Raw genomic sequence first — 56,053 nt, forward strand, 5'->3', positions numbered from 1 at the left:
GACGAAGGCGGTGGCGCCGGTGTCGGCCAGTGCGTGCAGGGCATCGAGGTCGAAGCGGTAGTCCTTGCCCTGCGCCACGTCCAGCGGATGCAGCACGCAGTCCGGCGCCGCCTCGGCCCAGGCCGCCAGCGCCCAGCGCAGCAGCGTACCGCTGCCGACCACGTATTTGTCAGAGGACATGGCGGCCCTCCATGACGTCCATGTACCAGCGTTCGATCTGCATGTTGGCGTGCTCGTAGTCGCCCAGCACGGCGCGCGGGGCGCCGGCGCGCAGTCCCGACTGCACCTGTTCCATGATCTCGATGTCCTCGCGCAGCACCTTCTCGGCGCCGTGCAGGTGCCCCAGCAGCACCGCGTCCGAACCCGGATAGCGCTGCTTCTTGCGCGCGGTGACGTAGTAGACCAGCAGGTCGGTGCGCTGCGCCGACACCGGCTGGTGGTGCTCGATGATGAAGGAATAGCCGCCCGAGCCCGAGGCGATGTGCAGGTTCGGGTACAGCAGCCAGTTCAGATACCAGTCGTCGTTGCCGAAGCGGTCGACGTGCGCATGCCAGGGGTAGTGCGCCATCGCCACCAACGGCTCATTGAGGCCGCCGCTGCTGAACGTGCGCAGCCGCGCCAGATGCGCCTCGCGCGAGGCGCTGCCCTCGGCGTGGTAGCGGCGCGCCTCGGCGACGCCGGCGTCGTCCATCTGCACCTGGAACTTCACCTGCTGCGCCAGCGTGCGCGCGTGTACGAAGCGCGGGTGCAGCGCATCGCGCAGGTTCTCGTAGGCCAGCTTCCAGTTGAAGTCGGCCTCGAAGGTCGCCACCAGCACCTCGTCGTCGAACTGCTCGGAAGCGGCGCGCAGCATCTCCAGCGCCTCCAGCGAGAACTGCGTCTCCAGCGGCATCGGCTCGGGCGACAGGTTCACGAACACCAGCTTGCCGATGCAGGCTACCGCGAAGCGGCGCAGCCGCAGGCAGGCGCGCGCCTCCGGTGCCAGGCGGTAGGCATCGTCCTGAAAGGGAATGTTGTCCACGCCGCCGTCGGCGCCGTAGCGCCAGCCGTGGTAGCTGCAGACCAGCGGGCGCACGCCCTGCGGTTGCTGTTGCAGCGGGTTCTGCCGGTGCAGGCACAGGTTGTCGAAGGCGCGCAGTTCGCCGTCGATGTTCTGCACCACCACGTCCACCCCGCACACCGAGCGGCGCACGAAGGCGTTGGGCTTGTCCAGCAGCATGCGCGGGGCCACGAACTGCCACAGCGGCTTCATCAGGAGTTCGCGCTCGCGCGCGAACCACGCCTCGTCGATGTAGGCCTCGGCCGGCATCAGCGACTGCATGGGCGCTCCCCGGCGGTGCGGCAGGGCGTGCCGTGGCGGTTTCCGGCGCTGCGTGCGTGCATGGCGACATCCCCAGTGACGCTGCAGAAGATAGCACCTCGCTGCGGGAAGGCGATGGCGCAGCCGGCCCTGTGCCGGCGTGGGGCACCGGCCCGTTAGAATATGGTCCCCCTCTTCGCGCAGGCGCCGCCGCCATGGTCACTCTGGGAACTCCGCTGTCCGCTTCTGCCACCCGCGTGCTGCTGCTCGGCTCCGGCGAACTGGGCAAGGAAGTGGCGATCGAACTGCAGCGCTTCGGCGTGGAGGTGATCGCGGTGGACCGCTATGCCGATGCCCCGGCGATGCAGGTCGCGCACCGCAGCCACGTGGTCGACATGCTCGATGCGATGGCGCTGCGCGAACTGATCGCGCGCGAGCAGCCGCACCTGATCGTGCCGGAGATCGAGGCGATCCACACCGAAACGCTGGTGGCGCTGGAGCGCGACCTCGGCCAGCGGGTGATTCCGACCGCGCGTGCGGCGCGGCTGACCATGGACCGCGAAGGCATCCGCCGCCTGGCCGCCGAGACCCTGGGCCTGCCGACCTCGCCGTACCGCTTCGTCGACACGCCCGAGCAGTACCGCGAGGCGATCGCCGCGGTCGGCCTGCCGTGCGTGGTCAAGCCGGTGATGTCGTCCTCCGGCAAGGGCCAGAGCACGTTGCGCAGCGCCGCCGACATCGATGCGGCCTGGGAATACGCGCAGACCGGTGGCCGCGCCGGCGCCGGCCGCTGCATCGTCGAAGGCTTCATCGACTTCGAGTACGAAATCACCCTGCTGACCGTGCGCCACGCCGGCGGCACCGCGTTCTGCGATCCGATCGGGCACTGGCAGAAGGACGGGGACTACCGCGAGAGCTGGCAGCCGCAGCCGATGTCGGCGCTGGCCCTGCAGCGCGCGCAGGACATCGCCCGCGCGGTCACCGACGACCTCGGCGGCTGGGGCCTGTTCGGCGTGGAGTTGTTCGTCAAGGGCGACGAGGTCTGGTTCAGCGAAGTGTCGCCGCGGCCGCACGACACCGGCCTGGTCACCCTGGTGTCGCAGGAACTGAGCGAGTTCGCACTGCACGCGCGCGCGATCCTCGGCCTGCCGATTCCGGCGATCCGCCAGAACGGCCCGTCGGCTTCGTGCGCGCTGCTGGCGCACGGCGAAGGCGTGCCGCGCTTCGGCAACGTCGACGCCGCCCTGCAGGCGCCGGACACCGCCCTGCGCCTGTTCGGCAAGCCCAGCGTGCACGGCCACCGCCGTGTCGGCGTGACCCTGGCCCGCGGCGCGAGCATCGACGAAGCGCGGCAAACCGCCCGCGACGCCGCCGCCGCCCTCACCATCGACCTAGACGCATAAAACTGCGAGCGCTCGGAAAGCGGGGCCAAAGGCGGACCCGCTTTCCCATTCCCCACTCCCGTTTCCCCATTCCCAGCCTCTAAGCCGGTGGCGCAAACCGTGCCGCTGCCAGGCGGATGCTCCACACCAGTTCCACCATCGCCAGGTTGTTGAGCAGGGCCTCGCCGCCCAGCACCAGCCAGTAGCCGGCGCCGTCGACCCAGAACGGCACGAACGACCAGTCCGGCAGCAGCAACTGCGGCTCGCTGTAGAACGCCACGTAGCGATGCGCGCCATGCCAGCCGCGCGCGCTTTGGCGTTGGGCGAAGCCGGCAAAGTCGGCGGCGGCCGCGCTCAGCGTCTCGGCCTGTTCCTGGTCCAGGCCGGCATGGCCCAGGCAGAAGCCGCTGTCGGAGGCCAGCACCGCGCGGCGTTCGGCCGACAGCGGGGCGATCACATGCTGGGCGAAATCGTCCAGGCGGATCTCCGGGCCTGGCACCGCGCGTCGCAGCAACTGCACCCATTGCTGTTCGCGCGCGTCCTGCAGCAGGCGCTGCGCGTCGCCGCCCACGCGCTGGCGCCATTCCTGCAGCGACAGCGCGCCGTGCGCGCCGAGCAGCAGTTGCAGCGCGCGCTGCATGCGGTCGGGCGTGGCGCTGGCGAAGCCGTGCAGCACCCCGTGCGGGGTCGGCATCAGCCAGATCGGTTCGAGGCTGGTCGGTTCGGGGGCGGTCATCGCGGCGCACTCGCGCTGGAAAAGGACAGGGCGTCGACGCTGCGGCCACCCAGCGGCTCGCGCTGCTGCAGCCAGCGCGCGGTGCTGTCCCAGCGGTCACCCAGGGCCAGCGCGTGGCGGCGCAGTTCGCGGGTGGCGAGCATGAAGGCGAGCTTGTCCTGGCAACTGATGCAGTAGTCCAGGAACTCGCGCTCGCAGCGCGCCGCGGCGATCGGCGCGCCGTCGCACAGCGCGTCCACCACCTCGCGCACCATCCGCCGCGAATGATCCGGACTGGCCCGGCGCACCCGCGCCGGCACGTCGGCCGACGGCCGCGCCAGCACGCTCCAGCGCGTGGCCAGGGCGTTGATCGGCAGCAGCGCGTGGCCCTGGCTGTGGCGCTGGAACGCCTCGGCCACGTGCGGCGGCAGATGCGTCGCGGCCATCTGCAGCGCCAACTGGCGCAAGGCGATGTCGTGCCGCGGCAGGGCCACGAACAGGTCGGCGAGCACACCCTGGGTCGGCTCGTTGTCGTGCAACTGCAGCGCCGCGTGCAGCCGCGCCAGGTGCGCGGCGGCGTCGCGCGGGTCGCGCAGCAACGCACGGGCATGGGTGCGCATCACCAGGCGTGCGGGATCGCGAGCGGGAGGGGTGGGCATGGGCGCCTCAGTCCAGCAGGGTGTCGATCAGGTCGATCATGAATTCGGCGTCCTCCATCGCCATCGCCTCGAAGCCGCGCTCCAGGCCCAGCGCGTCGAGCACTGCCTGGTCGTCGCGGTGCGCGGCATCGCCGAGCGCCAGCAGGGCATCGCGCAGCACCGGCAGTTGCTGCGTGCCCAGGCGCGGATGCGCCAGCAGCACATGGCCGATGTCGCACAGCGCGCTTTCCACCAGCGGGCGCAGCCGCGCGCGGGTCAGCCGCGACAGACCGTGGTAGGCGGCGGCCAGGAACAGGCCGGCATCGGCTTCGCCCTCCAGCAGCAGCCGCGCCACTGCGGCGTAGCTGCTGGCCGGGCGCCAGGCGATGCGTTCCGGCTCCAGGTCGGCCGGTTCCAGCAGGCGCAGGCCGATCAGGCGCACGTCGTGGTTGGCGGTCAGCGCGATGCGGCAGCCGTAGGGCAGGTCTTCCACGCAGCGCGCCGGCGCCTCGGCTGCGGTCGCGATCACCACCTCGTCGGCGTGGCCGCGCGGCCGCACCAGCGGCAGGTAGCCGCGGTCGCGGATCAAGGCGCTGGCGTCGAACGGGCTGGCGTACACCAGGTCGACGACGCTGTCGTCCAGCAACTGCCGCTGTTCGGCGGCATCGGCCGGCATCAGCAGGCGCAGGCCGATGCCGGCGCGTCGCTGCAGCACCGTGCTGAGCAGATACCAGCCACCGAAGTATTCAGGCGCGAAGTCCGGCGCGACCAGGAACGTACAACTCATGCCGGCGTCTCCGCGCGTTCGTCCTGCAGCCATTGCGCGTACAGCGGCTGCAGCGCCTCGATGCGCCGTCGCGAGGGCTTGCGCCGCACCGAGGTGAAGCCGACCACGCGGCCGTCGCGCACGTTCGGCAAGGCAGTGGCGTAGACCCAGTAGCAGGCGCCGTCGCGGCGCAGGTTCTTGACGTAGCCGTGCCATTTCTCGCCGGCCAGCACGGTGTCCCACAACTCGCGGAACGCGCGTCGCGGCATCTCCGGGTGGCGCAGGATGCAGTGCGGGGCGCCGATCAGCACCTCGCGCGGCCAGCCGCTGAGTTCGACGAAGGCGTCGTTGGCGTGGGTGATGACGCCGTCCAGGTCGGTGCGCGAGACGATCAGGCGTCCGTCCGGGTAGGCGACCTCGCGCTCGCTCCAGTACACGGTACGGCGGCTGCCATCGTGATAGCGCAGCTCGGCGCTGCGGTGCGGCGCGTGCGGCGGATCCATCGGCGGCAGCGGCATGGCGGCGCCCTACAGGATCTGCTGCAGCGCCTGTGCGGCGCGCTTGATGTCCAGGAACACCAGGCCGAGCCTGGCACTGGGCTTGGCCAGCACGGTGAGCACCGCCTCGCGGCCGGCTGCGCTCATGATCACGTAGCCGAGTTCGCCCTGGATCAGCACCCGCTCCAGCGTGCCGCGCGCCAGTTCGCGCGCGCTGCGTTCGCCCAGCGCGAGCAGCGCCGCGGACATCGCGCCGACCCGGTCCTCATCCATGCCCTGCGGCATCGCCGAGGCGATCATCAGCCCGTCCAGGGAGATCAGCGCCGATGCCTCGATATCGGCGGTGGCGCCGTTGAGGCCCTCCAGCGCCTGTTGCAACTGTTGCGTTCGCATGCTCGCCTTCCGCTTGCGCATCCCGACCGGGTGCGGGAGGCATTGGACCGCGTCGGCGCGGGTTTGCCCTTGATCTGGATCAAGGCCGATGGCGGTGCTTGGCGCGGCAGGCGGACCCCGGGCTACGCGGGCCATGGTCTGCCAGAAAAAGCGCGGCGGCCCAGGGAGCCGCCGATGCCGTGCTGCACGGGCCGCGTCGCGACCTGCGCGGTGTTCTCTCGCCTTCGCTTACGGTCCCGCGGCGACGTCGACCCAGACCAGATGATGGTCGCTGCCGTCGGCGATGGCGGCGGCGGGATCGCTGGATGCCGGCCAGAACACGCCGCTGTCCAGGTAGCGGAAGCTGCGCGACGGCAGCACGTAGTCCAGACGCATGGTGCCGGCCTTGGGCCCGAAATCGCCGGTGACCTGCTGCGGCGGGCCGCGGTGCGCGACGCCGTCGGCCGCGTAGGCGCGCGTGGTCTCCTCGCCACCGGCGCTGCGTGGGGTGGAGTACTGCAGCACGCGCGGATGCGTCACCAGCGCACGGATCGCGTCGTGGCGGCCCTCGCCGTCGATCACGTCGTTGTTGAGATCGCCGAGCATCACGAACTGCGCATCGGCGGCCAGTCCGCCGCAGCGGCCGGCGTCATCGCACAGCCAGCGCGCCGTGCCGCGGCCGGCATCGTCCAGGTACTCGCGCCAGAGCCGCAGTTCGTCGTGGTTGCGCGCCGCGTTGCGCTTCTCCGCGCCGTCGAACACCGGCGGGGTCGGATGCGACACCAGCGCATGCAGCACGCCCAGCGGGGTGCGCACCGGCACGTCCCAATGCGATTTCGACGACAGCCGCAGCTGCGCCCACACCGCGTCGCTGTAGAAGAAGCGGCCGGTGGCCGGATCGACCGGTCGCAGCGCCCCGGGCATCGCGCTCCACTTGAACAGGCGGAAGCTGCGCACCGCGGCGGTGTCGATCGGGTATTTGGACAGCAGCAGCATGCCGTACTGGCCGGGATGCAGGCCGTAGCCCCAGGCGTCGTTGCCGCGCGCGCGGCCCTCGCCGCCGACATGGCCGTCGTTGTCCAGGTCCAGGCCGCTGGGCACGCCGGTGTTGACCGGCGCCAGGTAGCGGTACGGATAGCGCAGCGCCGCGCCGCCGTGCGGCTGCGGCACCGCCAGGTAGCGCTGCTCGAACAGGTCGGCGGCGCGGTGCGCGTCGTCGTAGTCGAATTCGTTGAGCAGCACCAGGTCCGGGCGCACCTGCTGCAGCACTGCGGCGATCTTGCGCGCCTGCGCGCTGTCGCCCTGCAGCGCGGCGATCAGGCCGCCGGGTTCGTCGGCATTGAGCGAGGTGTTGTAGGTGGCCAGCCGCAGCGTCGTGGCGGCTGGCGCGGCAGCGTCGGTCATCGGGGAGGAAGTGGGAGCGGTGTGCGCGCAGGCGCCGCACAGCAGGGTCAGGGCGAGCAGGAGGAGGCGTGATGTCATGCGTCCAGTTTCGCATGCGCTGCATGTCGGCACGATGGCGCAAGCGCCCGTGGCGGCACCGGCTGGGCAGCGCTGCGCCGGTGGCCGTCGGCTAGCCGCCGAGCTGGCGCAGGTAGTCGTCGAAGTCGCGCCAGTGGCGGCCGTCGTAAGCCTGCAGCGGCCGGAAGCGGCGCTTGTAGTCCATCTTCTGGTGGCCGCGGATCCAGTAGCCCAGGTACAGGTGGCGCAGACCCTCGCGTCGCGCCCAGGCGATCTGCTGCAGGATCGCGAGCGTGCCCAGGCCGCGTGCGCCGGCGTCCGGGTCGTAGAAGGTATAGACCGCCGACAGCGCCTGCTCGGCGATGTCGGTGACCGCCACCGCCAGCAGCGGCCCACGCCGTCCGTCGGGCAGGCGTTGCCGCAATTCCAGGAAGCGCCCATGCGACCAGCGGCCGATCAGGAACTGGTCGAACTCGTGCGCGCCGTGATCGTCCATGCCGCCGCCGGGATGGCGATGGCGCAGGTAGCGTTGATACAGCGCCAGTTGTTCCTCGCTGCGCTCGGCGGCGACGATGCGCACCTCGATATCGGCATTGCGCGCCAGGCAGCGGCGCTGGCTGCGATCGGGCACGAAGTCCTCGATCGGGATGCGTACCGCCACGCAGGCGCGGCAGTGGTCGCAGTGCGGGCGGTAGACCAGGTCGCCGGAACGGCGGAAGCCCCAGCTCAACGCCAGCGGATACAGCGCGCCCAGGCGCGGATCGTGCGGGTCCAGCACCAGGTCGCGCGCCTGCCGCTCGGGCCAGTAGCCGCACGCGTGCTGGCCGGTCTGGAACAGCCGCAGGTCGTCGCTGGCGTCGGAGTGGATGGCCATGCGCCGAGCATAGCGCTTCGCCATCGCAGGGGCCGCGACTGTCCGCTCCATGAATACGGCCGGCAGCCGGTCAACCGTGGCGGCGACGGGGCGTTGTCTGCAGGGAAGGCGCCACGGTGTCGGCCCGATGCACGGCCGCTCGCGGCGCCGGACGCCTGCCGTCCCGGCAGGTTCCCATCATCCTCAGGGAGTGACCCATGAAGTCTCGCAATCCGCTGCTTGCCCTGGCCGTGCTGGCCGTGCTGTCCGGCGCCGCCTACGCCGTTACTCCGCCGCCGGCCGATCCTGCCGCGCCCGCCGATGCCGGCGGCATCGCCGCGCTCGACAAGAACGGCGACGGCGTCATCGACCGCAGCGAGGCCGCCGCCGATCCGCGCCTGGCCGAGCATTTCGACGCGCTGGACAAGAACCACGACGGCAAGCTCAGCCGCGACGAGTGGCCGCGTCACGGGCGCCATGGCGGCCGTGGCGGCCCGGGTGGCCCGGGCGAACACGGCGTGCCCGGCGCGATGATGGCCAAGCTGGACACCAACAAGGACGGCCGCATCAGTCGCGCCGAAGCGCAGGCCGATCCCAAGCTCGCCGCGCGCTTCGACAAGATGGACGTGAACAAGGACGGCTACATCGACCGTGCCGACTTCGAGTTGCGCGCCAAGCAGCATCGCGATGCCTGGTTCGCCGCTGCCGATACCAACAAGGACGGCATGCTCAGCCGCGCCGAGTTCGATGCGGCGCAGGCCAAGCGCTGGGCGCATCGGCCAGACGGCCCGCGCGGTGGCGACGCACCGCCGCCGCCGATGCCGGCTCCGGACAGCAACTGAGCCATCCGCCGCGGCGATGGCCGCGGCGTCTCTGCACCAAGGCGCCGATCGACAGCGCCCCTGCGCCCCTCGCGCAGGGGCGTTTTTTTATGTGGGAGGAAACCTGCCGCCTCGCGTCGCGCCGTCATGCACGGGAGACGATCAGCGGCTGGCTGTCACCACCCCAGGCGACATCGCGCAGGCATCGCCTTGCGCTTGGCGCGGCTCAGTTGCCGCGCGGTGCCGGCTGCACGCGTACGCGCACTTCGTCGCTGCCGGTGTCCTGCGCAGGCGCCTTGGCCGGCTGCGTCGCGGCGGGTTGCGCCGGTGCGGCGGTGGGCGCGCGGTTGTCGCGATGGCGCAGCACGGTGATCAGCGCCACCGCGCCGATCGCCAGCAGCAGGGCGATGCGGATGCGCCAGGCCCAGCGCTTGCCGCCGTCCGCTTCCACCTGCGAGCGGAACTCGTTCAAGTAGGGCGCACGGCCCTGTTCCGGGTCGCGGCGGGTGCTGTCGAGCAGGCCGGCGTCGCGCAGCAGTTCGCGTGCGCGCGGCTGGTCGTTGGCATGCACCACCCACACCGTGGGCTGCGCCTGCGCCGCCACCGGGTCGAGATAGCTGAACTGGCCGCTGCGGCGGGTCCGGTAGGAGCGGCCGTTGCTCAGCCGCACCTCGATGCCGGCATCGCGCAGCAGGGCGGCCACGCCTTCGGCGGTTTCCACGCGTTGGCTGCTGAAGATCTGGCGCATGTTCGTGTCCTCAGCGTTTTGCCGGCACCTGCGCCGCGGCGTCGGCGTCGGGAACCACGCGGATCAGGCCTTCCTGCGCGGTGCTGGCCACTAGGGTGCCGTCGCGGGTGAAGAACTGCCCGCGCGCCAGGCCGCGCGCGCCCTGCGCGCTGGGGCTGTCCAGCGAGTACAGCAGCCAGTCGTCGGCGCGGAACGGGCGGTGGAACCACAGCGCATGGTCGAGCGAGGCCATCTGCACGTTCGGCGTGTAATAGCTGATGCCGTGCGGAAAGGTGGCGGTGCCGAGCAGATGGAAGTCCGAGGCGTAGGCGAGCAGCGCCTGGTGCAGTTCCGGCGCATCGCCGACCGGCTCGCTCAGGCGCAACCACATCTGCTGGAACGGCGGGCGCTTGGGCGGATTCAGTTCGTCGCGCGGATACACGTGGCGGAACTCGAAGGGACCGCCGCGCGAGAGCCAGCGCTGCACCTTGGTCGGCAGCGTCGCCAGCACTTCCGGACGCGCCGCCGGCGTCGGTTCGATGTCTTCCGGCTGCGGCACTTCCGGCATCTTCAGCTGGTGGGTGGCGCCGTCCTCCTGTTCCTGGAACGAGGCCGCGCAGAAGAAGATCACCTTGCCGTGCTGGATCGCGGTGACCCGGCGGACCGAGAAACTGCCGCCGTCGCGGGTGCGGTCCACGTCGTAGACGATGGGATGCTCGATGTCGCCGGCGCGCAGGAAATAGGCATGCAGCGAATGCACGCGGCGCGCGTTCTCCACCGTGGCCTGCGCCGCCGACAACGCCTGACCCAGCACCTGGCCGCCGAACACGTACTTGGTGCCGATGTCGCGGCTCTGGCCGCGGAACAGGTTGTCCTCCAGCCGCTCCAGCGACAGCAGCTCGATCAGTTCGGACACGACGGGGGCGGGCTTGGCGGACAAGAGGCGGGGCCTGGCGACGGACGTGCCCCGATTATACCGGGCCGCCCGCGCCCGCCCGCGCGCCCGTGGCCGCGTCATCGCTCGGGCGTGGACGCAGGTCCACTCCCTCTTCCTTGCCACGGACGCGCGCGATCCCTGCGCGGCACCCCCGGGAATGAAGGGGCAGCTGCCTAGCCCTTGCCGAGCCGCGCCGCCAGCGCGCGCAGCGCGGCCTGGGTGTCCGGCGCCTGCCAGTCGTCGATCAGCCGCTCCAGGCCAATGTGCTCGTCGGCCAGCGCCGCGCGCAGGTCGGCGCGGGCGATGGCCCGGGTCTGCAGCATCGGCTGCCGAGGCCGCTTCAGCAGCTCCAGCAGCCACGCAAGCGCACGCGCCACCACCAGGTCGGCGTCGACCAGTTCGTCGACCAGGTCGATCTCCAGCGCGCGCTCGGCGCTGACCAGGTCGCCGCCGACCAGCAGGCGCTCGGCGCGGTGCGCGCCGACCACGCGCCGCAGCAGGCGCTGGATGCCTTCCGGCGCGACCAGGCCGACCTGGGTCTCGTTGAGCCCGATGGTGACCGGGCGCGCCGGCTCGGAGCTGCGCGCCATCACCCGATAGTCGCAGCACAGCGCCAGCACGCAGCCGCCGGCCGGGGCGTGGCCGGTCAGCGCCGCCACCACCGGCATCGGGCTGGCGGCCAGCGCGCGCGCCGCACCGAAGAACTGCTGCCAGCTGCCGAGCAGCTTGGCGCGGTCGTCGCCGTGACTCAGCAGGTGCGGCACGTCCATGCCGGCGGAGAACAGGCGTTCGTTGCCCGACAGCACCAGGCCGTGCGCGCCGTCGGCGCCGGCCTGCTCGATCGCCTGGATCAGCTGCCGGCACAGGTCGGTGTCCAGCGCATTGACCGGCGGCCGCGCCAGGCGCAGCTCGCGGATGGGGCCGTGGTTGATCACGTCGATGAGCGTCGTCATGCTGCGGTCTGCTTTCGAAGAAGGAATCGCGGCGATGATAACCAAACCATTCGCTGGCGTATTGTTCGTGCTGTGCGCGGCCGCCACCGCCGCGTCGGCCGCGCAACCGGCCTGCGTCACCCTCGAACAGGGCTGGGTGCGGCTGCCGCCGAATCCGGCGATGCCGATGACCGCCGGCTACGGCGTGCTCCACAACGGCTGCGCCAAGCCGGTCACCGTCACCGGGGCCAGCAGCCCCAGCTTCGGCGATGTGTCGCTGCACGAGACCACGGTCGTGGCCGGCGTCAGCCGGATGCGCGCGGTCGAGCGCGTGCCGTTGGCGCCCGGCGCGCGCGTGGAGCTCAAGCCCGGCGGCATGCACCTGATGCTGATGCAGGGCAAGGGCGCGCTGACCGAAGGCCAGGCCGTGCCGCTGCAGTTGCAACTGGACGGTGGCGGCGAGGCCGATGCGACGCTGACCGTGCGCAAGCAGGCGATGTGAGGAAGCCTCCATCGCGAGAAGGAGCCTTCTCCATGTCGTAGGAGCGGCTCTTGTCCCCTTTTGTGGGGTCAGCCGCGACGCGCGAAGCCATACGTCGGCCGACAGCATCCGTCGTCGGGACTGAAGTCCCTCCCACAAGGGGCGCGCGCCGCTCCCGCGTGGGCAGCGCCACTGCAAAGGCGGACGAGGCGCCGGGACGTGCCCGGCGCAAGCGCAGGCGTCAGCTCGTCGCCTTGCGCACGGCCTCCGGCAGCGGCGCGCTCTTGCCGGTCTGGGTGTCCATCCACACCACGACTACGTGGCCGTCGGAGTACAGCCGGCTCTCGTCCTGCTGGTCGACGATGCGGTGGCCGATGGTCACGCTGCTGGTGCCCAGGCGCTCGACGAACAGTTCGACCAGGATGTCGTTGGGCCACACGATCGGCGCGCGGTAGTTGACGTTGGTCGCCGCCACCACCGGGGCGATGCGGTCGCGCATCGACACGCCTTCCACGCCCAGCATCCAGCGCACGCGCGCCTCTTCCAGGTAGGAGATGTACTTGGCGTTGTTGACGTGGCCCATGCTGTCCATGTCGCGCCAGCGCACGCTGATCGGGATGCGCGCCAGGATCTTGTGTTCGCTGCTCATCAAACGTCCTTCTTCTTCTTGGTGCCGGTACCGGTGGTGCTCTTGCTGGCCTTGCCGCTCTTGGCGGCCACGGCCTTCTTCGCCGGCTTTTCCGGCTTGACCTTGCGTGGCGGGCGCGCATCGGGCTTGTTGGCCATCGCCGCCGGCTGCTCCGGGCGCGCGCTGGTGGAGGGCAGCATCCGTGCCAGGAACTGGCCGGTGTACGACTGCGGGCAGGCCGCCACGTCTTCCGGCGTGCCGGTGACCAGGATGGTGCCGCCGCGGTGGCCGCCTTCCGGGCCGAGGTCGACGATCCAGTCCGCAGTCTTGATCACGTCCAGGTTGTGTTCGATCACCACCACGGTGTTGCCTTCGTCGCGCAGCTTGTGCAGCACGCCCAGCAGCGCCTCGATGTCGTGGAAGTGCAGGCCGGTGGTCGGCTCGTCGAGGATGTACAGGGTGCGGCCGGTATCGCGCCGCGACAGTTCCTTGGACAGCTTCACGCGCTGCGCTTCGCCGCCGGACAGGGTGGTCGCGCTCTGGCCGAGCTTGATGTAGCTCAGGCCCACGTCGACCAGCGTTTCCAGCTTGCGCGCGATCGACGGCACCGGCTCGAACAGCTTCAGCGCATCCTCGACGGTCATTTCCAGCACGTCGTTGATGTTGAAGCCCTTGTACAGGATCTCCAGCGTCTCGCGGTTGTAGCGCTTGCCGTGGCAGACGTCGCAGGGCACGTACACGTCCGGCAGGAAGTGCATCTCCACCTTGATCAGGCCGTCGCCCTGGCAGGCCTCGCAACGGCCGCCGCGCACGTTGAAGCTGAAGCGGCCCGGCGAGTAGCCGCGCGAGCGCGCTTCCGGCACCTGCGCGAACAGTTCGCGCAGCGGGGTGAACAGGCCGGTATAGGTGGCCGGGTTGGAGCGCGGGGTGCGTCCGATCGGCGACTGGTCGATGTCCACGACCTTGTCGAACAGGTCCAGGTGCTCGATCTCGCGGTACGGCGCCACGCTGTGCGAGGCGCCGTTGATCTCGTTCGCCGCCAGGGTGAACAGGGTGTCGTTGATCAGCGTCGACTTGCCCGAGCCGGACACGCCGGTGATGCAGGTCAGCAGGCCGGCCGGGATGTCCAGGTCGACGTTCTTGAGGTTGTTGCCGGTGGCCCCGCGCAGGTGCAGGGTCATCTTCGGATTGGCCTTGTGGCGCTTGGCCGGGATCTCGATGCGGCGCTTGCCGGACAGGTATTGCCCGGTCAGCGAACGCGGCGCCTTGAGCAGATCCTGCACGCTGCCCTGGCCGACCACCTCGCCGCCGTGCACGCCGGCGCCGGGGCCGATGTCCAGCACGTAGTCGGCCAGGCGGATCGCGTCCTCGTCGTGCTCGACCACGATCACCGTGTTGCCGAGGTCGCGCAGGCGGGTGAGGGTGCCGAGCAGGCGTTCGTTGTCGCGCTGGTGCAGGCCGATCGACGGTTCGTCGAGCACGTACATCACGCCGACCAGGCCGGCGCCGATCTGGCTGGCCAGGCGGATGCGCTGCGCCTCGCCGCCGGACAGGGTGTCGGCCTTACGCTCGAGGGTCAGGTAATCCAGGCCGACGTCGACCAGGAAGCCCAGCCGCTCGGCGATCTCCTTGACGATCTTGCTGGCGATCTCGCCGCGCCAGCCGGGCAGGTCGAGCTGGCGGAAGAAGCTCAGCGCGTCGTCGATCGGCAGCACCACCAGGTCCGGCAGCGGACGGTCGGCCACGAACACGTTGCGCGCGGCCTTGTTCAGGCGCGCGCCCTTGCAGTCCGGGCACGGCCGTTCGCTGATGTACTTGGCCAGTTCCTCGCGCACTGCCGGCGATTCGGTCTCGCGGTAGCGGCGTTCCAGGTTGGGGATGATGCCTTCGAAGCGATGCTTGCGCTGGGTGCGGCCGCCGGCGTCGGTGAAGTAGGTGAAGGTGATGGTCTCGTCGCCGCTGCCGTACAGCACCGCCTGGCGCACGCTCGCCGGCAGCGACTGCCAGGGCGCGTCGACATCGAACTTGTAGTGCTTGGCCAGCGAGGCGATCAGCTGGAAGTAGTACGCGTTGCGACGGTCCCAGCCGCGCACCGCGCCGGCCGACAGCGACAGCTCCGGATGCACCACGACCCGATCGGGATCGAAGAACTCGGCCACGCCCAGGCCATCGCAGCTCGGGCAGGCGCCCATCGGCGCGTTGAACGAGAACAGGCGCGGTTCCAGCTCCGGCAGCGAGTAGTCGCAGACCGGGCAGCTGTACTTGGAGGAGAACAGGTGCGGCGCGGCCGCGGTGTCGTCCAGCGACTGCACCGCCACCATGCCGTCGGCCAGCTTCAGCGCGGTCTCGAAGCTCTCGGCCAGGCGCTGCTTGATGTCCTCGCGCGGGCGGAAGCGGTCGATCACCGCCTCGATGGTGTGCTTCTGGCGCAGCGCCAGCGCCGGCACCGCGTCGATCTCGTACAGCTCGCCGTCCACGCGCACGCGCACGAAGCCCTGCGCGCGCAGTTGCTCGAACACCTGCGCATGCTCGCCCTTGCGCTCGCGGATCACCGGCGCCAGCAGCATGTAGCGCTGCTCCGGGTCCAGGGTCAGTACCTGGTCGACCATCTGGCTGACCGTCTGCGCCTCCAGCGGGTAGCCGTGGTCGGGGCAGCGCGGCTGGCCGACGCGCGCGTACAGCAGGCGCAGGTAGTCGTAGATCTCGGTGATGGTGCCGACGGTGGAGCGCGGGTTGTGCGAGGTCGACTTCTGCTCGATCGCGATCGCCGGCGACAGGCCCTCGATGTGATCGATGTCGGGCTTCTCCATCACGCTGAGGAACTGCCGCGCGTACGCCGACAGCGACTCCACGTAGCGGCGCTGGCCTTCGGCGTAGATGGTGTCGAACGCCAACGAGGACTTGCCGGACCCGGACAGGCCGGTGATCACGATCAGCTTGTCGCGCGGCAGGTCGAGGTCGAGGTTCTTGAGGTTGTGCGTCCGCGCGCCGCGGATGCGGATGTAATCCATCGCCATGAAGAGATTCCGGAATGTGCCGGCCGTGGCGGTGCCGCTGGCCAGTGTGGGGGCGGAAAGGGGACGGCAATCGATCAGCGTACCCAGCTTGTCAGGTGGGGGCAATTGCCGCAGATCCCAGCGCCGCCGGGCGCCGGCGGCTGGCTGGTTCAGGCAGCCGCGCCGGCCCGCGGGGCTTGACAGTCCGGGCCTGGGTGGGCTTGACCCTGCCGCGCGCGGCGGCTTACAATCCCGCTCCTGTCTGCCCGAAACGGCACGACGGGAACGACCACAATAACTACAGAGGAAGTCTGGTCATGTACGCAGTACTGGTCACCGGCGGTAAGCAATACCGCGTCGCGCAGGGCGAAACGCTCCGCGTGGAAAAGCTCGAAGTCGAAGCCGGCAACGAGATCACGTTCGACAACATCCTGATGCTGGGCGACAGCGACGGCATCAAGATCGGCGACGCGCTGAAGGGCGCCGCCGTCACCGCCAAGGTCGTGGCCCACGGCCGCGCCGACAAGGTGCGCATCATCAAGTTCCGCCGCCGCAAGCACCACATGAAGCGTCAGGGTCATCGGCAGCACTACACCGAAATCGAGATCACCGGCATCGCCGGTGGCGACAAGAAGTAAGGAGCAGCAGTCATGGCACACAAAAAAGGCGTAGGTTCCTCGCGCAACGGCCGCGACTCCAACCCGAAGTACCTGGGCGTGAAGATGTTCGGCGGCCAGGCCATCGAAGCCGGCAACATCATCGTGCGTCAGCGCGGCACCCAGTTCCACCCGGGCGCCGGCGTCGGCCTGGGCCGCGACCACACCCTGTTCGCGCTGGTCGACGGCAAGGTCGAGTTCTCGGTGAAGGGCGCCAAGAAGCGCCGCACCGTGAGCGTGGTCACCGAGGCGTAAGCCGCCGGTGTCCAGGGCCTGCGCCTTGGCGCAGGCTTGCTGACGAAAGCCCCGCTTCGGCGGGGTTTTTCGTTTGGTGGCCGGGATGGCGGGATTGGGGATTGGGGATTGGGGATTCGCAAAGGCGGATTCCGCCAGGGCCCTCGATTGCTGGCCTCCGTTCCGTTGCCTCCGTTCTTTTGCTGGCGCCGCTAAACTGTGGCGTCCGGTGTTTTCCCAATCCCGAATCCCGAATCCCGAATCCCATGAAGTTGGTAGACGAAGCGGAAATCCAGGTCACGGCCGGCAATGGCGGCAATGGCTGCATCGGCTTTCGCCGCGAGAAGTTCATCCCGCTGGGTGGGCCGGACGGCGGCGACGGCGGCAATGGCGGCAGCGTGTGGCTGGTCGCCGACGAGAACCTCAACACCCTGGTCGACTTCCGCCACCAGCGCGCGTTCCGTGCGCAGCGCGGCGAGAACGGCATGGGCCGGCAGATGTACGGCAAGGCCGGCGAGGACCTGACCATCACCGTGCCGGTCGGCACCGTGGTGATCAACGTCGAGACCGACGAGGTCATCGGCGACCTGGTCGCGCACGGCGACCGCCTGCTGGTCGCGCAGGGCGGCAAGGGCGGCCTGGGCAACATGCACTTCAAGAGCTCGGTGACCCGCGCGCCGCGCAAGGCCACGCCGGGCGAGGAGGGCGAGGAGCGCACGCTCAAGCTGGAGCTGAAACTGCTGGCCGACGTCGGCCTGCTGGGCTTCCCCAATGCCGGCAAGAGCACCTTCATCCGGGCCGTGTCCGCGGCCACGCCGAAGGTCGCCGACTACCCGTTCACCACGCTGTATCCGAACTTGGGCGTGGTCAGCGTCGAGGCCTATCGCAGCTTCGTGATCGCCGACATTCCCGGGCTGATCGAGGGGGCTGCCGACGGCGCCGGCCTCGGTGCGCAGTTCCTGCGCCATCTGCAGCGCACCCGCTTGCTGCTGCACCTGGTGGATCTGGCGCCCATGGAAGGCGGCGTGGACGGCGTGTCGCCGACCGAGCAGGTGCGCGCGATCGAGCGCGAGCTGCAGAAGCACGATCCGGAGCTGCTGGCCAAGCCGCGCTGGTTGGTGCTGAACAAGGCCGACCTGATGTTCGAGGACGAGGCGCGGGCACTGGCCGAACAGGTCGTCGCCGAGCTGGGCTGGACCCAGCCCTGGTACCTCGTCTCGGCGCTGGGCCGCGAAGGCACCTGGCCGATCATGAAGGACGTGATGGCGTTCTTCGACCGTCAGCGCGAGGACGCGCTGGATGCGGCCGCCGATGCCTCCTGAGTCGCGCGCCGTGCGACGGCGCGCAGCGTGGGATGACGCGCACACGAAAAACCCGGCCGAGGCCGGGCTTTTTCGTGGTGCTGCCGGAAGCGTGGGCGCTTCCGGCGTCGACGGCAGCCGATCAGGCGGCGGTCTTGATCGCCTTGATGCGGGCGCTCAGACGGCTCTTGTGACGGGCCGCCTTGTTCTTGTGGATCAGGCCACGCGAGCTGAAACGGTCGAGGATCGGCTGGGCGATGGCGAAAGCGGCTTCGGCGCCGGCTGCGTCGTTGGCGTCCAGGGCCTTGATGACCTTCTTGACGGCGGTGCGCAGCATCGAACGCTGAGCCGTGTTGCGCGCGTTGCGCACGACGGTCTGCTTGGCGCGCTTCTTGGCGGACTTGATATTGGCCACGGTGGTGGTTTCCTGGAAAGCTGTGTGGTGGATAAAAACAAGCGGGAGAGTATGAAGCGTCCGAATATTCGCGTCAAGTCAATTGTCAAGAGGGCTATCGCATGAGCCAGCCGCGCATGCTCCGCGGGCTGCTCTCCTTCAGCAGCATGACCATGGTCTCGCGCGTGCTGGGGCTGGTGCGCGACCAGGCCATCACCATTTCCTTCGGCGCCAACGCCACCACCGACGCGTTCTGGGTGGCGTTCCGCATTCCCAACTTCCTGCGCCGGCTGTTCGCCGAGGGTTCGTTCGCCACCGCCTTCGTGCCGGTGTTCACCGAGGTGAAGGAAACCCGCCCGCACGCCGACCTGCGTGCGCTGATGTCGCGGGTGTCCGGCACCCTCGGCGGGGTGCTGCTGCTGGTCACCGCGCTGGGGCTGATCTTCACCCCGCAGGTGGCGATGCTGTTCAATCCCGGCGCCAGCGACGACCCGGCCAAGTTCGGGCTGATCGTCGACCTGCTGCGGCTGACCTTCCCGTTCCTGCTGTTCGTGTCGCTGACCGCGCTGGCCGGCGGCGCGCTCAACAGCTTCCACCGCTTTGGCCTGCCGGCGCTGACCCCGGTGATCCTCAACCTGTGCATGATCGCCGGCGCGCTGTGGCTGGCGCCGCGGCTGCAGGTGCCGATCCTGGCGATGGGCTGGGCGGTGCTGGTGGCCGGCGTGCTGCAGTTGCTGTTCCAGTTGCCGGCCCTGCGCGGCATCGACCTGCTGACCCTGCCGCGCTGGGGCTGGCAGCACCCGGACGTGCGCCGGGTGCTGACCCTGATGGTGCCGACCCTGTTCGGCTCCTCGGTCGCGCAGATCAACCTGCTGCTGGACACGGTGATCGCCTCGTTCCTGTACGCCGGCTCGCAGAGCTGGCTGTCGCAGGCCGATCGCTTCCTGGAGCTGCCGCTGGGCGTGTTCGGCGTGGCCCTGGGCACGGTGATCCTGCCGGCGCTTTCGCGGCACCACGTCAAGACCGATCGCGCCGGGTTCTCCAGCGCGCTGGACTGGGGGCTGCGCACCACCTTGCTGATCGCGGTGCCGGCGATGCTGGGGCTGATGCTGCTGAGCCAGCCGCTGGTGGCGACCCTGTTCCAGTACGGCAAGTTCACCGCCTTCGACACGCGCATGGCGGCGATGTCCGTGTTCGGGCTGAGCTTCGGCCTGCCGGCGTTCGCTCTGCTCAAGGTGCTGCTGCCGGCGTTCTATTCGCGCCAGGACACGCGCACGCCGGTGCGCGCCGGTGTCGCCGCGCTGGTCGCCAACATGGCGCTGAATCTGTTGTTCCTGGCGATCCTGTATCAGCTGTGGGTGCCGGCGGAGCTGCGCGCGCAGGGCGTGCGCGCGGCGCTGGAGGCGGTGCCGGGCCTGCACCTGGCGCTGGGCCTGGCCAGTGCGGTGGCCAGCTACCTCAACCTGTCGCTGCTGTGGCGCTGGCTGCGCCGCGACCAGGTCTACCAGCCCAAGCCGGGCTGGGGCGGTTACCTGCTGCGGCTGGGCGTGGCCTGCGCGGCGATGGCCGCGGTGCTGGCGCTGGGCCTGCACTGGCTGCCTGCGTTCACCACCATGGACAAGTGGCACCGGATCGGCAGCCTGCTGCTGCTGGTCGGCGGTGGCGGTGTGGTCTACCTGCTGGCGTTGCTGGCGCTGGGGTTCCGGCCGCGGGATCTGCGGGAGCATTGAAGCCGGGAGTGGGGATTTGGGGTTGGGGATTCGCAGGAGCGGCTTCAGCCGCGACCTGGGGGTGCCGGTGAATCCCCGGTCGCGGCTGAAGCCGCTCCTACAAGAGTTGGCTGCGCCCGGGCTGTGGCCCCAACCGCTATACTCGACGGTTACGCATCATCGACCGGCGCTCCTGCGCCGGCGCTTCGGACCGAGGAATGAGCAGGCTGTTTAGAGACGTCGAGGGCGGGACCCTGTTCCCGCAGGGAAGCGTGGTCTGCATCGGCGCCTTCGATGGCCTGCACCTGGGCCATCGCGCGCTGGTGCGGCAGGCGATCGCGCGCGCGCGCGAAGCGGGCGTGCCGGCGGTGGCGCTGAGCTTCGAGCCGCTGCCGCGCGAGTTCTTCGCCCCGGCCGCGCCGCCGCCGCGGCTGACCTTGGCCCGGGCCAAGGTGCAGGGCCTGCACCGGCTCGGCATCGACAGCGTCGGCCTGCTGCGCTTCGACCGGCGCATGGCGTCGATGAGTGCGGAAGACTTCGTGCAGCGCGTGCTGGTCGAGCGCCTATGCGCGCGTGAGGTCTGGATCGGCCCGGCGTTCCGCTTCGGCCACAAGCGTGGCGGCGACATCGCGCTGCTGCGCGCGCTGGGCGCTCAGCACGGCTTCGCCGCCGACGAGATCGCGCCAGTGCACCTGCGCGAGGAGCGCATTTCCAGCACCCGCATCCGCGAGCTGCTGGTGGCCGGGGAGTTCGCTCATGCGGCGGAGCTGCTCGGTCGCCCGTACGCGATCGGCGGCCGCGTGGTGCGCGGCAAGCAGCTCGGGCGCACGCTCGGCTACCCCACCGCCAACCTGCGGTTCGCCCGCACCCCGGCGCTGTCCGGTATCTACGCCACCTGGGTGCACGGGGTGGCGGCGCAGCCGTGGCCGTCGGTGTCCAGCTTCGGCACCCGCCCGACCGTGCAGGGCGTGGAGCCGCTGCTGGAAGCGCACCTGTTCGATTTCCAGGGCGACCTGTACGGTCGCCACATCGAGGTGGAGTTCGTCGCCAAGCTGCGCGACGAGGAAACCTTCGCCGATCTGCCGGCGCTGACCGCGCAGATGCACCGCGACGCCGCGCTGGCGCGGCAACTGCTCGCCGCCCCTGCGGTGGCGGGTCTGCCGCCCGTGTCCGCCGCGCCGCGTGCGGACCTCCCCCTGAAGACCACCGACCGGTAACTGCCCGTGACCCAGGACTACAAAGCCACCCTCCACCTGCCGGCGACCGAGTTCCCGATGCGCGGCGACCTGCCCAAGCGCGAGCCGGACATCCTGGCGCGCTGGGAGAGCGAGGGCCTGTACACGCAGCTGCGCGACAACGCCCAGGGCCGTCCGCTGTTCGTGCTGCACGACGGCCCGCCGTACGCCAATGGCGCGATCCACCTCGGCCATGCGGTCAACAAGATCCTCAAGGACATCATCGTCAAGTCCAAGTACCTGTCCGGCTTTGACGCGCCGTACATCCCGGGCTGGGACTGCCATGGCCTGCCGATCGAGATCGCGATCGAGAAGAAGTTCGGCAAGGTCGGGGTCAAGCTGGATGCGGTGCAGTTCCGGCAGAAGTGCCGCGAGTACGCCAACGAACAGATCGACCTGCAGCGCCGCGACTTCAAGCGCCTGGGCGTGATCGGCGACTGGGACAACCCCTACCGCACGCTGGACTTCCATTTCGAGGCCAACGAGATCCGCGCGCTGGCGCGGATCGTCGAGAACGGGCACCTGACGCGCGGCGTGAAGCCGGTGCACTGGTGCTTCGACTGTGGCTCGGCGCTGGCCGAGGCCGAGATCGAGTACGCCGACAAGCAGTCGCCGACGGTGGACGTGGCCTACACCGCACGCGACGGCGCGGCCCTGGCCGCCGCGTTTGGCGCGACCCTGCCGGAAGGCGCCGAGGTCGCGGTGCCGATCTGGACCACCACGCCGTGGACGCTGCCGGCCTCGCTGGCGGTGTCGCTGGGGCCGGAGCTGGTCTATGCGCTGGTGGAAGGCCCGGCCCGCGACGGACGCCGCCGCTGGCTGGTGCTGGCCGATGCGCTGGCCGAGCGCGCGCTGCAGCGCTACGGGGTGGATGAGGTCGTGGTGCACGGCCGCGTCGCCGGCGCGGCGCTGGAGCACCAGGTGCTGGCGCATCCCTTCTACGACGAGCGCGACGTGCCGGTGATCCTCGGCACCCACGTGTCCGACACCGACGGCACCGGCGCGGTGCACACCGCGCCCGGCCACGGCCAGGAGGATTACGTGGCGGTCAAGCCGTACGGGCTGCTGGAGCGCTACGGCGCGGCGCAGATCAACCCGGTCGACGCGCGCGGCGTGTACCTGCCGTCGACCCCGGCGGTCGATGGCACGGAGCTGGCCGGGCTGCACATCTGGAAGGCCAACGACGTCATCGCCGACCTGCTGGCCGCGCGCGGGCTGCTGCTGGCGCGCGCCAGCATGGTCCACAGCTACCCGCATTGCTGGCGCCACAAGACCCCGATCGCGTTCCGCGCCACGCCGCAGTGGTTCATCTCGATGGAGCAGGCCAACCTGCGTGCCGAGGCGCTGCAGGCCATCGAGGGCGTGCATTGGTACCCGGCCTGGGGCCAGGCGCGCATCGCCGGCATGGTCGCCGGGCGCCCGGACTGGACGATCTCGCGCCAGCGCACCTGGGGCGTGCCGATCGCGCTGTTCGTGCACCGCGAGACCGGCGAGCCGCACCCGCGCAGCACCGAACTGATGCGCCAGGTCGCCGACCGCGTCGAGGAGGGCGGGGTGGACGTGTGGTACGCGCTCGACGCCGCCGAGCTGCTCGGCGACGAAGCGGGCGACTACGAGAAGATCACCGACATCCTCGATGTCTGGTTCGATTCCGGCGTCACCCACGAGGCGGTGCTGACCGAGCGTGGCCTGCCCAAGCCGGCCGACCTGTACCTGGAAGGCTCCGACCAGCACCGCGGCTGGTTCCAGTCCTCGCTGCTGACCGGCGTGGCGCTGGATCACGCCGCGCCGTACCGGCAGTGCCTGACCCACGGCTTCACCGTGGACGAGCACGGCCGCAAGATGTCCAAGTCGCTGGGCAACGGCATCGAGCCGCAGGACATCATGAAGACCCTGGGCGCGGACATCCTGCGCCTGTGGATCGCCTCGGCCGACTACAGCAACGAGATGTCGCTGTCGCAGGAGATCCTCAAGCGCAACGCCGATGCCTACCGGCGCCTGCGCAACACCGCGCGCTTCCTGCTCGGCAACCTGCACGGCTTCAACCCGGCCGTGCACCTGCGGCCGCTGCCGGAGCTGGTGGCGCTGGACCGCTGGATCGTGCACCGCGCCTACGAGGTGCAGGAGCAGATCAAGGCCGCCTACGCGCGCTACGACTTCGCCGCCATCGTGCAGGCGCTGCTGAACTTCTGCAGCGTGGACCTGGGGTCGCTGTACCTGGACGTGACCAAGGACCGCCTGTACACGATGGCCGAGGACTCGCTCGGCCGGCGTTCGGCGCAGACCGCGATGTTCCATGTGGCCGAGGCCTTCGTGCGCTGGATCGCGCCGATCCTGAGCTTCACCGCCGACGAGTTGTGGGGCTACCTGCCGGGCGCGCACCTGGGCAACGTGCTGTTCGCCACCTGGTACGAAGGCCTGGCGCCGTTGCCGGAGGACGCGGCGCTGAGCGCGGCCGACTTCGAGCAACTGCTGGCGCTGCGCGAGCAGGTGGCCAAGGTGCTGGAGCCGATGCGCGGCAACGGCGTGATCGGCGCAGCGCTGGAGGCGGAGATCACCGTCGCCGCCGACGCCGCCACCGCGGCGAAGCTGCAGCCGCTGCAGGAGGAACTGCGCTTCCTGTTCATCAGCGGCGACGTGGTGGTGCGCGAGGCCACGACCGACGAGATCTTCGTCAGCGCCCAGGCCACCGAGAAGCCCAAGTGCGTGCGTTGCTGGCACTACCGCGCCGACGTCGGCGCCGACCCGGCGCACCCGGAACTGTGCGGCCGCTGCGTCAGCAACATCGAAGGACCGGGCGAGGAGCGCCGCTGGTTCTGAGTCCCGTCCCCGGCCGCGCGTCTTGCGCGCTGCCGGGGCCAGTGGCGGCGCCGTGGCTGCGGCGCCGGCCATCCTCCTTTCCTTATTCGCCCAAGGCGGACTTCCCGCATGACCGCACGACCCAACCCCTCCGCCCTGATCTGGCTGCTGCTGTCGGCCGCGGTGATCGGCCTGGACCAGTGGAGCAAGGCCTGGGTGCTGTCCAGCCTGCCCGAGTTCACCGCGGTGCCGGTGATCCCCGGTTTCTGGAACTGGTACCGGACCTACAACACCGGTGCGGCGTTCAGTTTCCTGAGCCAGGCCGGCGGCTGGCAGCTCTGGTTCTTCACCGCGCTGGCGGTGGGCATCAGCGCCCTGTTGGCCTGGTGGCTGGCGCGCACCCCGCGCGGCGAGTGGCGCAGCGCGCTGCCGTACGCGCTGGTGATCGGCGGGGCGATCGGCAACGTGATCGACCGGTTGATGCACGGCCACGTGGTCGATTTCATCCAGTGGTACGTGGGCGAGCACTACTGGCCCTCGTTCAACATCGCCGACTCGGCGATCGTCGCCGGCGCCATCGGCATCGCCCTGTTCGGCGTGTTCGACGGCAAGGCGAAGCGAAAAGCGGGATAATCGGTGCCACTCTCCCTGTCGAAGCGCCGGGCCCCCTGCGGCCGGCGGATCTAGCTAATGGATGTCCTGCTCGCCAACCCCCGCGGCTTCTGCGCCGGCGTCGATCGCGCGATCGAGATCGTCAAGCGCGCCATCGAAACCCTGGGCGCGCCGATCTACGTGCGCCACGAGGTGGTGCACAACCGCTTCGTGGTCGACGACCTCAAGCAGCGCGGCGCGATCTTCGTCGAGGAACTGGACGAGGTGCCCGACGGCAACACGGTGATCTTCAGCGCCCACGGCGTGGCCCAGGCGGTGCGCCAGGAAGCCGAGCGGCGCGGGCTGAAGGTGTTCGACGCGACCTGCCCGCTGGTGACCAAGGTGCATTTCGAGGTGGCCCGGCACTGCCGCGCCGGCCGCGACGTGGTGCTGATCGGGCACGCCGGCCATCCGGAGGTGGAAGGCACGATGGGGCAGTGGGACCGCGAGTGCGGCACCGGCCGCATCTACCTGGTCGAGGACATCGAGCAGGTCGCCACGCTGGACGTGCAGCAGCCGGACAACCTGGCCTACACCACCCAGACCACGCTGTCGGTGGACGACACCCGCGGCATCATCGAGGCGCTGCGCGCGCGCTATCCGGCGATGCAGGGGCCGAAGAACGACGACATCTGCTACGCCACCCAGAACCGCCAGGACGCGGTGCGCGACCTGGCCAGGGAGTGCGACCTGGTGCTGGTGGTCGGTTCGCCGAACAGCTCCAATTCCAACCGGCTCAGCGAGCTGGCGCGGCGCGACGGCGTGGAGTCCTACCTGATCGACGGCGCCGACGAGATCGACCCGGCCTGGATCGCCGGCAAGCGCCGCGTCGGCCTGACCGCGGGTGCCTCGGCGCCGCAGGTGCTGGTGGATGGGGTGATCGCGCGGCTGCGCGAACTCGGCGCCGACGGCGTGTCGGAACTGGCGGGCGAGCCGGAGTCGATGGTGTTCGCCCTGCCCAAGGAACTGCGGCTGCGTCTGGTCGACTGACGGGCGTGGCTGAAGGGTTTCTCCCATAATTCCGGAAATGCATGCGTAGGAGCGGCTTCAGCCGCGACGGGCATCACCGGTAACGCCTGTCGCGGCTGAAGCCGCTCCTACGGGACAGCCGAGACAGCGCGATGCGCGCCCCAACAGGGTGTTGGAGGTGCCGCGAGGCGGCCTCCACGTGAGCCCGAGCCGTTCTGGTGGCGGTGCCGGCATCGCATGTGGCCTGCGGCGCCTGCCGCGCCGCAGACACCACGGCTCACTGGCGCTGCATGCCGTGTGGCCGCCCCTGCGTATCGAAGTCGATGCCCACGGTGACGCGATCGCCTTGCACGCCGTCCGGCATCCAGCGCAGGCGCCCGCGCCGGCCGATCAGCACGTACACGTGATCCACTTTTTTCGGTTCGGCCTGCAGCGCCTCGCCCTGTTCCTGCAGGGCCGTGGCCACCCGGTAGGCGCCCTCGAAATCGATGTCCTGCAGCGCGGCGGTGTCGGTGGCCGGCTTGAGGAACGGCCCGAACATGCCTGGATTCACCGGCGCGTCCTTGTGCCAACCCTCGTCGTCGAAGCTGTATTCGTCCACGTGGTCCGGCTGTGCCGGGTCCAGCAGCTCGAGCCCGATGCGGTTGTCGTAGAAGTGAACGGCATGGAACACGCGCAGATCGTGACCCTGCAGCTCGGGCAGGTCCGCCAGCGCCTGCCGTGCCGCGCGCAGCCGCTGCGGGTCGAACAGCAGGTTGCCGCGCGGTGCCGGCGTCGGCTCCGGCTCGGTGTCGGCAGCGGGGGCGGTTGGGGTCGGTGCCGCCAGCGATTGCGGCTTGGAGGGGGACTGCAGGGCGGCCGGACCCGTCGCTTGCAGGCGCGATCCCGCCTGCAGGGTGGCGCGGATGGTGTCCCAGGCGCCGCCGGCGAAGGCGAGGCCGCCGAGCAGCAGGACCACGCCGGCGAAGACCAGTGGGGTGGGCGGCGTCTTCATGACAGCTCCAGGTCGGCGTGGGTGGGATGTTGCGGGTCGTACAGCACAGACACCGTCTCGCGCGGCAACTGTCCGACGTCGAGCAGCGACACGAACCGCCGCATCGTCGCTTGGTGCGAGTTGCCCGACGCGTCCTCGAACGCCACGCGGAATTCCACCTGCGGCTGCTCGTTGAGGGTGGTGCCGGTCTGGCGCACGTCCAGCACCCGCGCACGGGCGCGCAGGCCGCGGTACTTCAGGGTCTCGTCGGTGGCGTTGCGGCGGAGTACGCGCAGGATCACGCGCAGCGCCAGCACGTAGCCGTTGAGCACCAGCGCGCACATCAGCAGCGGGTGGTTGAAGGACAGGAAGGTCCAGCCCAGGCCACGGTTCTGCAGGCGCCAGGCCACCACGTAGGCCGCGCCGACCAGGACCACCAGCAGCACGGCGCCTGCCGCGCGGCGCCACAGGCTGGCGCGGTCCAGCGCCGGCTCTGCGTCCTCCAGCACCAGGTTCGGGGTGGTCCCAGGCGTGGTGCTCAGCCGCAGCGGCACGGTGCATCCGCTCTCGAAGCGGCGTTGCGCCGGCTTGCTGTCCACGATCACCACGGTGTCGCGGATGGGCGTGCCGGACAGGTTGTCGAAGGCCAGGGTCAGCGACAGCTGCGGCCAACCCTTGACCTCGACCCCGGTCGGTGCGGCGCGTTCGATCAACGCCTCGCGGCGCACGCCGTGGGCGAGCAGGTGGCGCACGCGGTGCAGGGCGCGCCCGGGCATCAGCAGCAAGGTGTCCAGGTAGGCGTAGAGCAGGTGCAGCCACAGGCCCAGCGACAGCGCCAGCAGGGTCAGCGCCCACCCGGGCGAACTGGGCTGGGCCAGCACGCGTGGCCAGTCGCTGGCGAAGTAGAGGATGCAGGGGAAGGGGATGGCGAAGAACAGCAGAAACGCGAGCCAGAACCAGGCGAACAACTTCACGATGTGCGGGGGATGGGGACGACGGGGGCGGGAGGGTAACCCATCGATTGCGGCGCTCGCGCGAAGGCCCGGGCAGCGATTGACCCCGGCCCGGGCCGACGCCTAGAATTGCCAGTTCCGCCGGAATAGCTCAGTCGGTAGAGCGGCGCATTCGTAATGCGTAGGTCGCAGGTTCGACTCCTGTTTCCGGCACCAGTTGCACCCAGAAGGCAGCCGCGAGGCTGCCTTGCTGGTTTCTGCGCTCCCGTTTTTCTGCGACGCAGGTCCGTGCGCGCAGCGGCCTGCGACGCCGTGTCGCAGCCGGGTGCGGCAATGTGTCGCACATAAAAACGCGGCCTGGCGCCCGCCCGGGCTTGTCAATGACTTCCGGAGTCGCCGCACGGCAGCATAAAATGCGTCGTTGATCGCGCATGCCGGCCCGGATGCCGCGGCGGACGCGGGACAGCCCTCTCCACGGCGCCCCGCCTCCCGCTCCCGCGCGGTTCGCATCCCCTACGCAATTGGATCGTTCGATGATTCCGTTGAAACAACTCCGGCGCTCGCTGCGCTCCGGTCTGTTGCTGCTGGCCGCGCTGCTGCTGGCCGGTTGCAACTCGGCCATCCTCAACCCCAAGGGTCAGATCGGCCACGACGAGAAGACGCTGCTGATCACCTCGGTGGTGTTGATGCTGCTGGTGGTGATCCCGGTCATCGTGATGACCCTGGCCTTCGCCTGGCGCTACCGCGCGTCCAACACCAAGGCCCGCTACGAGCCGAACTGGTCGCACTCCACCGCGATCGAGGTGGTGGTGTGGTCGATCCCGTGCATGATCATCCTGGTCCTGGCGGTGCTGACCTGGCGCTCCTCGCACGCGCTGGATCCGTACAAGCCGCTGGACTCCAAGGTCAAGCCGATCACCATCGAGGCGGTGGCGCTGGACTGGAAGTGGATGTTCATCTATCCGGAGCAGGGCATCGCCACGGTCAACGAGATCGCGTTCCCGGTCGACACGCCGCTGAACTTCAAGATCACTTCCGACACGGTGATGAACTCGTTCTTCATCCCGCACCTGGGTACGCAGATCTACGCGATGGCTGGCATGGAGACCAAGCTGCACCTGATCGCCAACGAGCCGGGCGAGATGTTCGGCCTGTCGGCGAACTACAGCGGCCACGGCTTCTCGAAGATGGGCTTCGCCGCGCATGCCACCGACCGCGCCGGCTTCGACGCGTGGGTGGCCAAGGTCAAGGCCTCGCAGAAGACCCTGGACCAGGCCGAGTTCCAGGTGCTGGCGGCCAACCGCAACGACAAGGCCGCCTATCCGGTGACGTACTACGCCTCGGTGCAGGACGGTCTGTTCAAGTCGTTGATCGACAAATACATGATGGGCAAGGGCCACAAGATGGAAGGCCACGACGCTCATCCGGCATCGGCTGCTGAGCCGGTCGCCATGTGCACTTCTGGAGACAAGTGATGCTAGGCAAACTCACGCTCGAGGCGGTTCCGTACCACGAGCCGATCATCATGGCGGCCCTCGGCGGCGCCGGCCTGCTCGGCCTGCTGGTGGTGGCCGCGGTCACCAAGTACAAGCTGTGGGGCTACCTCTGGAAGGAGTGGTTCACCTCGGTCGACCACAAGCGCATCGGCGTCATGTACATCGTGGTGGCGCTGGTCATGCTGCTGCGCGGCTTCGCCGACGCGGCGATGATGCGCACCCAGCAGGCGATCGCGCACGGCGGCAACGAAGGCATCTTCCCGCCGCACCACTACGATCAGATCTTCACCGCGCACGGCGTGATCATGATCTTCTTCATGGCCATGCCGTTCATGACCGGCCTGTTGAACCTGATCGTGCCGCTGCAGATCGGTGCGCGCGACGTGGCGTTCCCGTTCCTGAACTCGCTGAGCTTCTGGCTGTTCGTGGCCGGCGCGGCGCTGGTCAACATCTCCCTCGGCGTGGGCGAGTTCGCGCAGACCGGCTGGCTGGCCTATCCGCCGCTGTCCGGGCTGGAATACAGTCCAGGCGTCGGTGTCGACTACTACATCTGGGCATTGCAGATATCCGGCCTGGGCACATTGCTCACCGGCATCAACTTCTTCGTGACGATCATGCGCATGCGCGCGCCGGGCATGACCCTGATGCGCATGCCGATCTTCACCTGGACCGCGCTGATCACCAACATCCTGATCATCGCCGCGTTCCCGATCCTGACCGTGGCGCTGGCGCTGCTGGGGGCCGACCGCTACTTGGGCACGCACTTCTTCACCAACGACGGTGGCGGCAACGCCATGATGTACGTCAACCTGATCTGGATCTGGGGCCACCCGGAGGTCTACATCCTGATCCTGCCGGCGTTCGGCATCTTCTCGGAGTTGATCGCCACCTTCAGCCGCAAGCGCCTGTTCGGCTACACCTCGATGGTGTACGCGACCTCGTGCATCGGCGTGCTGTCGTTCATCGTGTGGCTGCACCACTTCTTCACCATGGGCTCGGGCGCCAACGTCAATGCCTTCTTCGGCATCACGACGATGATCATCTCGATCCCCACCGGCGTGAAGATCTTCAACTGGCTGTTCACCATGTTCCGCGGCCGCGTGCACATGACCGCGCCGGTGCTGTGGACCATCGGCTTCATCATCACCTTCGTCATCGGCGGCATGACCGGCGTGATGCTGGCGATTCCGGCGGTGGACTTCGTGCTGCACAACAGCCTGTTCCTGATCGCGCACTTCCATAACGTGATCATCGGCGGCGTGGTGTTCGGCTACCTGGCGGGCCTGACCTACTGGTTCCCGAAGGCGTTTGGCTTCAAGCTCAACGAGACGCTGGGCAAGGCCTCGTTCTGGTGCTGGATCATCGGCTTCTTCGTCGCCTTCATGCCGCTGTACGTGCTCGGCTTCATGGGCATGACCCGGCGCATGAACAGCTACAACCACCCGGAGTGGGCGCCGTGGCTGATGGTGGCCGCGGTGGGTGCGGCGATCATCGGTACCGGCATCTTCCTGAACCTGGTGCAGATCGGCTACAGCATCTGGAAGCGCAAGGACAACCTGGACCTGACCGGCGACCCGTGGGACGGCCGCACCCTGGAGTGGGCGACCTCCTCGCCGCCGCCGTTCTACAACTTCGCGGTGCTGCCGCACATCGACGACCGCGACCAGTTCTGGGAAGACAAGCTCAAGGGCAAGGGCTGGCCGCGTCCGGCCAAGTACGAACCGATCCACATGCCGCGCAACACGGCGGCGGGTTTCTGGATCGGCGCCTTCAGCATCGTCATGGGCTTCGGTCTGACCTGGCACATCTGGTGGATGGCGGTGATCGGCCTGGTCGGCATGATCGGCAGCTTCATCGCGCGCACCTTCGATGACGACATCGATTACTGGGTCCCGGCGGAGGAAGTGGAGCGCATCGAGAACGCGCGCTTCGCCCTGCTGGAACAGCAACACGCGGCCAACGCCGCAAAGGCGGTCTGAACCATGGCTTCCACGACGCTCGATCCCCACGCCGCCCACGCGGGCGGCCACGACCACGACCACGAACATCACGACGCGGGCGGCAACACCGTCTTCGGGTTCTGGGTCTACCTGATGAGCGACTGCCTCATCTTCGCCGGCCTGTTCGCCACCTACGCGGTGCTGGCCGGCGCGACGGTGGACGGCCCGACCGCCAAGGAACTGTTCGACCTGAAGTTCGTGCTGGTGGAAACCTTCCTGCTGCTGTTCAGCAGCCTGGGCTTCGGCCTGGCGATGATCTCGGCGAACAAGCGCAGCATGGGCGGCCTGTACGGCTGGCTGGCGGTCACCGCGGCGCTGGGCCTGGGCTTTCTGGGCATGGAACTCTACGAGTTCCACCACCTGATCGAAGAGGGCGCCGGCCCCGGCCGCAGCGCGTTCCTGTCGGCCTTCTTCACCCTGGTCGGCACCCACGGTCTGCACGTGGCCTCGGGCCTGCTGTGGATGACCGTGCTGGTGATCCAGATCGCCAAGAACGGCCTGACCCCGCGCAACATGACCCGCCTGGCGTGCCTGAGCCTGTTCTGGCACTTCCTGGACGTGATCTGGATCGGCGTGTTCACCATCGTCTACCTGCTGGGAGCGCTGTAATGGCCAACCATCATTCCTCCGACACGCACGCCGAGCACGGCCATGGCGGCGGCCTGAAGTCCTACCTGGTCGGCTTCGTGCTGGCGGTGATCCTGACCGTGATCCCGTTCGGCATGGTGATGAGCGGGGCGTTCCCGCGCGGCGTCACCGTCATCGTCATCGCGGTGCTGGCCGCGGTGCAGATGCTGGTGCACCTGATCTACTTCCTGCACATGGACCGCTCGGCCGAACAGCGCTCCAACGTGCACGTGGGCCTGTTCTCGCTGCTGATCATCGGCATCGTGGTGGTCGGCTCGCTGTGGGTGATGCACAACCTCAACGTCAACATGATGCACTGAGGGCGGGCACCGCCGCAGGTTCGCAAAGGCCGCCTCCGGGCGGCCTTTTGCGTTCTACGGTCCGGTGCGGCCGCCCTGCAAGGTGCAGATGGCCGATAGGCGCGCCGCCGTCAGCTGCGGTCCGAGCCGAGCGTCGCGGAGAGTTTCAGCAGGACCTGTGCGTCTTCCGCGCTGAGGCGATCAAGCAGCCAGGTTCTGACCGCGGCGGCGTGGATCGGCCGCGCCGCCGCGATCTTCTCCCGGCCCAGGGCGGTGATGGCCACCGTCACCACGCGCGGTTCAGCGTCGCTGCGGCGGACCAGGCCGCGCGTCTGCATGCGCGTGAGCTGATGCGACAGCCGGCTCTTGTGCCACCCCATCGAATCGGCGAGCGCCTGCTGGCGCAACTCGCCCTTGCCCAGATCCACCAGCCGCGACAGCACGCCGAAGTCGCTGCCGGTCAGGCCGGCTTGGTCGGCCAGGTCCTTTTCGACGGCGGCCATCACCGTCTGGCCCATCTGCTTGAAGGCGTGCCAGATCGCCAGTTCGCCTGCGGAGAGTCGTGCGTGTTTCATGCGGTCACCATAGGCGGCGCAGGTTGACATGGCAACCCGAAGGGCGTACTTCTAGGTTGATATGACAACCTATGCGTGGCTGCTGGCAGGCGTGCGATGCCAGCCGAGCGGATACGCAGTTCCTGGAGGCGATGGCGATGTCCGCAATGACGTTCGCAGGTGTGGATGTGTTGATGACCGGCGGTAGCGACGGCATCGGGTTCGGCCTCGCGCGGCGCTTCCTGGCCGCGGGCGCAAACGTGCTGGTCACAGGCCGCGATGCAGGCAAGCTCGACCGCGCGGCCCAGGCCGCGCCCGGTCTGCAGACCCTGGTCAACGACATCGGGGTCGCCGAAGAGCGCGAGCGACTCACGCAGTACCTGCACGCGCGGCATTCCGGGCTGCGCGTGGTCGTCAACAACGCCGGCATCCAGCGACGCGTCGCGCTCGCCGACGACCAGGCGCCCTGGGCCGAGCGCCAGCGCGAGATCGACATCCTGTTCGCTGCCGTCGTGCATCTGAACCATCTGCTGGTCCCGCTGTTGCTGCAGCATGGCGAGCCTGCGCTCATCGCCAATGTCTCCTCCGGCGGCGCCTTCGTTCCGCAGCCGTTCGCCCCGGTCTACAGCGCCTGCAAGGCCGCGCTCCACAGCTATACGCGCAATCTCCGCTTCGCGCTTGCCACGACGCCGGTCAGGGTCGTCGAGATCATTCCGCCCGCGGTCCGCACTGCGCTGGCAGGCCCTGGCATGGCCCACGGCGCGGACCTGGACGACTTCTGCGACGCCGTCTTCGCCGGCCTCGCGGCGGGGCAGGCCGATGAGCTCGGCTTCGGAATGACCGATACGACGGAGTTTCGGCAGCGTCTCGACGTGGAACGTGCCGTGTTCGATGGATTGTCCGGACGCTTTCCCGTTCGCAGGTATTGAAGCGCGATCTGCGGCCTCTTCGGGCTCGCCTCTCGTCGAGCGCGGCACGAACCGGCCGCGCGATCGCCGCGGGCATGACCTATGGCATGGCACGCGGCGGCGGCGCAGGCATAGCATGGGGGTTTGCCTGTCCGCTGTCGTTCGCCCCCCTGGAGACCCCATGAACAAGTCCACTGCCTGGATGGCGCCGTTGCTGCTGGCCGCCACTGTCGCGTTCCAGGCCTCGGCGCAGACCGCCCCGCCGCGCGACGTGCCGTTCGCCGGCACGCTGAAGATCGATGTCGACGCCACCGACCTGGCCCATCGCATCTTCCGCGTGCGCAGCACCATCCCGGCCACGCCGGGGCCGATGACCCTGCTGTATCCGCAGTGGATCCCCGGCAACCATTCGCCGACCGGCCCGATCGACAAGCTCGCCGGGCTGGTGATCAAGGCCAACGGCAAGGTGCTGCCGTGGACGCGCGACCAGTTCGACGTCTATGCGTTCAAGATCGACGTGCCCGCCGGGGTCAGCGAGATCGTCGCCGAGTACCAGTTCCTGTCCTCGCAGGGCGACGGCCAGGGCCGGGTGATGATGACCCCGGAGATGCTCAACCTGCAGTGGAACACCACCGCGCTGTATCCGGCCGGCGTGTACGCGCGCAACATCAAGGCGCAGGCCAGCGTGACCCTGCCGGCCGGCTGGAGCTATGCCACCGCGCTGGAGACCGCCACGCGCAGCGGCGACACGGTGACGTTCAAGCCGATCGATTTCGACGACCTGGTCGATTCGCCGATGTTCGCCGGCAAGTACTACAAGCGTATCGTGCTGGACGACAAGAGCAAGGCGCCGGTGGCGCTGAACGTGTTCGCCGACAAGCCCAAGTCGCTGGAGGCCAAGCCCGAGCAGGTCAAGGCGCACGTGGCCCTGGTGCAGCAGATGGACAAGCTGTACGGCGCGCGCCACTTCGACCACTACGAGTTCCTGCTGGCGTTGACCGACAAGCTCGGCGGCATCGGCCTGGAGCACCATCGTTCCAGCGAGAACAGCGGCCCGCTCGACTACTTCACCGAGTGGGACAAGAGCTGGGAGATGCGCGACCTGCTCGCGCACGAGTTCAATCATTCCTGGAACGGCAAGTACCGCCGCGGCGCCGACCTGGCCACGCCCAACTTCAACGTGCCGATGGGCGACAGCCTGCTGTGGCTGTACGAGGGCCAGACCCAGTTCTGGGGCGAGGTGATCGCCGCGCGCGCAGGGCTGTGGACGCAGGACCAGGCCCGCGACATGCTGGCCAACGTCGCCGCCGTCTACCAGCGCGGCCGTCCCGGCCTGGCCTGGCGCGCGCTGCAGGACACCACCAACGACCCGACCATGTCGATGCGCCGGCCGCGCGCCTACCGCAGCTACCAGATGAGCGAGGACTACTACTCCGGCGGTCAGATGGTCTGGCTGGAGGTCAACGCCAAGCTGCGCGAGCTCAGCGGCGGCAAGCGCTCGCTGGACGATTTCGCCAAGGCGTTCTTCGGCATGCACGACGGCGCCTGGGACGTGAATCCCTATACCTTCGACGACATCGTCGCCACGCTCGATGGGATCGCCAAGTACGACTGGGCGACCCTGCTGCGCAGCCGTCTCGACGAGCACGGTTCGCTGGTCGGCGGGATCGAAGCCAGCGGCTGGAAGCTGGTCTATACCGATCAGCCGAACGCGGCCAACAAGACCAGCGAGGCGCGCAACAAGAGCCTGGACCTCAGCTATTCGCTGGGCCTGAGCCTGGACCAGCAGGGCCAGGTGCAGTCGGTGCTGTGGGACAGCCCGGCGTTCAATGCCGGCCTCATCGCCGGCAACCGCGTGGTGGCGATCGGCGGCGCCGAGTACAGCGCCGACGCACTCAAGGACGCGATCACCGCGGCCAAGGGCGGCAGCACGCCGATCGAACTGCTGGTCAAGCGCGGCGACCGTTACGACACCTTGCGCATCGCCTACTCCGGCGGCCTGCAGTATCCGCACCTGGAGCGCATCGCCGGCACGCCGGATCGCCTGAGCGAGTTGTACAAGGCGCGTTGAGTCGGCCAGTGCCGCCGCCCGGCGTCGTCTGCCGGGTGGCGGGCGCGCGGCGTCCGCGTCGCGCTGTGCGGCGAGTGATCGATCGCCGTCACTGCGTTGACGACGCGTGCGGTGCGTCTGTCGTAGGAGCGGCTTCAGCCGCGACGGGGCATGACCGGTAACGCCTGTTCGCGGCTGAAGCCGCTGCTGCGGAAATGCGGGGTTTGCCTGTCCGCCGATGCCGCCCGACGATCGTGGCGCACCTCCGTCGCGGACGCTGAGACCGCCAGCCACTATGCTGGTGCATTGTCTGAGCGGACCAGAAGCAGATGGCGAAAGCGAAAACGGCCTATGTCTGCGGCGAGTGCGGCGCCGAATACAACAAGTGGCAGGGCCAGTGCACCGAATGCGGCGCCTGGAACACGCTGAGCGAGATCGTGCTGGAGAGCGCGGCCACGGCCAAGGCGCCGGCCGCGGCGCGACGCAGCGGCTGGGCCGGCAAGGCCGAGACGCCGAAGATCACCGCGCTCAAGGACGTGGAGCATCGCGACCAGGCGCGCGTGTCCACCGGCATCGGCGAATTCGACCGTGTGCTCGGCGGTGGCTTGGTGGAAGGCGCGGTGGTGCTGATCGGCGGCGACCCCGGCATCGGCAAGTCGACGCTGCTGCTGCAGGCGCTGGCGAAGATGGCCGGCACCCTGCCGGTGCTGTACGTGACCGGCGAGGAATCGCTGGGCCAGGTCGCCGGCCGTGCGGTGCGACTGGACCTGCCGCTGGACGGCCTCAACGCGCTGGCCGAGACCGGCATCGAGCACATCCTGCAGCACGCCAGCGCGGCGCGGCCCAAGCTGATCGTGGCCGACTCGGTGCAGACCCTTTGGACCGAGGCGCTTACCGCCGCGCCCGGCTCGGTGAGCCAGGTGCGCGAGAGCGCCGCGCGGCTGGTGCGCTATGCCAAGGAGACCGGCACCGCGGTGTTCCTGGTCGGCCACGTCACCAAGGAAGGCGGCATCGCCGGTCCGCGCGTGCTCGAGCACATGGTCGATGCGGTGCTGTACTTCGAGGGCGAAAGTGGTAGCCGTTTCCGCCTGCTGCGCGCGTTCAAGAACCGCTTCGGCGCGGTCAACGAACTGGGCGTGTTCGCGATGGGCGAGAAGGGGCTGAAGGAAGTCTCCAACCCGTCGGCGATCTTCCTGTCCGGCGGCAGCGCGCACCAGCCCGGCAGTTGCGTGATGGTCACCCGCGAGGGCACGCGGCCGTTGATGGTGGAAGTGCAGGCGCTGGTCGATGCCTCGCCGCTGTCCAATCCGCGGCGCGTGGCGGTGGGCCTGGAACAGAACCGGCTGGCGATGCTGCTGGCGGTGCTGCACCGCCATGGCGGCATCGTGGTCGGCGACCAGGACGTGTTCGTCAACGTGGTCGGCGGCATCCGCGTGCAGGAGACCGCGGCCGACCTGCCGGTGTTGCTGGCGGTGCTGTCGTCGCTGCGCGACCGGCCGCTGGCGGAGAAGACCATCGCCTTCGGCGAGGTCGGCCTGTCCGGCGAGATCCGCCCGGTGCCCAACGGCGAGGACCGGCTGCGCGAGGCGGCCACGCACGGCTTCAAGCGCGCCATCGTGCCCAAGGCCAATGCGCCCAAGACCGGCACGGTCAAGGGCATGGAGGTGATCGCGGTGGAGCGCCTGGCGCAGGCGTTGGAGGCGGCGAGCGAATAGGCCGCGGTGTCGACGGGCAGCGTCTCGCCGTCCGCGTGTGCTGCGTCGCTTCGCGAATTGCGGCGTGGTGGTGTGTGCGCTAGTGCGGCCCAGGTAGGCGCGTCGCCGCATTGCGCGGCCTGGCGCGGAGATTTTCTACCCGCACCGTCAGCCGTGATGCATCCGCTCTTTGCATGTCGATGCGCGCGACCGGCCATGGGCCGCAGCCGGCGCATGGCGTTTCCGTATGGCGAACGGCGCGCGTCGCTACGCGCGCCGTTGCCGTTGCGGGTGCCACAGGCAAGATGGCGCCCGCGGTTCCGTCAATCCTTGCGATACACCACGCCGAGCTTGTCGATCTCGTCGCCGTCGCGGCCGGTGAAGCCGGCGATGTGCCAGCCGCTGGGTGCGGTGAGCGTGTAGGTCTCGGTGGTCGGCGTGCCGGCGCTCAGGCTGCGGCCCTGGTTGGTGCGCAGGCTCAGCGAGAACAGCCGGGTGTGGCCGTTGTACTGGCCCACGCTCAGCGTGGCCGAGGTCAGCCGCTCGTTGGCGGCCAGGCGCAGCGAGACCGCATCACCGCCGCTGCCGCCGTGGGCCAGGGTGCTGCCGTTGTCCAGGCCCAGGGCGATCCCGTCCAGGCGCGAGGCGCCGCGCAGGGTCACGCTGGCGATGCTGCGCTGCTCGGCGCCCTTGGCGATGTCGTTGAACGGGGTGCCGTGCGGGCCGCCGAACTGGTCGCTGGTGCGCACGGTGGTACCGACCGCCCAACCGAACTGCGCGGCCAGCGGGTAGTGGTCGGACAGCGGCTTGCCGGCGCTGTCGTAGAAGTTGCCGTCGTCGAGCTTGTAGCGGTTGGCGACCAGGGTCAGTTGCGGCGCGTCGCGGTACAGGATCTTGTCCACCACTTCGCAGTCGTTGGTCGGCGGGGTGCCGCACAGCAGCGGCGCGGCGCCGGCGGCCGGCGCGCTGCCCTTGACCAGTTCCACCCACGCATCGGTCAGGCCGTTGGCGGCGATCAGCGTGCGGATGTTGTCGTCGGCGCGGGTGTAGCGGGTGTTGGAGTCCATCATCACCAGCACCGCGTTGCCGGCCGACCAGGTCTGGATGAACTGCGAGAGCTGGCTGATGTTGGCGCGCCGCGCGGCCAGGTCGGCGCTCTCGGTGCCGGCGTTGGGATGGGCGTTGTACACGTCCAGCAGCACGCCGTCGTCCAGGCGCACGCGCATGTAGCTGAAGCCCTTGGGGGTGAGGCAGTCGGTGCCGTTGCACTTGTCCCACTTGATGCGGGTGAAATCGTCGAAGCGGTAGTTGCTCAGCGTGTTGAGGCCGTCGCCGATCGCCGCGCCACCGCTGGTGGGCGTGCGGTAGGGGTGCTGGTCGCCCGCGTACAACGTGGCGTGGTAGTTGAAGTCTTCCTGCACGTTGATCAGGCCGTACGGCGCCAGCTTCGGTGCGATCTGGGCGGTGTTGGCGGCCGGGTTGCTGCTGGAGATGCCCTGCGGCAGGCCGGCGACGTTGTAGGTGAGCACGTCGAGCACGCCGACGTCCGATTGCGCGTGGACCACGCCGGCGCAGGCCAGGCTCAATCCGATGCCGTAGCTCACGAGTGTGCGTAGATGCTGGATCATGAATCGCCTCTTGCGGGTTGGGAGGAACAGCGGGTGGCGCGAGCGCCAGGGGGCGGTGCCGGAAGGCACCGATGCCGCCGCGCGACCGGCCGGAGCCGGCGCACGTGGCGTCATGGGGTCAGGAACTGCGGATCGAGCGCGGCCTCGACCGCGGTGGCGAAGGCCGGCAGCGGGCAGTCGTAGGTCGCATCGGCGCGGCTGCACTGCGGGATGAACACGGCCGATTCCAGCGGCGGCGCCTGTACGGTGAGCGCGCGGCGTTCGCGCAGTTGCGCCAGGCTCTGCGCGGTGTAGCGCAGGCGGATCACGCGTTCGCCGTCGGCGCGGCGCCAGCGCTCGAACACCAGCGCGCCGCCAGGCACGGTCTGGTCGGGCTGGTAGCCGGGCAACTGCCAATGCAGGTCGAGCATGCCGGCCAGCAGGGTCAGGGTGCCGTCGTGGCCGGACAGCACCACCAGCCGCGCCGCGCCGCCGATCGGCGCGGCGCGGGTGGTCTGGCCGCTGCCGTCCAGCAGCGTTGCCAGCAGCCGGGCCGCCAGCGGCGAGGCGGCCATGCGTGCCACCGCCGGTGCGCGCAAACGCAGCGCGAATTCGGCCTGGTGCGGGGCGAAGGCGCGCAGCAGGCTGGCTTCGTCGACGCCGCGCCAGCCCAGTCCGGCGAAGTCCTGGCCGTCGGCCCAGGCCATCAGCAGGCTTTCGCTGAGGCCGGAGGCCGCCGCGGCCGGGCCTTCGATGCCGGGGATCGTGTCGTCGGCATCGCCCAGCCGCGCCGGCACCGCATCCAGGCGTTGCTTGCCGTCACCGGCATCGGCCGGACAGGGCCGTTGCGCGCACTGCAGCAGCAGTTGCTGCAGGCTGTCGATGGCATCGGCCTGGGCCGCGTTCCAGGCCTGCGTATCGCCGCCGATGCGGCCGGCGATGGCCGCGCGCATCTGCGCCACCGCGGCGGGAGTGCGCAGGGCGGGCGCGCCGTCGAACAGCGGATCGGAGGCGTCGTCGGCGACGCTGTGCACCGGGTTGGCGCAGCCCGGGGTCAGCGTGCTGGCCAGCGCCTGCGCCGAGGCGAGGGTGCGTTGGGTGCGGTTGGCCCAGTAGTACGCGGCCGCGCAGCCGTCGCCTGCGAACAGCCCCAGCGGTGCGTAGCGGGCGCGGTAGTAGGCGCCGAACAAGCGTTCCAGCGCTGCGCCGTTCGCGGTGAGATACCCGGCGGGCACCGCGAAGCGCGGCCAAGGGCGCGCCGAGTAGCGCTCCAGTTGCTCCGCGCTGGACATCGCCGCGCGCACGCCGTGGCGCTTGAGGATGACGACTTTTTCCAGCGTCTCCGTCGCGGCCGCTTGCGCGCGTGCCGCGGCACAGGCCAGCGGCATCAGGGCGAACAGGACGACGGTGGCGAGGCGCGGCAGCGATGGCATCGGCAAGCTCCAGGCAGAGGCGGTGCGCCGCGCGGCGGTGTGCGGCGCACGGTGCGGTGGCGGTAGACCGCGGCCAAGCAGGCCGCGGGCTTTGGCTGGCTGCCGCACGTGGACGGCAGCGCGGCGGATCAGAACCGTGCGCGCAGGCCCACCGACCAGGTACGGCCGTAGTCGGTATAGCCGCCGAACAGGCGGTCGCCGACGTACTGGCGCTGCACGGCGCCGGTGAGGTTGATCGCGTTGACGAACACCGACAGGGTGTCGTTGACCTTCCAGGCCACGTTCGCGTCGAGGCTGCCGAACTTGTCGCTGTTGAGCGTGGCGACGTTGGCGGTGCCGACCGCGTTGACGATGTCGTCGCTCCAGCCGTAGCTCACCCGCGCCATCAGCGGCCCCTTCTCGTAGAACAGCACCGCGTTGTAGGTGTTCTTGGCCACGCCTTCGAGGCTGTCGGTGAAGCTGCGGCTGCCGTCGCGGTAGGTGGCCTCGCTGTCGGTCCAGGTGTAGTTGAGCTGCATGCCGAGTCCGTCCAGCGGCGCCGGCAGGCCGGCGAAGACCTGCTGGTAGGCCACTTCCACGCCCTTGACGCTGGCCTGGCTGCCGTTGGTCTTTGACGAGAGCAGGTAGGTCTGGCCCTGGTACTGCAGGTTCGACATCTGGGTCTGGATGAAGCGTGAGATGTCCTTGTAGAACACGCCGCCGGTCAGCGCCGAGGTGCCGTCGATATACCACTCGAAGGTCAGGTCGTACTGCCAGGCCTCGAACGGGCGCAGCGACGGATTGCCGCCGCTGGCGGTGAGGATCTCGCCGCTGGAATTGAAGGTGAGCTTGGACGACAGGTCGGTGAGGTCGGGGCGGGTGATGACCTTGGCCGCGGAGCTGCGCAGCACCATGTCCTCGCGCACGTCCCAGGCGGCGTTGAACGAGGGCAGGGCGTTGCTGTAGCTGCGTGCGAAGTGCACCGGCTGCGCGCTGCCGTTGACGTCGGCGTGGCCGTCGGTGGTCTGCTCGGTGCGCACCAGGCGCACGCCGAGGTTGCCGCGCAGCGCGCGGCCGGCCAGTTCGCTGCCGAAGTCGGCCATCGCATAGGCCGAGCCGATCTTCTCCTTCACCTCGTAGGAGTTCTGCAGGTCGGCGCTGTTGGGGGTGTTGACCAGGTCAGCGGCGGTCGGCCAGGTGCCGAAGAAGGTCGATTCGACCGGCGCCAGCCATTGCCGCGGCAGGTTGCCGTTGGCGTCGGCGAGCATGTCGTCCACCGGCAGCGCGGTGAAGTTGCCGGCCGGGAAGCGCACGCCGGCGATGCTGGTCAGCAGCAGGTCGGCGCGATCGTAGGTGCGCGAGCGCTGCCGGTACTTGGCGCCGACCTTGAGGTCGCGGAAGAAACCGTCGCCGAGCGTCCGCTTGGCGTCGAACTGCAGTGCGTCCTCCTTGTCGCGCGCGTCGATCTCGCGCCACTCCAGGCGCCGGCCGGCCACGCTGGCCGGATTGGTTGGATCGAAGCCGTTGGTGAAGCGCCAGTCGGGCACGTCGTCGCCATCGGCCTGCGGCATGTCCACGCGCATCGACAGATTGGTGCCGCTGCGCAGGCGCGTGCGCCGGATCGGATCGGAGTCGTAGCTGTGCGCCTGCGAGTGGAACGCCACCGCGCCCAGCGTCCATGCATCGCCGCTCCAGGTGCTGGACAGGCGCGCGCTGCGGTTGTCGTCGGTGATGCCGGAGGTTTCGCGCGAGATTTGCACCTGGCCGTTGCGGTAGTCGAAGCCGGCGATGCCGTCGTGCGCCACGCGCAGGTTGCTGAGCTTGGCCAGGCTGTCGAAGCCCACGCCCAGGCTGTATTCGTCGTAGTGCACGGTCTGCTTGGCGTACAGCAGATCCAGGTTGGTTTCCCAGGCCGCGCTCGGCTTCCACTGCAGCGAGGCGGCGATGCCGGTGCGTTCGCGCTGCTCCAGTTCCAGCGTCGGGCGCAGGCCGGTGGGCACGTAGTGGGCGCCGGGCACGCCCGGCACGCCGTCGCGGTAGTAGTCCCAGCTCACTTCGTTGACCCGGTCCTGGCGCAGGCTGCGCTGCGCGTACGCGCCGGACAGCAACACGCCGAAGGTGCCCTCGGCATTGACCCAGTTGAACAGGCCGGACACGCGCGGATCGTTGGCGTGGGTGCGCTGCGCCTGGCTCGACTCCAGCGACACGTTGGTCAGGGGTTTGCCCAGTTCCAGCGGGCGAAAGGTGCGCACGTTGACGATGCCGCCGATCGCGCCTTCGTCCAGATCGGCGGTGGGGCTCTTGATCACGTCCAGGCCGGCGACCAGTTCCGCCGGCAGGGTGTCGTAGCGGAACTGACGGCCGGTCTGGCCGGAGGTGCGTACGTTCTCGTTGACCGCCATGGTCTGGCCGTTGAGCGTGGTCACCTGGAAGTTGGGGCCGAGGCCGCGCACGCGCACGTACACGCCTTCGCCGCGGTCGCGCACGATCGACACGCCGGGCACGCGCTGCAGCGCTTCGGCGACGTTCTGCGCCGGCAGCTTGCCGATGTCCTCGGCGGCGATCACGTCGACCACGCTGTCGGCGTAGCGCTTCTCGCGCAGCGCGGCGCTGAGGCTGCCGGCGTAGCTGCCGAGCACCTGGATGCCGTCCAGTTGCTTGACCGGCGCGTCCGCGGTCGGTGCCGGTGTCGGTGCGGCGGTCATCGCGGCCGGCGCGGTGCTGGCGGTCTCGGCCGGTGCGCTCGCGGCCTCGATGGTCACCGTGGTCGGGGTCAGGAAGCGATAGCGCAGCCCGGTGCCGTCGAGCAGTTGCTGCAGCGCCTGTTCCGGCGCCGCGCCGGCGCGGCTGCCATGCGTCTGCGGATTGCCGGTACTGCCGGCGGCGTAGACGAACTGCAGGCCGGTCTGCCGCGACAGCGCATTGAGCGCGCGCGCCAGCGGCTGCGCGGGAATCGCATCGACCGCGACGGGCGCGGTCTGCGCGCCGGCGGCGCCGGCGTGCAGGGCGAGGGCGATGGAAAGGAACAGGGTGCGGCGCATCGTCGGGTCCTGTGAGAGCGGGGGTGGTGGTGCGCGCGGCATCGCCATCGGGCGTTTGCCTGCGCTGTCCCCGGACTACGAGGCGCGACGGCGAGGATCGGGCACCGTTTTTCGATGAATTTTCTGTGACACGTGCGGGGCGTGCTGGCGTCGCGTGCGCGCGCGGGTACGCGTGCACGATGCGTGTGACGCGTTGATGGCACGCATCTGCGCGCCGACCAGTCGGTCTGGATAAGTTGTGCGTCGCGCATCGTGCGCGACGTACTTGCCGCGCTACTGCAGGCGCGCCTGGGTGGGCGTGCGGCTGCGCACGTGGATAGCGTCCGCGTTCGCGTGCACCTGCAATGTCGGCTGCGCATCGAGGAAGGCGCGCAGTGCGGCGACGTCGTCGCCACGCAGGTTGCCGGTCAGTCGCATCGCCCCGGCCCCGGCGTCGTCGATCAGCAGGCGGGTGCGATTGAGCCGGTTGAAATCCTCGGCGACGTTGGCCAGCGGTTCGTCGCGGAACACGATGCGGTGCTGCCACCACGCGTGCATGGCGGCGACGTCCTCATTGCCCAGTTCGACCCGGCCGTCGGCGGTGTCGATGCGTGCGCTCTGGCCGGCACCGAGATCGGCCAGCATCGGCTGCTGCGGCCGATCCTCGCGCCATACCTGCACGCGTCCGGACGACACCTCGATGCGTGCCTGGTCGGGGTGCAGGGCGATGTCGAAGGTGGTGCCGATGTCCTGCACGCGCAGGCCGCCGGCGTGCACCTGCAGCGGGCGGCGGTCGGCGGCGACCACGAAGCTGGCCTGGCCCTGCAACAACTGCAGCGTGCGACTCCACGGAGTCAGTGTGGCCCGCACCCGGGTCTGCGCGTTGAGTCGCACCACGCTGCCGTCGGCCAGTTGCACGCTGCGTTGTTCGCCGAGCGCGGTGCGGTACGTCTGGCTGCGCGGCCAGGCCCAGCCGACCAGCACCGCCATTGCGCACACCGCGGCGGCCGCGGCCAAGCGCCAGCGCGGCGCGGCATGGATGCGCCGCGTGCGCGCTGGTGCCGCCGCTGACGCGCGCCGCGGCACGGGCAGGGCGATCACGTTGCCGCTCGCGGTGCCGTCGGCGGCGGCATCGCTGGCGAGCAAGGCATCCACGTCCAGGTCCATGCCGCGCAGCGCCTCGCCGAGGTCGCCGGCCACGCGCTGCATCGCCAGATACTCGCGCAGGTGCTGCGGCGAGGCGGTCAGCCAGTCGAGCAACTGCTGTTCCTGTTTCGCATCCAGCGGCTGCATGCGCTGCACCGCATGCCAGTGCGCGGCCTCGGCGATGGCGCTGCGCGAAGAGAAGGCGCTGTCGTTCACCAGCGGTCTCCGCTGTCGGCCAGCGCGCGTCGGCAGGCCGACAGGCCGCGCACCACGTGTTTCTTGACCATGTGCGGCGACACGCCCATGCGCTCGGCGATCTGCTTGTAGCTCAGCCCGTCGCGGTACTGCATCACCAGTACCGCGCGGGTGCGCGCGGGCAGGTCGGCGAGCAGGGCCTGCAATTGCTGCTGGCGCTGCCGCCGGTGTGCGCTGTCTTCCACGTCGTCTCCCGCCGCCAGCAATTGCGAGAACTGCTCCATCTCGTCGATGCGCAGCGGCGCCTGGCGGCGGCGCGCGGCCTGTTCGCGCGCCAGGTTCTGCGCGACGGTGTACAGATAGGCTTCGGGATTGGCGATGGCCTCGCCCTGCTGCCGATGCGCGCGCAGCAGCCGCAGATAGGTCTCCTGCACCATGTCCTCGGCGTCCTCGCGTGCGCCGCGACGCACGAAGAAGCCGCGCAGCACCGGGCCGTGTTCGGCGAACATGCGCGCCCATGTGCGTTTGGGGTGAGCCGCCACCGCGCCTGCCTTGTCCCTGGGGTGCCGGGCAGGCTAGAAGCTGCAGATGACGGTTCGGTGACGTGGGGTGCGCTGCGCGGGCAGCAAAGCGGTGTTCGCCACTTCCTGTGGGAGTCGACGGTCATGCAGCCGCGAGGCGCGAAGCGGTGTGCGTTCCGATGGTGTAATGCGTCGGGACTGAAGTCCCTCCCACAGTGCACACGGCGGGCTTCTGTAGGAGCGGCTTCAGCCGCGACGAGGCATTACCGGTGGCGCCTGTCGCGGCTGAAGCCGCTCCTACGAAATTACGTTGGATGCATCTCGCCGCGGGCGCTAATGCGAATCGCGCGCCACCGCGTCGCCGCTGCCGCCGACCAGAAAGTCCAGGTCCGCGCCCAGGTGCGCCTGCTGCACGTGCTCCACGTACAGCTTGCTCCAGCCGCGCGTCGGCGCCGGTGGCGGGGTCCATTCGCTGCGTCGGCGCAGCAGTTCCTCGTCGCTGACTTCCAGGTGCAGCGCGCGGCCGGGGACGTCGAGTTCGATGATGTCGCCGTCGCGCACCAGCGCCAGGGTGCCGCCGGCGGCGGCCTCGGGCGAGGCGTGCAGCACCACGGTGCCGTAGGCGGTGCCGCTCATGCGCGCGTCGGAGATGCGCACCATGTCGGTGACGCCGGCGCGCAGCAGCTTCGGCGGCAGCGGCATGTTGCCGACCTCGGCCATGCCCGGGTAGCCGCGCGGGCCGCAGTGCTTGAGCACCATGATGCAGTCGGCGTCGATGTCCAGCGCCTCGTCGTCGATGCGCGCCTTGAAATCCTCGATGCTCTCGAACACCACCGCGCGCCCGCGGTGCCGCAGCAGGTGCGGCGAGGCCGCCGACGGCTTGATCACCGCGCCGTCCGGGGCCAGGTTGCCGCGCAGCACGGCGATGCCGGCTTCCGCGCGCACCGGCGCGTCCAGCGGGTGGATCACCTCGCGGTTCCAGCATGGCGCCTGCGCCACGTTCTCGCCGACGGTGCGGCCGTTGACGGTGCGCGCGTCCAGCGCCAGTGCGTTGCCGAGTTCGCGCATCACCGCCGGCAGCCCGCCGGCGTAGTAGAAGTCTTCCATCAGGTACTGGCCGGACGGTTTGAGATTGACCAGACACGGCAGCCGCGAGCCGAGCCGGTCCCAGTCGTCCAGTTGCAGCGGCACGCCCACGCGGCCGGCCAGGGCGAGCAGGTGCAGCACCGCGTTGGTGGAGCCGCCGATCGCCGCATTGACCTTGATCGCGTTGGCGAAGGCGTCGGCGGTGAGGATCTGCGACATGCGCAGATCCTCTTCCACCATCTGCACGATGCGCCGGCCGCTGAGCCGCGCCAGCCGCGCGCGGCGCGCGTCCACCGCCGGGGTCGCCGCGTTCTCCGGCAGCGACATGCCCAGCGCCTCGACCATGCTGGCCATGGTCGAGGCGGTGCCCATGGTCATGCAGCTGCCCTTGGAGCGCTGCATGCAGGCCTCGGCCTCGACGAAATCGTCCTGGCTCAGGGTGCCGGCGCGCACCATCTCCGACATCTCGATCACGCCGGTGCCCGAGCCCAGCGGCTGGCCGCGCCAGTTGCCCGACAGCGACGGCCCGCCGGACACGCCGATGGTCGGCAGGTCCACACTGGCCGCGCCCATCAGCAAGGACGGGGTGGTCTTGTCGCAGCCCATCAGCAGCACCACGCCGTCCAGCGGATTGGCGCGGATCGATTCCTCCACGTCCATGCTGGCCAGGTTGCGGAACAGCATCGCGGTGGGGCGCATCTGCGTCTCGCCCAGCGACATCACCGGGAACTCCAGCGGGAACCCGCCGGCCTCGTACACGCCGCGTTTGACGTGTTCGGCCAGTTCGCGCAGATGGCCGTTGCACGGGGTCAGTTCCGACCAGGTGTTGCAGATGCCGATCACCGGGCGGCCATCGAACATGTCGTGCGGATGGCCGGCGCTCTTGAGCCAGCTGCGGTAGTAGAAGCCCTGCTTGCCTTCGCGCCCGAACCACGCCTGGCTGCGGCGCGGCGGTTTGCTGGGTGAGCCCATGTCGGCGGATTCCTCGAGTCCAGGACGCCGGGATCCGCCTTGAACGCAAGCCGCCCCCGGATGCTTTACGCCGGGGATGCTAGCGGGCATATTGATACGTGAAAAATAGCAAATATCTCCGAATGGATATTTGTTTTCATATATCGAAATCCTATCCACCTAGAGCGAAACGGCATGGACAACTCGGCAAACGCAGCGCCTTCCCCCCTCGGCAACGCAACCTACGGCAGCCTGCGCGGGCGCCGCGTCTTCATCACCGGCGGCGGCTCCGGCATCGGCGCGGCGCTGGTGGAGGCCTTCGCCGCGCAGGGCGCGCAGGTGGCCTTCGTCGACGTCGCGGCCGAGGCCAGTGCCGCGCTGGCCGAGCGGCTGGCCGCGGGCGGCCTGACCGCGCCGTGGTGGCGCCGCTGCGACGTCACCGACGTGGCCGCGCTGCAGGCGGCGATCGGCGCGGCGGCGGCCGAGCTGGGCGACTTCCACGTGCTGCTCAACAACGTCGGCAGCGACGATCGCCATGCGCTGGAGGCGGTGACGCCGGAGTACTGGGAGCATTGCGTGTCGATCAACCAGCGTGCGGCGTTCTTCGCCATCCAGGCGGTGGTGCCGGGCATGCAGCGGCTGGGCGGCGGTTCCATCGTCAACCTCGGCTCCACCGGCTGGCAGAGCAAGACCGGTGGCTACCCGGTGTACGCCACCGCCAAATCCTCGGTGAACGGCCTGACCCGCGGCCTGGCGCGCGACCTGGGCGCGGCGCGGATCCGCATCAACGTGCTGACCCCGGGCTGGGTGATGACCGAGCGCCAGGTCACCCTGTGGCTGGACGAGGCCGGCGAGCGCGAGCTGGCGCGCAACCAGTGCCTGCCGGACAAGGTGATGCCGGAGGACATCGCGCGCATGGCGCTGTTCCTGGCCTCGGACGAGGCGCGCGCGATCACCGCGCAGGAGTTCGTGGTGGATGGCGGCTGGACCTGAGCGGCGGTTTGCGGCGGTTGGTGCTGGGGATGACCTGCGAGGTGGCGTCGGCTCGGACAGGGCCATAGCGGGGAGGTGTCCCGCTTCGCTCGTCGGGGCTGAAGCCCTTCCCACAAACAGCCGAGCGCTGCTGCTGGGCGGCGCATTGTGGGAGGGGCTTCAATCCCGACGCGTGAAGCTGTCCTTCGAATCGCGTAAGTGGTTTCCGCATTACGCGTCGCGGCTGAAGCCGCTCCTACAAACGCTGCGCGCCGGTGCGGCGAAGATGTTGTGGGAGGGACTTCAGTCCCGACGCGATCAGCTGTCCGCAGGCAGCGACGGCGCGGGTGCTGCCACGGCGACGCCGTAGACCGTCGCCGCCGCCTCCTGCAGCGCCTGCAGCACGATCCGCGCGCCGGGCGACAGCAGCCAGTCGCGGCGGGTGATCAGGCCGAAGGCGTCCATGCGGCAGGACAGCGCCACCGGCACGATCGCCACGCTGCCGTGGTCGGCGAAATGCCGGGCCACGTCCTCCGGTACCACCGCCAGCGCGTCGCCATGGCGCAGCAGTTGCGGCAGCACCACCAGCGCCGAGGTCTCGATCACTCGCTTGGGCGCTTCCAGCCCGGCGTTCTGGAACATCAGTTCGAAGCGGTGGCGCAGCACGCTGCCGTCCGGCGGCACGATCCACGGCGTCTCGGCCAGCACGGCCAGCGTCGGCACCGGCCCCGCCAGCAGCGGGTGGCCGGGGCGGGCGATGGCGCAGACCTTTTCCTCGGCCAGCGCCTGATAGTGCAGGTGGCGCTTGTCGTGCCGCGCGAACAGCCGCGCCACCACGATGTCCAGCTTGTTCTGCGCCAGTTGCTCCAGCAGCACGTCGCTGCCGTCCACGCGCAGGCTCACCCGCAGCAGCGGATGCTGCGCGCCGACCTGGGCCAGCGCCGACGGCAGCAGGCTCATCGCCGGGCCGGCGATTGCGCCGACGCCGACGCTGCCGGCATAGCCGGCCTTCAGCGCCTCGATCTCGGCGCCGGCCTCGCCGAGGCTGGCCAGGGCGATGCGCGCGTGGCGGATCATCGCCTCGCCGTACCAGGTGGCGCGCATGCCGCGCGGCAGGCGCTCGAACAGCGGCACCGCCAGCATGTCCTCCAGGTCCTTGAGCAGCTTGGAGGCGGCCGGCTGCGACATGTTCAAGGTCTCGGCGGCGCGGTGGATGTTGCCTTCCTCCTCGATCGCCAGCAGCAGCATCAATTGCCGGGTCTTCAGGCGGGCGCGGACGAACCAGGGCGGGGCAGCGGGCATGGCGCTCAGTGCGATATGAATGTTCGTATACGTTAAGCCAAAACCGATATTTGTTGCATATAGGTCGTCCGGCCAGAATAGGTCGGGCGCATCGCGCCGCGCGTGTCCCGCGTCGCCCGCTGCGCGCCCGCATTCCGACAGGCGACCGATTCATGCGATTGATCCAGTTGCTCGATGACGCCGGCACGCCCGGCGTCGGCATGGTGGAAGACGATGGCCGCCAGGTGCGGCTGCTGCGCGAGGTGGCCTCGACCTACGCGCTGGCCAACGCGGCGCTGGCCGCCGGCGACAGCCTGGAGGCGCACGCGCAGCACCTGCGCGGCGAGCGCGTGCTCGACTACGCCGCGCTGCTGGCCGACGGCCGGGTGCTGCCGCCGTTGACCCATCCGGACCCGGCGCACTGCCGCGTCACCGGCACCGGCCTGACCCATCTGGGCAGCGCCGCCACCCGCGATGCCATGCACCAGAATCTGCAGCAGCAGGCCGCGCAGGGCACGCTCACCGATTCGATGAAGATCTTCCAGCTCGGCGTGGACGGCGGCATCCCGCGCGACGGCCAGCCCGGCGCGCAGCCGGAATGGTTCTACAAGGGCGACGGCAGCAGCCTGGTCGCGCCGGGCGCGCCCCTGCCGTCGCCGGATTTCGCCCTGGACGGCGGCGAGGAGCCGGAACTGGTCGGGCTGTACGTGATCGGCGCCGACGGCGTGCCGTACCGGCTCGGCTTCGCGCTGGGCAACGAGTTCTCCGACCACGTCACCGAGCGCCAGAACTATCTCTACCTGGCCCACTCCAAGCTGCGCGCCTGCGCGGTCGGCCCGGAACTGCGTTGCGGCGCGTTGCCGCGCGACCTGCGCGGGCACAGCCGCATCCGCCGCGGCGATGCGGTGATCTGGGAGAAGGCGTTCGTCACCGGCGAGGCCAACATGTGCCATTCGCTGGCCAATCTTGAGTACCACCATTTCAAGTACGCCGCGCACCGCGTGCCCGGCGACGTGCACCTGCATTTCTTCGGCACCGCCACGCTGAGCTTCGCCGACGGCGTGCAGGCGCAGCCCGGCGACCGCTTCGAGATCGAACTGGCCGAGTTCGGCGCGGCGCTGGTCAATCCCTTGCAGCGCGTCGACAGCGGATTCGCCCTGGGCGGCGTGCGCGCGCTGTAGAACCGCACGGAGGTAGCCATGACCCGACGTTTCCAGAGCTACATCGACGGCCGCTGGGTGGCCGGCGACGACCTCGCCCCCGACGAGAATCCGTCCGACCTGTCGGCACCGGTCGGCGAAGCCGGCAGCCTCGACGCGGCCACGGTGCGCGAGGCGATCGCCGCAGCCAACGCGGCGCAGTCGGCTTGGGCCGCGAGCACCCCGCAGCAGCGCGCCGACGCGCTGGACGCGGTCGGCAGCGAGATCCTGGCGCGCAAGCAGGAACTGGGCGCGCTGCTGGCCTCGGAAGAGGGCAAGACCTTGCCGGAGAGCATCGGCGAGGCGGCGCGTGCCGGGCAGATCTTCAAGTTCTTCGCCGGCGAGGCGCTGCGCATTCCTGGCGAGACGCTGGCCTCCACCCGGCCCGGGGTCAACGTCGAGATCACCCGCGAGCCGGTGGGCACGGTCGGCATCATCGCGCCGTGGAATTTCCCCCTGGCGATCCCGGCGTGGAAGATCGCGCCGGCGCTGGCCTACGGCAACACCGTGGTGTTCAAGCCGGCGGAGATCGTGCCCGGCTGCGCCTGGGCGCTGGCCGAGATCCTCAGCCGCGCGGGCTTGCCCAACGGCGCGTTCAACCTGGTGCTCGGCAGCGGCAGCACGGTCGGCCAGGCGCTGGTCGGCGAGCGCGGCATCGATGCGCTGAGCTTCACCGGCTCGGTGCCCACCGGCAACCGGCTGCTGCGCCAGGCCGCCGAGCGCGGGCTGAAGATCCAGTTGGAGATGGGCGGCAAGAATCCGCTGGTGGTGCTGGCCGATGCCGACCTGGACCTGGCGGTGGAGATCGCGGTCAACGGCGCATACTTCTCCACCGGCCAGCGCTGCACCGCCTCGAGCCGGCTGATCGTCGAACGCGCGGTGCACGACGACTTCGTCGCGCGTGTGCGCACGCGCCTGGCCGCGCTGAAGATCGGCCATGCGCTGGAGCCGGGCGTGGACATCGGCCCGGTCGCCAGCGCCAGCCAGTTCGAACAGGACCGCGACTACCTGCGCATCGCCCGCGAGGAAGGCGCCGAACTGCTCTACGGCGGCGAGGCGCTGGAATGCGCGCATCGCGGCTACTACCTGCGCCCGGCGCTGGTGGCCGCACAGCCGCAGCACCGCATCGCCCGCGAGGAAGTGTTCGGCCCGGTCGCCGCAGTGCTGGTGGCCGACGACTACGACCACGCGCTGGCCCTGGCCAACGACACCGAGTTCGGCCTGTGCGCCGGCATCGCCACCCGCTCGCTGAAGCACGCCACGCATTTCAAGCGGCACGCGCAGGCGGGCATGGTGATGGTCAACCTGCCCACCGCCGGCGTCGACCCGCATGTGCCGTTCGGCGGGCGCAAGGCCTCCAGCTACGGCCCGCGCGAGCAGGGCCGGTATGCGGTGGAGTTCTACACCACGGTCAAGACGGCTTACACATCCGCACCATGAACTGATCGCATCAGCGCACGCCGGCCTGGGAGGGTGGGCGGCGCGTCGCGGCCTCCGGGCCCGTCCGCCGCCAGCGTGCCATCAACGAGGAGGGGCTATGCAGAAGCACACGTCGGGAATGCGCGGGCTGGGAATCGCAGCGTTGCTGGGGATGGCGCTGGCCGCCTGTTCCGGCGGCAAGGACGCCGGCAAGGCGCCCGGGCAACTCACCGTCGGTTTCAGCCAGGTCGGCGCCGAGAGCGAATGGCGCACCGCCAACACCGCTTCGATCAAGCAGGCCGTCGCCGATGCCGGCATGAAGCTGAAGTTCTCCGACGCGCAGCAGAAGCAGGAGAACCAGATCAAGGCGCTGCGCTCGTTCATCGCCCAGCGCGTGGACGTGATCGCGTTTTCGCCGGTGGTGGAGTCGGGCTGGGAGACGGTGCTGCGCGAGGCCAAGGCCGCGAAGATCCCGGTGGTGCTGACCGACCGCGCGGTGAAGGTGTCCGACGACAGCCTCTACGTCACCCTGATCGGCTCGGATTTCGTCGAGGAGGGGCGCAAGGCGGCGCGCTGGCTGGTCGAGCGCTCGCCGCTGAAGGACGGAGACAAGCCGGTGCGCATCGTCGAACTGCAAGGCACCGTCGGCTCGGCGCCGGCGATCGATCGCATGAAGGGCTTCAAGGAGATCCTGGCGGCGCATCCGCGCTTCCAGATCGTGCGCTCGCAGAGCGGCGACTTCACCCGCGCCAAGGGCAAGGAAGTGATGGAGGCGTTCCTGAAGGCGGAGGGACGCAACATCGACGTGCTCTACGCGCACAACGACGACATGGCGATCGGCGCGATCCAGGCGATCGAGGAAGCCGGGCTGAAGCCGGGCAAGGACATCCTGGTGATCTCGGTGGACGGTGTGAAGGGCGCGTTCGAGGCGATGCAGGCCGGCAAGCTCAACGTCACCGTCGAATGCAATCCGCTGCTGGGCCCGCAACTGGTGCAGGCCATCCGCGACCTCAAGGCCGGCAAGCCCTTGCCCAAGCGCATCGTGGTGGAGGAGTCGGTGTACACCCAGGACCAGGCCGCGGCCGAACTGCCCAAGCGCAAGTACTGAGGCCGCGCGCATGCATCCGCTGGTGCTGGAGGCGCAGGGACTGAGCAAGGCCTACGCCGGCGTGGCCGCGCTGGAGGACGTGGCGCTGCGCCTGCGCGGCGGCGAGATCCACGCGTTGATGGGCCAGAACGGCGCCGGCAAGTCGACCCTGATCAAGCTGCTCACCGGGGTGACCGCCGCCGACGCCGGGCGCATCGCGCTGGACGGCGCCGTCGTCGCGCCGGCGTCGCCGCAGCAGGCGCAACGGCTGGGCATCAGCACCGTGTACCAGGAAGTGAACCTCTGCCCGAACCTGTCGGTGGCCGAGAACCTGTTCGCCGGCCGCTACCCGCTGCGCGGCTGGCTGCGGCGCATCGACTGGCGCCGGGTCGAGCGCGAGGCCGAGGCCGGCCTGCAGCGTCTGGGCATCGCCATCGACGTGCGGCGCGCGCTGGGCAGCTATCCGGTGGCGGTGCAGCAGATGGTGGCGATCGCGCGCGCGGTCGGCGTGTCGGCGCGGGTGCTCATCCTCGACGAACCTACCTCCAGCCTCGACGAGGGAGAAGTCGCGGAGCTGTTCCGGGTGATGCGCGCGCTGCGCGATGGCGGCATGGCGATCCTGTTCGTCACCCACTTCCTGGACCAGGTGTACGCGGTGGCCGACCGCATCAGCGTGCTGCGTAACGGGCGCCTGGTCGGCGAATACACGCCCGATGCGCTGCCCGCGCCGCAGTTGGTGGCGGCGATGGTCGGGCGTGCGCTCGACCCGGCCAGCGCCGCGGCCGCCACGGTGCGCGCAGCGGCCCCTGAGCACGCTGCGCCGCTGCTGCAGGCGCAGGGCCTGGGGCGGCGCGGGCAGTTGCAGCCGGTCGACCTGCAACTGCGCCAAGGCCAGGTGCTGGGCCTGGCCGGCCTGCTCGGCGCCGGCCGCACCGAACTGGCGCGGTTGCTGTTCGGGCTGGACCGTGCCGATCGCGGCCGCGTGACGATCGACGGCCGCGACGTGGCGCTGCGCGGCCCGCCCGACGCGATCGCCCATGGCCTGGCGCTGTGCCCGGAAGAACGCAAGACCGAGGGCATCGTCGCCGAACTGTCGGTGCGCGAGAACATCGTGCTGGCCTTGCAGGCGCGCATGGGCCTGCGCCGGTTCCTGGCGCCGGCCGAGCAGCTGCGCATCGCGCAGGGCTACGTGGACGTGCTCGGCATCAAGACCGCCAGCCTGGAGACGCCGGTGGGGCTGCTGTCCGGCGGCAACCAGCAGAAGGTGGTGCTGGCGCGCTGGCTGGCGACGCGGCCGCGGCTGCTGATCCTGGACGAACCCACCCGCGGCATCGACATCGCCGCCAAGCAGGAGATCATGACGCGCATTCTGGCCTTGGCCCGCGAGGGCATGGCGGTGCTGTTCATCTCCGCCGAGGTCGCCGAACTCGCGCGCATCGCCGACCGCATCGCGGTGTTGCGCGAACGCCGCCTGGTCGGCGAGCTGCCGGGCGGCTGCGGCGAGCGCGCGATCTTCGAGCTGATCGCCGGGAGCGCGGCATGAGCGCCGCCGCCACGCCCGAGACCACCGCATCGCGCTGGCCGTCGCGGCTGCGCGCCCACCCGCTGTTCTGGCCGCTGGCGACGCTGGCCGTGCTGCTGCTCGGCAACGGCCTGTTCGACCCGGGCTTCCTGAGCCTGCAATGGCGCGACGGCCACCTCTACGGCAACCTGGTCGACATCGGCAATCGTGCCGCGCCGCTGGCGCTGGTGGCGATGGGCATGACCCTGGTGATCGCGGTGCGCGGCCTGGACATCTCGGTCGGTGCGGTGGTGGCGATCGCCGCGACGGTGGCGGCCTGGATGATCGGCGGCGGCGAGCACAGCCGCTTCCCGCTGTGGGCGGTGCTGCTGGCGCCGCTGCTGGTGGCGGCGCTGTGCGGGCTGTGGAACGGGCTGCTGGTGGTCAAGGTCGGCATGCAGCCGATCATCGCCACGCTGATCCTGATGGTGGCCGGGCGCGGTATCGCGCAACTGATTGGCGACGGACAGATCCTGACCATCTACTACCCGCCGTACTTCTATCTGGGCAACGGCTTCCTGCTCGGCCTGCCGTTCGCGCTGTTCGTCGTAGCTGCGGTGTTCGCGGTGTTGCAGCTGCTGCTGGGGCGCACCGCGCTGGGGCTGTTCGTGCGTGCCATCGGCCACAACCCGCGCGCGGCGCGGGTGGCGGGCGTGCGTGCGCGGCTGATCGCGGTGCTGCTGTACGTGTTCTGCGCGTTCAGCGCCGGCGTGGCCGGGTTGCTGATCAGCTCCAATGTCAAGAGCGCCGATGCCAACAACGCCGGGCAGCTGATGGAACTGGACGCGATCCTCGCGGTCACCCTCGGCGGCACGCTGCTCGATGGCGGCCGCTTCAGCCTGGCCGGCAGCGTGATCGGCGCGCTGATCATCCAGACCCTGACCGCGACCATCTACGCCTTCGGCGTGCCGGCACAGGTGACCATGCTGATCAAGGCGCTGCTGGTGTTCGCGGTGATGCTGCTGCAATCGCCGAGCTTCCGCGCCAACCTGCGTGGCTGGATCCGGCGGCCGCCGCCGCAGGTGCGGCCATGAGTGCGGCGGCTCCACGCCTGGTTGGGTCCGGCCTGCGCAAGGCGGCGGGCATGCTGCAGGGCGCGCGCCTGCCGCTGGCGATCACCGTGGCGCTGTTCGTGGCCATGCTCGCGGCCGGCGGCGTGCTCTACGACGGCTTCCTGGCGCCGCAGGTGCTGGCCAATCTGCTGATCGACAATGCCTTCCTGTGCATCGCCGCGGTGGGCATGAGCCTGGTGATCCTCAGCGGCGGCATCGACCTGTCGGTGGGCGCGGTGCTGGCGTTCACCACCGTGCTGTCGGCGTCCCTGGTCGAGCGCCACGGCTGGTCGCCGCTGGCGGCGATCCCGCTGGTGCTGCTGCTCGGCAGCGTCTTCGGTGCTTTCATGGGTCTGCTGATCCAGCGCTACCGCCTGCAGCCGTTCGTGGTGACGTTGGCCGGCATGTTCCTGGCGCGCGGCGCCAGCTATCTGATTAGCGTCGATTCGATTCCGATCACCGACCCGCTGTATACCGCGATCGCGCAGGCGCGGCTGCCGCTCGGCGGCGACGCGTCGCTGTCGGTCGGTGCGTTG

General features: G+C 69.7%; 50 protein-coding genes and 1 tRNA gene (2 of these 51 only partly in view). 26 read left to right on the forward strand and 25 right to left on the reverse strand.

The features are described 5' to 3' along the window. Together PG878_RS05510 and PG878_RS05515 are read right to left on the reverse strand one after the other, a co-directional pair. A protein-coding gene (locus tag PG878_RS05510) for a DapH/DapD/GlmU-related protein (RefSeq protein ID WP_209029475.1) crosses the window boundary here: on the reverse strand, window positions 1-180 show its beginning. 447 nt of this gene lie to the left of the window's left edge; only the first 180 of its 627 coding nucleotides appear in the window; its start codon is at window positions 178-180; its stop codon lies off the left edge, out of view. Further along, on the reverse strand, window positions 170-1,321 hold the full coding sequence (locus tag PG878_RS05515; RefSeq protein ID WP_209029476.1) for an aromatic ring-hydroxylating oxygenase subunit alpha: 1,152 nt from the start codon (window positions 1,319-1,321) through the stop codon (window positions 170-172). Before PG878_RS05515 ends, PG878_RS05510 begins: the two co-directional genes overlap by 11 nt. Window positions 1,322-1,515: 194 nt before the next feature. Here PG878_RS05515 and purT point away from each other — a divergent pair, with 194 nt between their 5' ends. Next, window positions 1,516-2,703: a formate-dependent phosphoribosylglycinamide formyltransferase gene (gene purT / locus PG878_RS05520; RefSeq protein ID WP_017916348.1), complete on the forward strand. Its 1,188-nt coding sequence runs from the start codon at window positions 1,516-1,518 to the stop codon at window positions 2,701-2,703. Window positions 2,704-2,782: 79 nt separating this feature from the next. On the opposite strand, the gene PG878_RS05525 is transcribed toward purT, so the two are convergent. From PG878_RS05525 to PG878_RS05555, 7 genes are all read right to left on the reverse strand, one after another. Continuing rightward, window positions 2,783-3,418: a hypothetical protein gene (locus tag PG878_RS05525; protein WP_209029477.1), complete on the reverse strand. Its 636-nt coding sequence runs from the start codon at window positions 3,416-3,418 to the stop codon at window positions 2,783-2,785. After that, window positions 3,415-4,056, reverse strand: a complete 642-nt coding sequence (locus PG878_RS05530; protein ID WP_244672424.1) for a hypothetical protein — start codon at window positions 4,054-4,056, stop codon at window positions 3,415-3,417. Before PG878_RS05530 ends, PG878_RS05525 begins: the two co-directional genes overlap by 4 nt. Before the next feature lie 7 nt (window positions 4,057-4,063). Then, entirely contained in the window at window positions 4,064-4,822 is a 759-nt protein-coding gene (locus PG878_RS05535) for a PhnD/SsuA/transferrin family substrate-binding protein (RefSeq protein ID WP_209029478.1), read from the reverse strand. Next, window positions 4,819-5,319 carry a PAS domain-containing protein gene (locus PG878_RS05540; RefSeq protein ID WP_209029479.1) on the reverse strand — a complete coding sequence of 167 codons (501 nt, stop codon included), beginning with the start codon at window positions 5,317-5,319 and terminating at the stop codon, window positions 4,819-4,821. Before PG878_RS05540 ends, PG878_RS05535 begins: the two co-directional genes overlap by 4 nt. A 9-nt stretch (window positions 5,320-5,328) precedes the next feature. Next, on the reverse strand, window positions 5,329-5,691 hold the full coding sequence (locus PG878_RS05545; protein ID WP_010341183.1) for a roadblock/LC7 domain-containing protein: 363 nt from the start codon (window positions 5,689-5,691) through the stop codon (window positions 5,329-5,331). 228 nt (window positions 5,692-5,919) lie between these two features. Next, window positions 5,920-7,152 (reverse strand): endonuclease/exonuclease/phosphatase family protein, encoded by a 1,233-nt coding sequence (locus PG878_RS05550; protein ID WP_209029480.1) that lies wholly within the window; start codon window positions 7,150-7,152, stop codon window positions 5,920-5,922. A gap of 91 nt (window positions 7,153-7,243) precedes the next feature. Continuing rightward, complete coding sequence (locus PG878_RS05555; protein WP_244672450.1) at window positions 7,244-8,071, reverse strand: arginyltransferase; 828 nt, start codon at window positions 8,069-8,071, stop codon at window positions 7,244-7,246. A 131-nt stretch (window positions 8,072-8,202) separates the two neighbouring features. Between PG878_RS05555 and PG878_RS05560 the strand changes: the two genes are divergently transcribed. Next, the gene (locus tag PG878_RS05560) at window positions 8,203-8,826 is read left to right on the forward strand and encodes an EF-hand domain-containing protein (RefSeq protein ID WP_209029482.1); all 624 of its coding nucleotides are present in this window, start codon (window positions 8,203-8,205) and stop codon (window positions 8,824-8,826) included. A gap of 205 nt (window positions 8,827-9,031) precedes the next feature. On the opposite strand, the gene PG878_RS05565 is transcribed toward PG878_RS05560, so the two are convergent. The 3 genes from PG878_RS05565 to PG878_RS05575 form a co-directional block, all read right to left on the reverse strand. Beyond that, the gene (locus tag PG878_RS05565; protein ID WP_209029483.1) at window positions 9,032-9,553 is read right to left on the reverse strand and encodes a putative signal transducing protein; all 522 of its coding nucleotides are present in this window, start codon (window positions 9,551-9,553) and stop codon (window positions 9,032-9,034) included. Window positions 9,554-9,563: 10 nt separating this feature from the next. Further along, window positions 9,564-10,472: an acyl-CoA thioesterase II gene (tesB, locus tag PG878_RS05570; protein WP_010341175.1), complete on the reverse strand. Its 909-nt coding sequence runs from the start codon at window positions 10,470-10,472 to the stop codon at window positions 9,564-9,566. A gap of 170 nt (window positions 10,473-10,642) precedes the next feature. Beyond that, on the reverse strand, window positions 10,643-11,422 hold the full coding sequence (locus PG878_RS05575) for an enoyl-CoA hydratase/isomerase family protein (protein WP_209029484.1): 780 nt from the start codon (window positions 11,420-11,422) through the stop codon (window positions 10,643-10,645). Window positions 11,423-11,456: 34 nt separating this feature from the next. Between PG878_RS05575 and PG878_RS05580 the strand changes: the two genes are divergently transcribed. Beyond that, on the forward strand, window positions 11,457-11,903 hold the full coding sequence (locus PG878_RS05580) for a copper chaperone PCu(A)C (RefSeq protein ID WP_209029485.1): 447 nt from the start codon (window positions 11,457-11,459) through the stop codon (window positions 11,901-11,903). Window positions 11,904-12,123: 220 nt separating this feature from the next. Here PG878_RS05580 and PG878_RS05585 read toward each other — a convergent pair whose 3' ends face one another. Then, window positions 12,124-12,531 carry an acyl-CoA thioesterase gene (locus PG878_RS05585; RefSeq protein ID WP_209029486.1) on the reverse strand — a complete coding sequence of 136 codons (408 nt, stop codon included), beginning with the start codon at window positions 12,529-12,531 and terminating at the stop codon, window positions 12,124-12,126. After that, the gene (gene uvrA, locus PG878_RS05590; protein ID WP_209029487.1) at window positions 12,531-15,527 is read right to left on the reverse strand and encodes an excinuclease ABC subunit UvrA; all 2,997 of its coding nucleotides are present in this window, start codon (window positions 15,525-15,527) and stop codon (window positions 12,531-12,533) included. Before uvrA ends, PG878_RS05585 begins: the two co-directional genes overlap by 1 nt. Before the next feature lie 296 nt (window positions 15,528-15,823). On the opposite strand from uvrA, the gene rplU reads away from it, so the two are divergent. The 3 genes from rplU to cgtA all read left to right on the forward strand — a co-directional run bounded on the left by rplU (window position 15,824) and on the right by cgtA (window position 17,718). Beyond that, window positions 15,824-16,144, forward strand: coding sequence for a 50S ribosomal protein L21 (gene rplU / locus PG878_RS05595; protein WP_010341170.1), 321 nt, complete (start codon window positions 15,824-15,826; stop codon window positions 16,142-16,144). A gap of 12 nt (window positions 16,145-16,156) precedes the next feature. Then, window positions 16,157-16,417 (forward strand): 50S ribosomal protein L27, encoded by a 261-nt coding sequence (rpmA, locus tag PG878_RS05600; RefSeq protein ID WP_010341169.1) that lies wholly within the window; start codon window positions 16,157-16,159, stop codon window positions 16,415-16,417. Between the two features lie 245 nt (window positions 16,418-16,662). Beyond that, entirely contained in the window at window positions 16,663-17,718 is a 1,056-nt protein-coding gene (gene cgtA, locus PG878_RS05605; protein WP_010341168.1) for an Obg family GTPase CgtA, read from the forward strand. A gap of 121 nt (window positions 17,719-17,839) precedes the next feature. Here the strand turns inward: cgtA and rpsT are convergent, their stop codons facing one another. Continuing rightward, the gene (gene rpsT, locus PG878_RS05610; RefSeq protein ID WP_010341167.1) at window positions 17,840-18,112 is read right to left on the reverse strand and encodes a 30S ribosomal protein S20; all 273 of its coding nucleotides are present in this window, start codon (window positions 18,110-18,112) and stop codon (window positions 17,840-17,842) included. A gap of 116 nt (window positions 18,113-18,228) precedes the next feature. On the opposite strand from rpsT, the gene murJ reads away from it, so the two are divergent. From murJ to ispH, 5 genes are all read left to right on the forward strand, one after another. Next, entirely contained in the window at window positions 18,229-19,821 is a 1,593-nt protein-coding gene (murJ, locus tag PG878_RS05615) for a murein biosynthesis integral membrane protein MurJ (RefSeq protein WP_209029841.1), read from the forward strand. 197 nt (window positions 19,822-20,018) lie between these two features. Then, window positions 20,019-21,017, forward strand: coding sequence for a bifunctional riboflavin kinase/FAD synthetase (locus tag PG878_RS05620; protein ID WP_209029488.1), 999 nt, complete (start codon window positions 20,019-20,021; stop codon window positions 21,015-21,017). Window positions 21,018-21,023: 6 nt separating this feature from the next. Further along, window positions 21,024-23,855, forward strand: coding sequence for an isoleucine--tRNA ligase (gene ileS, locus PG878_RS05625; RefSeq protein ID WP_209029489.1), 2,832 nt, complete (start codon window positions 21,024-21,026; stop codon window positions 23,853-23,855). 108 nt (window positions 23,856-23,963) lie between these two features. After that, window positions 23,964-24,467 carry a signal peptidase II gene (gene lspA / locus PG878_RS05630; RefSeq protein WP_017907394.1) on the forward strand — a complete coding sequence of 168 codons (504 nt, stop codon included), beginning with the start codon at window positions 23,964-23,966 and terminating at the stop codon, window positions 24,465-24,467. Window positions 24,468-24,524: 57 nt separating this feature from the next. Continuing rightward, window positions 24,525-25,475, forward strand: coding sequence for a 4-hydroxy-3-methylbut-2-enyl diphosphate reductase (gene ispH, locus PG878_RS05635; RefSeq protein ID WP_019801838.1), 951 nt, complete (start codon window positions 24,525-24,527; stop codon window positions 25,473-25,475). Window positions 25,476-25,731: 256 nt separating this feature from the next. On the opposite strand, the gene PG878_RS05640 is transcribed toward ispH, so the two are convergent. Further along, a complete protein-coding gene (locus tag PG878_RS05640; protein ID WP_209029490.1) occupies window positions 25,732-26,448 on the reverse strand; it encodes a hypothetical protein in 717 nt (238 codons plus the stop codon). Then, on the reverse strand, window positions 26,445-27,401 hold the full coding sequence (locus PG878_RS05645; protein WP_209029491.1) for a hypothetical protein: 957 nt from the start codon (window positions 27,399-27,401) through the stop codon (window positions 26,445-26,447). The genes PG878_RS05640 and PG878_RS05645 overlap by 4 nt, the downstream gene beginning before the upstream one ends. Before the next feature lie 119 nt (window positions 27,402-27,520). Here PG878_RS05645 and PG878_RS05650 point away from each other — a divergent pair. The 5 genes from PG878_RS05650 to cyoD all read left to right on the forward strand — a co-directional run bounded on the left by PG878_RS05650 (window position 27,521) and on the right by cyoD (window position 31,823). Continuing rightward, a tRNA-Thr gene (locus PG878_RS05650) sits at window positions 27,521-27,596 on the forward strand. 317 nt (window positions 27,597-27,913) lie between these two features. Beyond that, window positions 27,914-28,855 carry a ubiquinol oxidase subunit II gene (gene cyoA, locus PG878_RS05655; protein WP_010341159.1) on the forward strand — a complete coding sequence of 314 codons (942 nt, stop codon included), beginning with the start codon at window positions 27,914-27,916 and terminating at the stop codon, window positions 28,853-28,855. After that, entirely contained in the window at window positions 28,855-30,855 is a 2,001-nt protein-coding gene (gene cyoB, locus PG878_RS05660) for a cytochrome o ubiquinol oxidase subunit I (RefSeq protein ID WP_209029492.1), read from the forward strand. Before cyoA ends, cyoB begins: the two co-directional genes overlap by 1 nt. Before the next feature lie 3 nt (window positions 30,856-30,858). Next, on the forward strand, window positions 30,859-31,485 hold the full coding sequence (gene cyoC, locus PG878_RS05665; protein WP_010341156.1) for a cytochrome o ubiquinol oxidase subunit III: 627 nt from the start codon (window positions 30,859-30,861) through the stop codon (window positions 31,483-31,485). Further along, on the forward strand, window positions 31,485-31,823 hold the full coding sequence (gene cyoD / locus PG878_RS05670; protein ID WP_010341155.1) for a cytochrome o ubiquinol oxidase subunit IV: 339 nt from the start codon (window positions 31,485-31,487) through the stop codon (window positions 31,821-31,823). The genes cyoC and cyoD overlap by 1 nt, the downstream gene beginning before the upstream one ends. Window positions 31,824-31,933: 110 nt before the next feature. Here cyoD and PG878_RS05675 read toward each other — a convergent pair whose 3' ends face one another. Next, entirely contained in the window at window positions 31,934-32,407 is a 474-nt protein-coding gene (locus tag PG878_RS05675) for a MarR family winged helix-turn-helix transcriptional regulator (protein WP_244672425.1), read from the reverse strand. A gap of 107 nt (window positions 32,408-32,514) precedes the next feature. Here PG878_RS05675 and PG878_RS05680 point away from each other — a divergent pair, with 107 nt between their 5' ends. The 3 genes from PG878_RS05680 (at window position 32,515) to radA (ending at window position 37,029) form a co-directional block, all read left to right on the forward strand. Continuing rightward, the gene (locus PG878_RS05680; protein WP_244672426.1) at window positions 32,515-33,285 is read left to right on the forward strand and encodes an SDR family NAD(P)-dependent oxidoreductase; all 771 of its coding nucleotides are present in this window, start codon (window positions 32,515-32,517) and stop codon (window positions 33,283-33,285) included. Window positions 33,286-33,445: 160 nt separating this feature from the next. Continuing rightward, a complete protein-coding gene (locus PG878_RS05685; RefSeq protein ID WP_209029493.1) occupies window positions 33,446-35,335 on the forward strand; it encodes a M61 family metallopeptidase in 1,890 nt (629 codons plus the stop codon). A 308-nt stretch (window positions 35,336-35,643) separates the two neighbouring features. Continuing rightward, the gene (gene radA, locus PG878_RS05690) at window positions 35,644-37,029 is read left to right on the forward strand and encodes a DNA repair protein RadA (protein WP_017907382.1); all 1,386 of its coding nucleotides are present in this window, start codon (window positions 35,644-35,646) and stop codon (window positions 37,027-37,029) included. 302 nt (window positions 37,030-37,331) lie between these two features. On the opposite strand, the gene PG878_RS05695 is transcribed toward radA, so the two are convergent. The 6 genes from PG878_RS05695 to PG878_RS05720 all read right to left on the reverse strand — a co-directional run bounded on the left by PG878_RS05695 (window position 37,332) and on the right by PG878_RS05720 (window position 46,967). Then, window positions 37,332-38,636 carry a jacalin-like lectin gene (locus PG878_RS05695; protein WP_209029494.1) on the reverse strand — a complete coding sequence of 435 codons (1,305 nt, stop codon included), beginning with the start codon at window positions 38,634-38,636 and terminating at the stop codon, window positions 37,332-37,334. 110 nt (window positions 38,637-38,746) lie between these two features. Beyond that, window positions 38,747-40,003 carry a histidine-type phosphatase gene (locus PG878_RS05700; protein WP_425611775.1) on the reverse strand — a complete coding sequence of 419 codons (1,257 nt, stop codon included), beginning with the start codon at window positions 40,001-40,003 and terminating at the stop codon, window positions 38,747-38,749. A 173-nt stretch (window positions 40,004-40,176) separates the two neighbouring features. After that, window positions 40,177-43,068, reverse strand: a complete 2,892-nt coding sequence (locus PG878_RS05705; protein ID WP_209029496.1) for a TonB-dependent receptor — start codon at window positions 43,066-43,068, stop codon at window positions 40,177-40,179. A 273-nt stretch (window positions 43,069-43,341) separates the two neighbouring features. Further along, window positions 43,342-44,340 carry a FecR family protein gene (locus tag PG878_RS05710; RefSeq protein ID WP_209029844.1) on the reverse strand — a complete coding sequence of 333 codons (999 nt, stop codon included), beginning with the start codon at window positions 44,338-44,340 and terminating at the stop codon, window positions 43,342-43,344. 65 nt (window positions 44,341-44,405) lie between these two features. Next, entirely contained in the window at window positions 44,406-44,930 is a 525-nt protein-coding gene (locus PG878_RS05715; protein ID WP_209029497.1) for an RNA polymerase sigma factor, read from the reverse strand. A 312-nt stretch (window positions 44,931-45,242) separates the two neighbouring features. Beyond that, entirely contained in the window at window positions 45,243-46,967 is a 1,725-nt protein-coding gene (locus tag PG878_RS05720) for an IlvD/Edd family dehydratase (RefSeq protein WP_209029498.1), read from the reverse strand. A 174-nt stretch (window positions 46,968-47,141) separates the two neighbouring features. On the opposite strand from PG878_RS05720, the gene PG878_RS05725 reads away from it, so the two are divergent. Then, window positions 47,142-47,939 carry an SDR family NAD(P)-dependent oxidoreductase gene (locus tag PG878_RS05725; protein WP_209029499.1) on the forward strand — a complete coding sequence of 266 codons (798 nt, stop codon included), beginning with the start codon at window positions 47,142-47,144 and terminating at the stop codon, window positions 47,937-47,939. Between the two features lie 297 nt (window positions 47,940-48,236). Here PG878_RS05725 and PG878_RS05730 read toward each other — a convergent pair whose 3' ends face one another. Continuing rightward, window positions 48,237-49,220 (reverse strand): LysR family transcriptional regulator, encoded by a 984-nt coding sequence (locus PG878_RS05730; protein WP_209029500.1) that lies wholly within the window; start codon window positions 49,218-49,220, stop codon window positions 48,237-48,239. A gap of 152 nt (window positions 49,221-49,372) precedes the next feature. Here PG878_RS05730 and araD1 point away from each other — a divergent pair, with 152 nt between their 5' ends. The 6 genes from araD1 to yjfF all read left to right on the forward strand — a co-directional run. Then, complete coding sequence (gene araD1 / locus PG878_RS05735) at window positions 49,373-50,380, forward strand: AraD1 family protein (protein WP_209029501.1); 1,008 nt, start codon at window positions 49,373-49,375, stop codon at window positions 50,378-50,380. 18 nt (window positions 50,381-50,398) lie between these two features. Further along, on the forward strand, window positions 50,399-51,838 hold the full coding sequence (locus PG878_RS05740) for an aldehyde dehydrogenase family protein (RefSeq protein ID WP_209029502.1): 1,440 nt from the start codon (window positions 50,399-50,401) through the stop codon (window positions 51,836-51,838). Between the two features lie 97 nt (window positions 51,839-51,935). Beyond that, a complete protein-coding gene (locus PG878_RS05745) occupies window positions 51,936-52,925 on the forward strand; it encodes an ABC transporter substrate-binding protein (RefSeq protein WP_244672427.1) in 990 nt (329 codons plus the stop codon). 10 nt (window positions 52,926-52,935) lie between these two features. Beyond that, on the forward strand, window positions 52,936-54,447 hold the full coding sequence (locus tag PG878_RS05750) for a sugar ABC transporter ATP-binding protein (protein ID WP_209029503.1): 1,512 nt from the start codon (window positions 52,936-52,938) through the stop codon (window positions 54,445-54,447). Further along, a complete protein-coding gene (locus PG878_RS05755) occupies window positions 54,444-55,499 on the forward strand; it encodes an ABC transporter permease (RefSeq protein ID WP_209029504.1) in 1,056 nt (351 codons plus the stop codon). The genes PG878_RS05750 and PG878_RS05755 overlap by 4 nt, the downstream gene beginning before the upstream one ends. Beyond that, window positions 55,496-56,053, forward strand: the 5' portion of a protein-coding gene (yjfF, locus tag PG878_RS05760) for a galactofuranose ABC transporter, permease protein YjfF (protein WP_209029505.1). It continues 468 nt past the right edge of the window; 558 of the gene's 1,026 nt are visible here — the first part of the coding sequence; its start codon is at window positions 55,496-55,498; the stop codon falls past the right edge of the window. The genes PG878_RS05755 and yjfF overlap by 4 nt, the downstream gene beginning before the upstream one ends.

It is taken from the genome of Xanthomonas hawaiiensis (genome assembly GCF_031834635.1).
GTDB classification, from domain to species: domain Bacteria; phylum Pseudomonadota; class Gammaproteobacteria; order Xanthomonadales; family Xanthomonadaceae; genus Xanthomonas_A; species Xanthomonas_A sacchari.

Excerpts from the sequence above, each read along its gene's own strand:
- PG878_RS05515 (WP_209029476.1), bottom strand. The coding sequence starts at position 1,321 with ATGCAGTCGCTGATGCCGGCCGAGGCCTACATCGACGAGGCGTGGTTC.
- purT (WP_017916348.1), top strand. The coding sequence starts at position 1,516 with ATGGTCACTCTGGGAACTCCGCTGTCCGCTTCTGCCACCCGCGTGCTG.
- PG878_RS05525 (WP_209029477.1), bottom strand. The coding sequence starts at position 3,418 with ATGACCGCCCCCGAACCGACCAGCCTCGAACCGATCTGGCTGATGCCG.
- PG878_RS05530 (WP_244672424.1), bottom strand. The coding sequence starts at position 4,056 with ATGCCCACCCCTCCCGCTCGCGATCCCGCACGCCTGGTGATGCGCACC.
- PG878_RS05535 (WP_209029478.1), bottom strand. The coding sequence starts at position 4,822 with ATGAGTTGTACGTTCCTGGTCGCGCCGGACTTCGCGCCTGAATACTTC.
- PG878_RS05540 (WP_209029479.1), bottom strand. The coding sequence starts at position 5,319 with ATGCCGCTGCCGCCGATGGATCCGCCGCACGCGCCGCACCGCAGCGCC.
- PG878_RS05545 (WP_010341183.1), bottom strand. The coding sequence starts at position 5,691 with ATGCGAACGCAACAGTTGCAACAGGCGCTGGAGGGCCTCAACGGCGCC.
- PG878_RS05550 (WP_209029480.1), bottom strand. The coding sequence starts at position 7,152 with ATGACATCACGCCTCCTCCTGCTCGCCCTGACCCTGCTGTGCGGCGCC.
- PG878_RS05560 (WP_209029482.1), top strand. The coding sequence starts at position 8,203 with ATGAAGTCTCGCAATCCGCTGCTTGCCCTGGCCGTGCTGGCCGTGCTG.
- PG878_RS05565 (WP_209029483.1), bottom strand. The coding sequence starts at position 9,553 with ATGCGCCAGATCTTCAGCAGCCAACGCGTGGAAACCGCCGAAGGCGTG.
- PG878_RS05575 (WP_209029484.1), bottom strand. The coding sequence starts at position 11,422 with ATGACGACGCTCATCGACGTGATCAACCACGGCCCCATCCGCGAGCTG.
- PG878_RS05580 (WP_209029485.1), top strand. The coding sequence starts at position 11,457 with ATGATAACCAAACCATTCGCTGGCGTATTGTTCGTGCTGTGCGCGGCC.
- PG878_RS05585 (WP_209029486.1), bottom strand. The coding sequence starts at position 12,531 with ATGAGCAGCGAACACAAGATCCTGGCGCGCATCCCGATCAGCGTGCGC.
- uvrA (WP_209029487.1), bottom strand. The coding sequence starts at position 15,527 with ATGGCGATGGATTACATCCGCATCCGCGGCGCGCGGACGCACAACCTC.
- rplU (WP_010341170.1), top strand. The coding sequence starts at position 15,824 with ATGTACGCAGTACTGGTCACCGGCGGTAAGCAATACCGCGTCGCGCAG.
- rpmA (WP_010341169.1), top strand. The coding sequence starts at position 16,157 with ATGGCACACAAAAAAGGCGTAGGTTCCTCGCGCAACGGCCGCGACTCC.
- cgtA (WP_010341168.1), top strand. The coding sequence starts at position 16,663 with ATGAAGTTGGTAGACGAAGCGGAAATCCAGGTCACGGCCGGCAATGGC.
- murJ (WP_209029841.1), top strand. The coding sequence starts at position 18,229 with ATGCTCCGCGGGCTGCTCTCCTTCAGCAGCATGACCATGGTCTCGCGC.
- PG878_RS05620 (WP_209029488.1), top strand. The coding sequence starts at position 20,019 with ATGAGCAGGCTGTTTAGAGACGTCGAGGGCGGGACCCTGTTCCCGCAG.
- lspA (WP_017907394.1), top strand. The coding sequence starts at position 23,964 with ATGACCGCACGACCCAACCCCTCCGCCCTGATCTGGCTGCTGCTGTCG.
- ispH (WP_019801838.1), top strand. The coding sequence starts at position 24,525 with ATGGATGTCCTGCTCGCCAACCCCCGCGGCTTCTGCGCCGGCGTCGAT.
- PG878_RS05640 (WP_209029490.1), bottom strand. The coding sequence starts at position 26,448 with ATGAAGACGCCGCCCACCCCACTGGTCTTCGCCGGCGTGGTCCTGCTG.
- cyoA (WP_010341159.1), top strand. The coding sequence starts at position 27,914 with ATGATTCCGTTGAAACAACTCCGGCGCTCGCTGCGCTCCGGTCTGTTG.
- cyoB (WP_209029492.1), top strand. The coding sequence starts at position 28,855 with ATGCTAGGCAAACTCACGCTCGAGGCGGTTCCGTACCACGAGCCGATC.
- cyoC (WP_010341156.1), top strand. The coding sequence starts at position 30,859 with ATGGCTTCCACGACGCTCGATCCCCACGCCGCCCACGCGGGCGGCCAC.
- cyoD (WP_010341155.1), top strand. The coding sequence starts at position 31,485 with ATGGCCAACCATCATTCCTCCGACACGCACGCCGAGCACGGCCATGGC.
- PG878_RS05675 (WP_244672425.1), bottom strand. The coding sequence starts at position 32,407 with ATGTCAACCTGCGCCGCCTATGGTGACCGCATGAAACACGCACGACTC.
- PG878_RS05680 (WP_244672426.1), top strand. The coding sequence starts at position 32,515 with ATGTCCGCAATGACGTTCGCAGGTGTGGATGTGTTGATGACCGGCGGT.
- PG878_RS05685 (WP_209029493.1), top strand. The coding sequence starts at position 33,446 with ATGAACAAGTCCACTGCCTGGATGGCGCCGTTGCTGCTGGCCGCCACT.
- radA (WP_017907382.1), top strand. The coding sequence starts at position 35,644 with ATGGCGAAAGCGAAAACGGCCTATGTCTGCGGCGAGTGCGGCGCCGAA.
- PG878_RS05695 (WP_209029494.1), bottom strand. The coding sequence starts at position 38,636 with ATGATCCAGCATCTACGCACACTCGTGAGCTACGGCATCGGATTGAGC.
- PG878_RS05700 (WP_425611775.1), bottom strand. The coding sequence starts at position 40,003 with ATGCCGCTGGCCTGTGCCGCGGCACGCGCGCAAGCGGCCGCGACGGAG.
- PG878_RS05705 (WP_209029496.1), bottom strand. The coding sequence starts at position 43,068 with ATGCGCCGCACCCTGTTCCTTTCCATCGCCCTCGCCCTGCACGCCGGC.
- PG878_RS05710 (WP_209029844.1), bottom strand. The coding sequence starts at position 44,340 with ATGCAGCCGCTGGATGCGAAACAGGAACAGCAGTTGCTCGACTGGCTG.
- PG878_RS05720 (WP_209029498.1), bottom strand. The coding sequence starts at position 46,967 with ATGGGCTCACCCAGCAAACCGCCGCGCCGCAGCCAGGCGTGGTTCGGG.
- PG878_RS05725 (WP_209029499.1), top strand. The coding sequence starts at position 47,142 with ATGGACAACTCGGCAAACGCAGCGCCTTCCCCCCTCGGCAACGCAACC.
- PG878_RS05730 (WP_209029500.1), bottom strand. The coding sequence starts at position 49,220 with ATGCCCGCTGCCCCGCCCTGGTTCGTCCGCGCCCGCCTGAAGACCCGG.
- araD1 (WP_209029501.1), top strand. The coding sequence starts at position 49,373 with ATGCGATTGATCCAGTTGCTCGATGACGCCGGCACGCCCGGCGTCGGC.
- PG878_RS05740 (WP_209029502.1), top strand. The coding sequence starts at position 50,399 with ATGACCCGACGTTTCCAGAGCTACATCGACGGCCGCTGGGTGGCCGGC.
- PG878_RS05745 (WP_244672427.1), top strand. The coding sequence starts at position 51,936 with ATGCAGAAGCACACGTCGGGAATGCGCGGGCTGGGAATCGCAGCGTTG.
- PG878_RS05750 (WP_209029503.1), top strand. The coding sequence starts at position 52,936 with ATGCATCCGCTGGTGCTGGAGGCGCAGGGACTGAGCAAGGCCTACGCC.
- PG878_RS05755 (WP_209029504.1), top strand. The coding sequence starts at position 54,444 with ATGAGCGCCGCCGCCACGCCCGAGACCACCGCATCGCGCTGGCCGTCG.